Origin of the sequence: Xenorhabdus bovienii (assembly GCF_024721015.1) — a bacterium.
GTDB classification, from domain to species: domain Bacteria; phylum Pseudomonadota; class Gammaproteobacteria; order Enterobacterales; family Enterobacteriaceae; genus Xenorhabdus; species Xenorhabdus bovienii.
This window is the reverse complement of record NZ_JANAIF010000010.1, coordinates 1-57671: the sequence shown is the minus strand read 5'-3', so window position 1 is coordinate 57671 and position 57671 is coordinate 1. Positions and strand designations below refer to the sequence as shown.

Genomic DNA, 57671 nt, shown 5'->3' with positions numbered 1-57671 from the left:
CGTCACTGACTATTGAGTGCCAGCAAAGTCGCATTGATTTTCGTCTGCGTACCCAATACGTCGATGAACAGGCAACCGATCTGGATGATGCGTTGGCGCGCATCAAGCGATATACCCAAGAAGGTAAGGCAGTATCGGTGGCATTATGTGGCAATGCGGCAGAAATTGTCCCTGAGTTGGTACGTCGTGGCGTTCGTCCTGATATGGTGACGGATCAAACTAGCGCACATGATCCACTGCATGGCTATTTGCCGGCAGGCTGGACATGGGAAGAATATTGTCGCCGTGCCGAGACTGAGCCAGAAGTCGTGATTCAAGCCGCGAAAGCATCAATGGCAGTACACGTGGAAGCGATGCTGGCCTTCCAGAAACAGGGTATTCCTACTTTCGATTATGGCAACAACATCCGTCAAATGGCGAAAGAAATGGGTGTTGAACACGCCTTTGATTTCCCGGGTTTTGTTCCTGCTTATATTCGTCCTCTGTTTTGTCGGGGAATCGGGCCTTTCCGTTGGGCTGCGCTTTCCGGTGATCCTGAAGACATTTACAAAACTGATGCCAAAGTCAAAGAGTTGCTGCCGGATGACGCAAACCTGCATCGCTGGCTGGATATGGCGCGGGAACGCATCAGCTTCCAGGGTTTACCTGCTCGTATTTGTTGGGTTGGCTTGGGAGATCGCGCCAAATTGGGATTGGCATTCAATGAAATGGTACGCAGCGGCGAACTTTCAGCACCGCTCGTGATTGGACGTGACCATTTGGATTCCGGCTCCGTGGCGAGTCCCAACCGTGAAACCGAATCCATGAAGGACGGTTCTGATGCAGTTTCAGATTGGCCATTGCTGAATGCCCTATTAAATACGGCCAGTGGTGCGACATGGGTTTCCCTGCATCATGGGGGCGGCGTTGGTATGGGGTTCTCACAGCATTCCGGTATGGTGATTGTCTGTGATGGCACGGATGAAGCCGCAGAACGTATTGCCCGTGTGCTGCACAATGATCCTGCAACTGGCGTCATGCGTCATGCTGATGCAGGTTATGAACAGGCCATTCAGTGTGCCAAAGAGAAGAACCTGAACCTGCCGATGCTTGATACAAAATCATCAGACACAAAAACCGTCGAAACAAAATAAGGAACGTCATTAATATGAAACACATTACTATTCATCCCGGAAAAATGACGTTCGAAGAGTTACGCCACATTTATCAGCATCCGGTTCAAATTACCTTGGATGAGCAGTGTTTTCCTGCCATTGAACGCAGCGTTGATTGTGTTAACCGTATTATCAATGAAAACAGAACCGCCTATGGTATCAACACGGGTTTTGGCCTGCTGGCGAGTACTCGGATTGCCGAGCGGGATTTAGAAGAACTGCAACGTTCCCTCGTGTTGTCACATGCTGCTGGTGTCGGTGAGCCTTTGCCGGATGAGATTGTCCGGCTGATGATGGTATTAAAAATCAATAGTCTTGCCCGTGGTTATTCCGGTATTCGTTTAGACGTCATTCAAACGTTGATTACTTTGGTTAATGCAGAAGTTTATCCCTGTATTCCGAGCAAAGGTTCTGTGGGCGCTTCGGGAGATTTGGCTCCACTGGCGCATATGAGCCTGTTATTGCTGGGCGAGAGTAAAGCGCGTTACCGTGGTGAATGGCTGCCAGCCAAAGAAGCCTTGGAGAAGGCAAATCTTAAGCCGATTCGGTTGGCGGCAAAAGAAGGCCTGGCGTTGCTTAATGGCACACAAACCTCTACCGCCTTTGCCTTGAAAGGACTCTTTGCAGCAGAAGACTTACTTGCCTCGGCTGTTGTTTGTGGCGCGATGTCTGTTGAAGCGGCACTGGGTTCTCGTAAACCATTTGATGCGCGCATCCATGAAGCGCGAGGTCAGCAGGGGCAAATCGACGTAGCTGCCTTGTATCGTCTGGTATTGGAAGAACAAAGTGGTCTCTCTGAATCCCATAAAAACTGTCCGAAAGTTCAAGATCCTTATTCATTGCGTTGCCAGCCACAAGTGATGGGCGCTTGTCTGACTCAGATCCGTCATGCTGCCGACGTGATTATGACTGAAGCTAATGCGGTCTCTGATAATCCGTTGGTCTTTACCGACCAAGATGAAGTGATCTCTGGCGGTAACTTCCATGCTGAACCTGTTGCTATGGCATCGGATAATCTGGCTATTGCACTGGCGGAAATGGGTGCACTGTCAGAACGCCGCATCTCTTTGCTGATGGATAGCAACATGTCCCAGTTACCGCCGTTCCTCGTCAATAACAGCGGGGTGAATTCTGGCTTTATGATTGCTCAGGTGACAGCGGCAGCGTTGGCGAGTGAAAATAAAGCATTGGCGCATCCTTCCAGCGTTGACAGCTTGCCGACATCAGCGAATCAGGAAGACCATGTATCTATGGCTCCGGCGGCAGGTCGTCGTTTATGGGAAATGGCTGACAACGTGCGGGGCATTTTAGCGATTGAGTGGCTGACTGCCTGTCAGGGCATGGATTTCCGTGACGGATTGAAGAGCAGCCCGATACTGGAAAAAGCCCGTCATATCCTCCGTGATAAAGTCGCTTATTACGATAAAGATCGTTTTTTTGCGCCAGACATTGACGCGGCTATCCAACTGTTGATTGCACAACAACTTTCAGCACTGCTGCCTACCGGAAAGATATTGAGAAATTAAACATAAATAAGTCGTCTAAGGCCGGTTTCTATCCGGCCTTATCGTTGTATTTATCTTTCATATCTAATAATAAAGACACAAGGATAAATCATGCAAAACACTTCACAACTCAAGCGGGGCTTGAGCGTTCGCCACATTCGGTTTATGGCGCTAGGGTCAGCAATCGGGACTGGGCTTTTCTATGGTTCAGCGGAAGCCATCAGAGCAGCGGGGCCTGCGGTATTATTGGCATATGCCATTGGTGGGGCGGCCGTTTTCATGGTCATGCGGGCATTGGGGGAAATGGCAGTTCATCACCCTGTGGCCGGTTCTTTCTCTCATTATGCCAGCCACTACTTAGGGCCATTGGCAGGATTTCTGACTGGATGGACTTACGTATTTGAAATGTTGGTTGTCTGTCTTGCTGATATCACCGCGTTTGGTCTCTATATGAAACTCTGGTTTCCGCATGTTGACCAATGGATTTGGGTACTCAGCATCGTCTTTTTCATTGGGGCGATAAATCTGTGCAACGTCAATGTCTTTGGAGAAATGGAGTTCTGGCTTTCCATCATTAAAGTTACCGCAATTGTTGCCATGATTGTCGGTGGCTTTGTGATCATGATGTATGGTTTCGGCCAGGAAGCGGGTCATGTCACTGGCCTGTCAAACTTGTGGGAACATGGCGGATTCATGCCAAATGGCATCGCGGGAGTGATTGCTTCGTTTACGGTGGTCATGTTTGCATTCGGTGGTATCGAGGTTATCGGTATTACAGCCAGTGAAGCGAAAAATCCAGAAAAATCCATTCCCCAGGCAATCAACGCTGTTCCATTCCGTATTTTGCTGTTTTATGTACTCACCCTGTTTGTCCTGATGTGTATCTATCCGTGGAATCAAATTGGCCAAAATGGTAGCCCATTTGTCCAGATATTCTCCAGTCTGGGGATCGATTCTGCGGCTAATATTCTGAATGTTGTCGTAATTACTGCGGCGATTTCAGCGATCAACAGTGATATCTTCGGCTCAGGACGGATGATGTATGGCATGGCACAAGAGAAACAAGCGCCCTCAGCCTTCACGAAATTAACCAAAAACGGCGTACCGTGGATCACTGTGTTGGTGATGTCGTGTGTACTGCTAATTGGTGTTGTTCTGAATTACCTGTTGCCTGAAAAAGTGTTTGGCATTATTGCTTCCATCGCGACATTTGCAACGGTGTGGGTATGGCTGATGATTTTGTTGTCACAATATATCATGCGCCGAAAAATGCCGGCGGAAGAGGTCAAAAAGCTAAAATTCCCCGTTCCCCTTTGGCCTACAGCGCCTATTCTGACGATTTCATTCATGGCATTTATTATCGTCGTGTTGGGATATTTCCCCAGTACCCGTATTGCACTGTACGTCGGGATAGCATGGATAGCATTACTCACCCTTAGTTATTTCTTGTGGGTGAAAAAGTTGTGGGTGAAAAAAACGAGATAACGCCCAAACATACCACCCTGTGAATACAGGGTGGTTTTCTTACCCTCTCCAGAAAATAATTGCACTTTATTAGACTCTCCCAGTAGACCATTCTATTTACTTTTTTGCGTACTCTTTGTGTACAAACTGGCTGTAACATAGATACTCACTGAGATAGGCTCATTAATTCACTGACATAATTCCCATGCTCAGATAGCTGATTTGTGGCAGGGATCATGGCAAAATAACGCGCTAATACATTTTTGTGGCTTGGAGATGCTTGTGGATAAGATTTTTGTGGATGAGGCAGTCGCGGAGCTGCATACCATTCTGGATATGCTGCGCTGGTCAGCCAGCCGTTTTAATGCTGCCAATATCTATTACGGTCATGGAACAGACAATTCGTGGGATGAGGCTTTGCAGTTGGTTCTGCCAACATTGCACCTGCCTCTGGACGTTCCTGAATCCATGATGGCAGCTCGTCTGACCTCTACCGAGCGCCATCGTATCGTAGAACGTGTTCTGCGTCGTATTAATGAACGTATTCCGGTTGCCTACCTGACTAACCGGGCCTGGTTCTGCGGCCATGAATTTTATGTTGATGAACGCGTGCTGGTTCCTCGTTCACCGATTGGCGAATTAGTTAACAACCAATTTGCAGGGTTGCTTCCACAGGAGCCATCTACCATTTTGGATCTGTGTACCGGAAGTGGCTGTATCGCGATTGCCTGCGCACATGAATTCCCTGAAGCCGAAGTTGATGCCGTTGACGTTTCAGGCGATGCGTTGGCAGTGACTGAACAGAATATTGAAAATCATGGGCTTTTGAATCGCGTTATTCCTATCCTGTCTGATTTATTCCGTGATATGCCACCGATGAAATACGATCTGATTGTCACTAATCCTCCTTATGTGGACGAAGAAGACATGAACGATCTGCCGGATGAATTCCTCCGTGAACCTGAATTGGGACTGGCTGCGGGAGTTGATGGGTTGACACTGGCTCGTCGTATTCTCGCGAATGCGCCGGATTTCCTGAACGAAGAAGGGGTGCTGATCTGTGAAGTGGGTAACAGCATGGTGCATTTAATTGATCAATATCCTGGCGTGCCATTTACATGGCTGGAATTCGAAAACGGTGGTGATGGTGTCTTTATGCTGACACGCGAGCAATTAATCGAACATCACGAATATTTTCGCCTGTTCAAAGATTAATATTTTTTCCTGACACTCAATGAGTAAGGCTGTTCTTGATTAAATTAAAGGCAAATAAAAGTGCCGTAATAAGATAGGTTTTAATCATTGAGTGAGTTATTGTTAATTAATCTAATCTTTAACGCATAATTAATTGATGGCAGGGTAGGAATGGCTGGAAATAGTATTGGGCAATTTTTCCGTGTTACCACATTCGGTGAATCCCACGGGATTGCATTGGGATGTATTGTCGATGGCGTTCCTCCAGGAATTGCCATCACTGAAGCTGATCTGCAAATCGATTTGGACAGGCGACGTCCGGGAACCTCCCGTTATACGACACAGCGCCGCGAACCTGATCAAGTCCGTATTCTTTCAGGTGTTTTTGAAGGCGTAACAACGGGCACCAGCATTGGCCTGATGATTGAAAACACCGATCAGCGTTCACAAGATTACAGTGCAATTAAAGATGTTTTCCGTCCGGGACATGCTGATTATACCTACGAGCAAAAATATGGGCTGCGTGATTATCGCGGCGGCGGGCGTTCCTCTGCCCGTGAAACAGCGATGCGCGTCGCGGCTGGCGCAATTGCCAAAAAATATCTGCTCGAAAAACACGGTATCCGCATTCGTGCTTGCCTAACCCAGATGGGGGATATTCATTGCGAATTGCAAGATTGGGATCTCGTTGAACAGAATCCTTTTTTCTGCCCTGATGAAAGTAAATTGACCCAGCTTGATGAATTATTGCGCACACTGAAAAAAGAAGGTGACTCTATTGGTGCCAAAGTGACCCTTGTTGCCGAGAATGTGCCTGTCGGGTTGGGTGAGCCTATTTTTGACCGTCTGGATGCAGACATCGCCCACGCCTTGATGAGCATTAATGCAGTGAAAGGCGTTGAAATCGGTGACGGTTTCGGTGTTGTTAACTTGCGCGGTAGTGAAAACCGAGACGAAATTACCTCCCAGGGATTCACCAGTAATCATGCTGGCGGCATTCTGGGTGGGATCAGTAGCAGCCAGCCGATTATCGCTCATATCGCTCTGAAACCGACGTCTAGTATTATGGTGTCCGGCAAAACTATTAATCGCCAAGGTGAAGAAGCCGATATGGTGACCCGTGGCCGCCACGATCCTTGCGTAGGGATACGTGCTGTACCGATTGCAGAAGCGATGATGGCGATTGTACTGATGGATCACTTACTGCGTCAGCGGGCGCAATGTGCTGATGTCATCTCTCCACTGCCACGCTGGTAAATCGGTAAGAGAACGTCTGAAATACAAGCATCTGGATTATTGATAAGCAGTTTTCTGGTGAAATAAATCATGGAATGGTCATTATTAAGTCCGGAAATCTACGGTTTCCTGTTTTTGGTTGCGATAGTTGCTGGGTTTATCGATTCTATTGCAGGAGGGGGTGGGTTGTTGACCATTCCAGCCTTACTGTCAGTCGGTGTTTCTCCTGTTCAGGCGCTGGCGACGAATAAACTTCAGGCGGTTGGTGGCTCCTTCTCCGCCAGTCTTTATTTTATTCGCCGTGGAGCAGTAGATTGGCGCTCCCAACGTTTTGCGATAGCGATGACTCTGTTTGGGGCCATGCTGGGGGCATTGCTGGTTCAATTTGTATCCCCAGATTTTCTGCTTTATCTCTTACCAGTTCTGGTCATTATCATTGGTCTTTATTTTCTGCTGGTGCCGAATATTGGTGCTGAAGATCGGCCGCGCCGCTTGGCGCCTTTGGCATTTGGTTGTCTTACCGGAGGCGGAATTGGCTTTTACGATGGGGTATTTGGGCCGGGGACAGGCTCCTTTCTGGCACTGTCTTATGTGATGCTCTGTGGTTACAATCTGGCGAAAGCGACGGCACATGCGAAGGTGCTGAATTTTGCATCCAATATGGGTTCACTGGGCTTTTTTATTCTTGGTGGGCAGGTCTTATGGCTATTGGGTCTTGTGATGCTGATGGGGCAGGTGATTGGTGCTCGGTTAGGGGCAGGGTTAGTACTGAGCCGAGGGCAAAAACTGATCCGTCCGATGCTGGTAACGATTTCTTTTTTGATGAGTATCAAACTACTCCACGACCATCATGGCGATACTATCCGCTCTTGGTTGGCATTTTATTTTTGATTTTAGGATCTTGCATTAATACATGACTGTACATCACTACCAACAACTCATTGAAATTTTTGACAATTGCTTTAGCGATGACTGTAATACACGTTTGATAAAAGGTGATGATGAGCCGATTTATCTGCCCGTAGATGATCAAGTTGGCTACAACCGGATAGTGTTTGCCCATGGTTTTTATGCCAGTGGTTTGCATGAAATATCGCATTGGTGCATTGCGGGTAAAGAGCGCCGCAAACGGGTCGATTTTGGTTACTGGTACTGCCCTGATGGGCGTGATGCTCAAACTCAGTCTGAATTTGAGCAAGTCGAAATCAAACCACAGGCGTTGGAATGGTTATTCTGTATGGCAGCGGGTTTTCCTTTCAACGTCAGTTGTGACAATCTTGAAGGGGATTGCGAGCCGGATCGTTTTGCTTTTCAGTGTAAAGTCCATGCGCAAGTTATCACATACCTTGAAAACGGAATACCCACACGAGCAGCGCGCTTTATTCAAGGACTACACTCGTTCTACAATACGCCCCCACTAACAGCAGAACACTTTCCTTGTCCGGAAGATCCTTTTGCTAACTGATATTTGATTTTGAGGAAACATAATGCTCGCAGAGTTTGAAACACGCATTCTGGCACATATAGATGACAGGGTTGAAGATGCCAGTGATGACGAATTATTTGCTGGTGGATATCTCCGTGGGCATCTGACATTGGCTGTTGCTGAGTTGGAACTAGAAGGTGCTAATACTATTGAACAGCTCCATCAGCGTGTTGAAGAGAGCATCCATAGGGCTATCAAGGCAGGAGAGCTGGCTCCACCAGATCAGGTTTTAGTTTTATCGACATGGCAAAGGCTACTGGATAGTGCGAAAGACTAATTAATTGATTATAAATAACTTGTATTTGGGGTTATTCATATAGCCCCTTTATTTTTTCTGTTATGTCGGTGTAATTATTATTTCTAATTACAAAGAAATGCGTAATGTTTCACAAAACTCATAAAATAATTATAAAAAATAGAGAGATGGGAATATTTATTTGTTTTTTAAGATTAAATAAAACAAGATATTAAAGTTATCAGGATATATATAAATATTTTCTAAAGTTAGTTATCAGAATAGAATGAATTTTTATTTACTTAGGAATTAAAATAATTATAGTTATAACCTATAGCCATTAAAAATGTTAATAATGTATATTTTGTTTTAATTAATTATTCTTTGTGATTGGTAGGGGTTATTTTCTATATATCTTTAATGTAGTATAAAAATATATTGTTTTTTTAATGAATGGATGAAAAATATTGGTTAATGAAGAAAAGTAGATGGATATTAGTTGAATGAGTGATGATTTATAAGAACAGTAATGCTAAATTGTTGTGATGAGATGATGGGAATGGAACATTTCATTAGCTGATTAGGTAACTTAAACCTATAAATAGGGCATTGCTATGGATGTAAGATTTAGTAAATTCGAAAAAAGAGTGGAAAACCTGGAGTCGGATGTTGCCCAGTTAAAAACGGATGTGGCAGTGATAAAATCCAACTATGCGACGAAGGCCGATATTGAATCTGTCAAGGCGTTAGTTCATAACGAGATTTCATCGGTGCGCAAAGAAATGTCACCTATTCATAAGGAGGTATCGAAGATATATAAGACAATAGCGGATCAAACTAAATGGATGATGACGATGATGGTTGGTTTTAGCGGGATAATTATTGCGGCAATGAAGTATATGCTTTGATAAATAATAGAGTAAGAATAGATTGACTAAGATATTAAACGCATAAGGTGTGTCTGTCGATAAACCAAACCGAAAACAGATATTTCAGGAGGTGATAGGATGAAGCAGGCAACTCACTCCGTTAATATTGGGAAGGACTATGCTGTAGATAAAGCTGCATTTTTATTATCTAAACCCGTTAATTTCAGCCAGTCAACAGAGATAGAAAGAAGAGATATGAGTGAACAAATTGAAAAAAGAGTAGAAAACCTGGAGTCGAATGTTGCCCAGTTAAAAACGGATGTGTCAGTGATAAAATCCAACTATGCGACAAAAGCCGATATTGAATCTGTTAAGGCGTTAGTTCATAACGAAATTTCATCGGTTAAGAGTATTATTCATAACGAGATTTTGTCAGTTAAAAAAATTATTCATCAAGAAATAACAACTGTAAATAAAGAAATGTCCTTGATGCGAAAGGAAATATCTTCTATACACAAAGATATATCTTCTATACATAAGGAAATAGCATCAGGGCATAAAAACACTGCGGCTATTCATAAAGAAATATCATTGATATATAAGAAAATGGCGGATCAAACCAAATGGATGGTGACAATGATGTTTGGTTTCTCTGGGATCGTTATTGCAGCTATGAAATTTATGATTTGAATTATCACAATGATAAATTAATTATTTATTTACTCTTTTTATCATTAGTATTAGTGGATTTGATAAATGTCTTTAACAGACTGAGGGTAAGACATGTTTTTTATTCGTCCAACACAGATATTAGATGCCGGAGTATTACCAGCAATAGAACGATCAGCGGGTCAGCTATTTCTCTCGACACCTGAATTGGCATGGATTGCTAATGGCAATGTCCACACGGAACAGCAGCATTTAGATTATATTTCGCAACAGAATAGTTGGATTGCCCTGAATGGCGATAATCAGCCTGTCGGTTTTATTCTGGCAAAACCGTTGGATGATGGCTTACATATTATGGAACTCTCGGTGCATGGGGATTGGCAGAAGAAAGGTATAGGAAAGGCGTTGATTGATACCGTTATTCAGGTTGCTGAACAGCGCGGCTTTCAGGCTGTCACGTTGACAACTTTTCGTCATATAAATTGGAACGCCCCATTTTATCAGCGACTGGGGTTTTCTATCTTAGAACCTCGGCAAATTACTGGTGCTTTGTGTCAGATCCTGCAACGTGAAATTGAATATGGGTTTGCAGAAAATCAACGCTGTGCGATGAAGCGTTTGGTTGTTACAACAGATTGTCACGATTGAGTTTTGAGAATAGAGACTGCGGGTTGTTACTCTGCATCAAACACTGTTTCACTGTGCCTGATGCAGATATATGATTTTATAGTGTGTGATTTATGGCTTTCCAGCTTTAACTTCTTTGCCTCGTAATAGTTTTCTGACCCAGAATCGGTTTGGATGCAAGGTCGCCAATGTTTCATCATCAAGTGGTAGAGCTTCACCAAAAATCTGCCCTGCGAGTAATTCTGCGCTCAACGGAGCAGAACATAATCCACGGGAACCCAATGCACCAATGACAAATAAATCAGGATAACAAGGAGATTCTTCAATTGTCTCATAAGTGTTTATCCGTTGAGATAAACCGGCATATTTGTCCATAATTTCACTGAAAATAGGCACATTGCCAACCATCGGCATATGATCCCGAATAACACATCGTATACCTTGACGGGATTTCGCTTCTGAAATATTGACCTGTTTCACCCAATCGACATCGGGTAAAGATTTCAATAAACGATCACGATTTTCTTGTTGTTCTGCGGAAGAATACTGAGTATCAACTTTCCCTCGCTGATAGCTGGCACCGATACAATGATGTTGATTGTGAGGATTAACAGGAGTCAGATAGCCATCGTAACACAGTACGTTGTTCAGTTGGCTGAGACGGGTAGAGGTCGGGATATGGCTGACTTGTCCACGAGCAGCAGTAACGGGAAGTTTTTCAGTTTGTGTAAATTGCGGCAGGCAGTGTCCATTAGCAATGATAACGACTTTGTGGTTTTTGTGCAGCGATTGCCCCTGGTGCTCAATATGCAACTGCCAACCGTATTCATCTTGAACTAATTGAGTTATTTTGTGGTTGAAATAGGTGAGCATTCCACGCTGTTCTGCCAGATTGATGGCCTCCTGAGTCAATTGAGCCGGAGATAACCATCCTCCCTGTGGATAGTGGATACCATGATAATTAACATCTAATCCACTCGCTTGGCTCAATTGCTGGCGATCCATTCCAATTGCAATCTCTTCTAACCACGATGTTTGCAGCATCTTGGCAATTTTTTTGTCACTTTTTTCATCGTAAGCCAACTGGCTGACACCGCACCATTGATAATCAAAGGAAACATTTTCATCAATTAGCTGATCATATTGACGGCGGGCAAAGGTAAAGGCGGAGATAAAGAAACGTTCCAGTAAGTCGTCACGGCCATTCAGCAACGGGTAAATGGCTCCCTGCTGATTGCCTGATGCATTTTGTGCGGGTTGGTTATCTTGGCAATACAGTGTAACTTTCGCGCCCCGGCGTAATAGGGCAAGTGCAGTTAATACACTGGCGATGCCGCCACCAATGATAGCGATATCATCGGTATCGGTAGCTGCTTGTCGAGCAAACCATGGAGTACCTGATGAGGAAAGAGGGGAATGTGCTGATGGAGCTAGAACCCCTGTCAGCATCTCTCTTTTGTGTCCAAAGCCTTTTATTTTCTTGACATCAAATCCGGCTCCCTGCAATCCACGTCGAACGACTCCAGCTGACGTAAATGTCGCAAATGTTCCTTCTGGACGAGAAAATCTTGCCATTGCAGTGAACAGTTGTTCGCTCCACATCTGCGGGTTTTTGGATGGTGCAAAACCATCTAAAAACCAAGCATCAATTTTTCCAGTTAGATTCGAATTTATCCTCGGTAATAGATCATTTACGTCACCAAACCAGAGATCCAGTGTGACAGCGCCATTATTCAGCATTAGCCTGTGGCAGCCCCCAAGAGGTAAAGGCCATTGCTGACATAACTCTTCAGAAAATATTTGAAGTTCTGGCCAGCGCTGATGCGCAGTCTTCAAGTCTGCTGTCGTTAATGGGTATTTTTCAAAACTGATGTAATGAAGCCGTTTTAAAGATGCATCAGGATGTTGTTGTCTAAAGATTGAAAAAGCTCGACAAAGTGTCAGGAAATTCAATCCAGTACCGAATCCAGTTTCGGCAATAATACAATCAGGGCGGGAGTGCGTATTAAAACGTTGGGGAAAATGATTACCTTTTAAAAATACATATAAAGTTTCTTCCAAGCCATCTTGATTTGAAAAATAAACATCATCAAACTGCTCAGAAACGGGTGTACCCTGTTCATTCCAGTTTAGGGTTGCGCTGCTGATAGCACTGTTTTTCACAATAATGCCTGTATGGTTGACAAGAATAATATGAGATTTTAACGGTGTTCATACTGTTGTACCACCCGTGAGAAAAGTTAACACTTGAGTCCAGATCAACTTTTCCGTGAATTTTTAACCTGATCGGACTTGTTCGGCGTACAAGTGTACGCTAAAGTGCGGGGCAGAAATCCCGCAGGTAAAAATGATGAGGTAATGAATGAAACGTGCAGTAATCACTGGTCTGGGGATTGTTTCCAGTATTGGTAATAACCAGAAAGAGGTGCTGGAGTCTCTGAGAGAAGGCCGTTCCGGGATAACTTTTTCTGAAGAATTCAAAGAGATGGGGCTTCGTAGCCACGTCTGGGGTAATATAAAACTGGATATATCAGGTCTCATTGATCGTAAAACTCAGCGTTTTATGAGCGATTCATCTATTTATGCTTATCTTGCAATGGATGAAGCGATTAAAGATTCTGGTTTGTCTGATGAGCAAGTTTCCAATTTGCGCACTGGTCTGGTTGTGGGTTCAGGTGGTGGTTCTCCACGTAATCAGGTTAATGGATCGGATGGTATGCGAGCCAAAGGGCTGCGTGGCGTTGGGCCTTATATGGTGACGCGGGCAATGGCTTCTGGTGTATCAGCCTGTCTGGCAACACCATTTAAAATCAAAGGGGTGAACTATTCCATTAGTTCTGCCTGTTCGACTTCTGCGCATTGTATTGGACACGCGGTTGAATTGATCCAGCTTGGTAAGCAGGATGTTATTTTTGCCGGCGGCGGTGAAGAACTGAGCTGGGAAATGGCCTGTGAATTTGATGCAATGGGAGCGCTTTCTACTAAATATAACGAAACACCAGAACTCGCTTCCCGCACTTATGATCAGGGGCGTGACGGTTTTGTCATTGCTGGCGGTGGCGGTATCGTTGTGGTTGAAGAATTAGAGCACGCATTAGCTCGTGGCGCACATATATATGCTGAAATCATCGGTTATGGGGCAAATTCTGATGGCGCAGATATGGTCGCGCCTTCTGGTGAGGGAGCTGTTCGCTGCATGAAGCTAGCTCTCGACGGTATTGAAGGTGGCGTGGATTACATCAATACCCACGGAACATCGACCCCGATTGGTGACTTGAAAGAGTTGGGAGCTATCCGCGAAGTGTTTGGTGACAACACCCCTGCTATTTCGGCCACCAAAGCGATGACGGGGCACTCTTTGGGGGCGGCTGGTGCGCACGAAGCAATTTACAGTCTATTAATGCTGGAACATGGCATTATTGCGCCAAGTATTAATATTGATAACTTGGATGAGAATGCGTCAGGTATGAATATTATCACTGAACCTACCAAACGCGAGCTAAGAACAGTGATGTCCAATAGCTTCGGGTTCGGCGGTACAAATGCGTCCCTGGTGATGCGTAAATATTCGAACTGATTTTCTGACGACTGAAAAATTCATTAGTTAAAATGAAAGCCAATCCATTGATTAGATGGATTGGCTATTTTAATTTATGCGGCCGTGTTTTTATTACGGCGTTTATTCATTATCCGTAAAACAGGTGGAATAATAATCACTAATGCACCGAGTACCAGTAAAGTTTGGGCAATGGTGCTGCTCCACAGGATCTCGAAATTTCCGTTACTGATTGATAGTGCGCGTCTCAGGTTTTGCTCCAGCATTTCACCTAATACAAATCCCAAAATAAGCGGTGACATCGGGAAATTCATTTTTCTGAGGATATAACCAAAAACGCCCAATCCAACCATCAGCATAAGATCAAATGTCGTACTGTGTACGGCATAAACGCCAACTGCTGACACGATGGCAATGGCGGGGACTAAAAACCACAAGGGAATATTCAACATACGGGTAAATATCCCAATCATCGGAATATTCATGATCAGCAATAAAATGTTGGCGATCAGTAAGGCGGCGATTAATCCCCAGACGATATCCGGTTGCTCTGTGAACATAGCGGGGCCGGGGGTGATGTTATAGAGGGTCAGAGCACCTATCATGACGGCTGTTGTCCCAGAACCGGGTACACCGAGGGTGAGCATGGGAATGAATGAACCACAGGCTGAAGCATTATTAGCTGCTTCTGGCGCTGCCACACCACGAATATCACCTTTGCCAAAGGAATCGCTATTCCCGCTGATCCGTTTTTCCGTCATATAGGTGATTGCACTGGCAATCGTTGCCCCAGCACCGGGCAGGATACCCACGAAGAACCCAATCACTGAGGAGCGTAATATTGGCCCAGTACAAACTGCGGCTTCTTTTTTATTGAAAAGCAGGCGTCCGGTTTTACTTATCACTTTTTGTCCCGCAGAGGTGCTCTCCAGCATCAACAGAATTTCACTGACTGAAAACAGGCCAATAACGACGACAATAAATTGAATGCCATCAGAGAGATGGACGCTATCAAAGGTGAAACGATAAACCCCAGTATTGGCATCAACTCCGACTGTAGCCAAGCTCAAACCGATTAAGGCGACGAGTAAAGACTTGATAGGATTCTGGCTCATCATGCTGCCGAGACAGGCGATAGCAAAAACCATCAGGGCAAAATATTCGGCTGGCCCAAATGCCAAAGACCACTTTGCCAGAATAGGCGCGAACAGGATAATTCCAGTAATGGCTAAAAGTGAGCCACAAAACGAACTGACCGCAGAAATAGAGAGAGCAACACCGGCTTTTCCTTGTTTTGCCATCGGATGACCATCAAGCGCTGTCATAATCGCAGCGGCATCTCCTGGCACATTCAGCAGAATTGAAGAAATTCGGCCCCCATATTCACAGCCAATATAGACCGTTGCCAATAAAATTAAGGCGGATTCCGCAGGTAATTTCAATGCAAAAGCCAATGGTAGCAAGATAGCCACACCATTGATTGGGCCAAGGCCGGGGAGCATGCCGACAACAGTACCAATAAAACAGCCGATTAACGCAATGACTAAGTTTTTGGGCATTAATGCGACTTCAAAACCCTGACTCAGATATATCCAAGTATCCATCATTTACATTCTCCTTATTTTAGCCAATTGCCGAGTGGCAAAGTGACATCTAACAGGCGATCAAATGCAAAAAAGAGCGAGACACCAAGAAACACGCCGGAAATGATCGCCGCAGGAAGTTTAGCGTTAAACAGTAACGCCACACTGATGGTTAGTAACGTCGTTGCCAGAGGAAAGCCCAGCCACTCAAATGTCCATGCATAAACGACTAATGAGGTAATCAACAACAGTAAGCGGCGTAATACTTGTGCTGTAGGCCACTGGGTGGGCTCAGGTTTTTTGAATAGCAGTAACAAAGAACAGAGTGCCATTAACGAAATAATGGCGATTGGAAATGGTCGGGGTCCTAAGGGTTCGTAGCTGTATTCACTGTGAATGCCCCAGCCAATGGTTAGCCCGATCCCACACAGTACCAGCCATACAACGGCAAATATACGATCGCTCATGGTGACACTCCTGTTATTTTGCTAAACCAAAGGATTTGGCCAGCTCATGGTATTGGGCAACTTGTTTTTTCACATAGTCGTCCAATTCCTTGCCGGTCATGTTGAATTCAAAGAGCCCACGTAGCTCGCGTTGCTTTTTGAACTCTTCTGTTTGTTGCAGTTTGTTAAATGTCTCTACCCACCATTGGTAGTGTTCATCAGTGACTTTTGGCCCTATGTAAAAACCGCGAATAATTGGCCAGACGAGGTTATAACCCTGCTCTTTGGCTGTTGGAATACGTGCTAAATTACCACTCAGGCGTTTATCAGCATAGACCGCAAGAACACGAATTTTATCACCACTGAGATAAGGCAGAGTTTCACTCAGATCGCCGGAAACGACCTGAATATGATTACCAAGTAGGGCAGTGATGGGTTCGCCACCCCCTTCAAACGCGACATAGCGCATTTTGCGTGGATCAATCCCAACCTCTTTCGCCAGTAATGCTGTTTTCATCCAATCCTGGCTGCCGATGGATGCACCTGCACCGAATACAATGCTGGTAGGATCTTTTTTGAATGCCTCCATGAGATCTGGCAGGGTCTTGTAAGGCGAATCACTACGAACGGCGATCATACCGTAGTCAGTACCGACGCTTGCCAGCCAGCGCACATCATTCACGTTGTAACGGCCAAATTTCCCTTGGGAAAGATTCAGCAGAGAACCACCAGAAAAAGCTACGATAGTTCCGGGCTCAGCAGAACGCTGGGCCACAATGGAATTATAGGCAACCGCACCGACACCCCCGGGCATGAAAGTCACCCGCATAGGCGTATTGATGGCTTTGCTATCCAATAATGAAACCTGAACTAACTTACAGGTTAAATCAAAGCCACCACCGGGTTTGGCTGGTGCAATGCATTCGGTTCTATTAGGGGCATTGGTTGCTAAGGTATTGGCACAGAAAAGTAAGCAGGTAGTTGCTAATAACATATTGAATTTTTTCATTTTGATTCCTCACATAGCTCCAGCAAAGAGAATAAGTTGACAAATATCAGGAGCATTTTATTTATAAATGCGAAACCTTTCATTTACCTTTCATTAACAATAAAAAGTATCTGAATGTGACTTTAGTCACTTAATTTTCGTAGTGTTTCACATTACACGGAGGGGGAAGTTCTCTCATTATTGTGATGGATTTTATTATAGTTACAAGTATATTAAAAAATATTGGGCTTAAATAATCCTGATTATAAAAAATAAAATCAGGATTATTAGCCATAAATTAAATGAATTTTATTTAGTTAAATTATTTTTATATCGGCTTCATGTGGAATTGATTTTATATCAATATTTATTCTGCTTTTTTTGAATTTTTTATTTTAATCTGGATGCGTTGATCTTATTTAATTTTCACTTGTTTTAGAGAAATAAAATTTTAAACTATAAATTTTCCATATTGTTATCCTAGGTTACATTAATTTATTTCGATAAGTATATGCTGATTTTTTATTAATACTAAATTATTCCTCATCTTACTATGCAATTTATCAAATTAGAAGCCGCTCTGCTTAAAGATTCGAGGTGTATTCCATTATTTAATCAGACGACCTTAGCATTTCAGATGAATCGTAAACTGTCCGACTAAATCACTTATCCCAATAAGAATAATATCTTGCGAGAGGGTTCCCATTTTATGTTACCTCATTAACAATTACTCAATCTGAATATTGCAATTGTGTAGCATCCTACCATTATCTTCATGGTTGTCTTTGGGTTTAGGCATAGAAAATGCGTACAGAATGGGATAATTTTCCAGGCAACATGGATGAAATTTCTATTAAAATTAAAACAATAGGATATATTTAAATGCGTCTCTTATTAGTTGAGGATCACCCTGATTTATCACATTGGTTGCAGAAAGCATTAAGAAGTTCTGGTTTTACGGTTGATATTGCAGAAGATGGAATTGCGGCAGATCAGCTTTTGCTGACGGAAAATTATACCCTGCTGATCTTGGATGTTGCCTTACCCAGACTGGATGGGATTTCCCTGTTATCACGGCTGCGTAAGCGCGGACAAAATTTGCCGGTGTTGTTATTGACGGCCAAAGTGGATGTTGCAGACCGAGTGAAAGGGCTAAATTCGGGCGCTGATGACTACTTAACTAAACCTTTTAATTTTGAAGAATTAGAAGCCCGTATTCGAGCATTGTTACGCCGTGGTGTTGGCTCGCCGCTAGGGATGCAGCAATTCGGCTCATTGGCTTACGAAGACGCAGGTTATTTCTTATTGGATAATCAACCGCTGGCGTTGACTCCCAGAGAATTTTCAGTTTTAACAACCCTGTTTCACCGCCGTGGGCGCCCGGTTTCGAAACAACAACTGTTTGAGCAGGTATTTTCTTTATCCGATGAAGCAAATCCACAAAGCATCGAACTGTATGTGCATCGGTTACGGAAAAAGCTCCTCAACAGTGATATAGGAATATGCACATTGCGTGGATTGGGATATCGATTGGAGTTGCAGAAATAATGAAACTGTTCAAAGTACCACGCTCGTTGTTTCATCAGTTACTCCTGTTCTTTGGTGCGCCACTGTTGTTATTGGGCGGGGCTTCTGTGTATACCCATTATTTCAGTGCGGAAAATGCGGCGACACTTGCCTATGACCGGACGTTACTTGCATCGGCAAGAACAGTTGCGGAACGTCTGACAGTAAAGAATAAACAGTTAAACGTTGATGTGCCTTATATCGTTTTGGACAGTTTTGAACGTAATACGAATGATCGTCTCTACTATCAAGTGATATCACCGGAAGGGAACACCATTTCCGGTTACGATAATTTACCCCTCATTCCTCAATATACCCAGCGTTCGCAACTGTATACGGCCTTGGTATATTTTTATAACGCGGAATATCAGGGGTACCCCATCCGTGTTGCGGCCTTGTATCAGCCGATCAACGAAGGGGGGTTAATGGGCATGGCATTGATACTGGTGGCTGAAACCGTGGGTTCCCGCCAATATTTAGCGCGGCAATTACTGATTTCTTCCCTGATAAGCCAGGGAACCGTAGTAGTATTGACACTGATTCTTGCCTATTTCCTGTTAAAGCAGCTTCTTAAACCACTGCGCAGGTTATCAGGCATGATGGTGCTCCGTTCAGCCAATGACTTAACCCCATTGCCGGATATTTTGCCGTGGTCAGAGCTTTCACCATTGCTTCGGGCATTTAATCGCTACATAGAACGGTTGAAACTGATGGTTGGGCGTCAAGCGCGGTTCAGTGCCGATGCTTCTCATCAACTCAGGACACCTTTGAGTGTATTAAAAACGCAGATAGCCGTGGCACTCAATGACAAAGATCCCCATCCGAGTGGAAAAATCATCAAGGCTATCAACAAGACCGTAGATAACATGATCTCACTGACCGATCGTTTGTTATATCTTTCACAGTTGAAAGTACATGAGAAAGAAGCCATCCAGAATTATCAGCCCGTCAATATTGTGGAATTATTACAGCAAGCCTGTTTTTCTCGTTTGCAACAGGCGGAAAGTAAAAATGTTGATTTGGGTTATGAAGGGGAAAATGCCTTTTGGATCAAAGGAGAACCAGTATTGTTGACAGAAATGTGCGCTAATTTGTTAGATAATGCCATTAAATATACGCCTGCTGCAGGAATGGTGACGGCAAGAGTGAGCATGACAGCGGACAAAAAATACTGTTGCCTCGAAGTTGATGATTCAGGGCCGGGCATCGCGCAAGAAAATATTACTCAATCGCTGATGGCGTTTAACCGTCTGGACAATGCAGCGGGGCTGGAAGGCGCTGGATTGGGTCTGACTATTGTCAAAGATATCAGCTTGTACCACGGTGCAACTCTCCAGCTTTTGCCCAGTGCAACACTGGGCGGTTTGCTGGTGAGAATTTTATTCAGACTTCCGGCGAGTGAGCGGGATACGTAGGCGCTGGGCGAGTATAACCCCTGCCAGAACAATACCGCCGCCGATCAGATGATAGCTTTGCATTTTCTCATGCAGAAACACTATGGCGATAATGGCGGTAAATACAGGAGCTAGATTCATAAATATAGAAGTCATATTCGCGCCTAGGCGGGTCACGCCCTGTATCCACAGATAGGGCGCAACAATTGAGGCGGGGATGCCTGCGAACAGGACTAAGGAAATGTTATCGCTAGTTAACTGGACATCTTTTGTCATCATGAAATTAGGCAAAAGCAGCAAAAGGCTAAACCCGATTTGTATATAGAGTGATTGCCAATTGGGTAATGGGATTGCCCAACGTTTTGTTAATACGCCATATAAGGCGTAGGAAGCGGATGCAATAAATAACATCACTTCGCCGATCCCCAGACCGTGCTCTAATAAGGAAGCGGGTTCACCTTTGCTCACCAGCCACATCAGGCCGAACAACGAAAACACGGTACCCAGGGTGATACCTACTGTGGGGGCAACCCGTAAGGCAAAGATACTGATGATAACCGTCAACAACGGAATCAGTGAAGTAAAGATCCCTATCAATGTTGCACTCACCGTATGGGCAGCGTAATAGGCCATACTTTGGTTAAGTACCATGCCCAGAGTACCCAGAATCAATAGCTTCCACCAATACTGGATAACTACTTTCCGCTGTTTCAGGACCGGCCATAAAACGAAAGGCGTCAGAACCAGAAACGCAATAAACCAACGATAAAAAGCAATGGCAGCAGGCTCAATCGAAGTGGCGGCTGCTTTACTGACAACGGCATTAATTGACCAAATCAGAACGGCAATAAAGGGAAACAAAAAATTTATCATTGAATTAATTTATTCATGTAAGTGCATAGTGTATTTAGTGTAACAATGACCCATTTTTTGTATATAGTGATAATCAGACAACAGATGTGGCAATCCAGATAATTCTCCCATTTCTGATAATAGGTTTTATGTCGATTAAGTGGCAGAATAGTGGATCACGCCCATTTAAGTCGTTGGATGAGAAAAGTGAAAATTCTGGTTGATGAAAATATGCCTTACGCTGAACAACTTTTTCAGCAATTGGGCGAAGTACAGGTAATTCCGGGGCGCCCAGTCCCTGCGGGTGTTCTGGAACAGGCTGATGCCTTTATGGTGCGTTCTGTCACTAAAGTTAATGAATCCTTGTTGAAAGGCAGTTCTGTTAAATTTGTGGGTACTGCCACTGCGGGGATGGATCATGTTGATCAGCAATGGTTGTCGCAGGCAGGAATTGGCTTCTCAGCCGCGCCGGGATGCAATGCGATTGCCGTTGTTGAGTATGTGTTTTCTGCACTGATGTTATTGGCGGAACGGGATCAATTTCAACTCAAAGATAAAACTGTCGGCATTGTCGGTGTGGGTAATGTCGGGGGGCGTCTGGCTGACCGGCTGGCTGCTTTGGGCGTGAAAACCTTACTGTGCGATCCTCCTCGTGCCGATCGTGGGGATGAGGGTGAATTCTGGCCGTTGGAAAAATTAGTACAGGAAGCGGATATTCTGACTTTCCATACCCCGCTTAATAGATCTGGCCGTTATCAGACTTATCATCTGGCCGATGCAGAATTACTTTCTGCATTACCGGACAACCGAATTTTGCTTAATGCCAGCCGTGGTGAAGTGGTTGATAATCAAGCACTACTTTCAGTATTACAAAGTGGGAAAAAATTACGTGTTGTGCTTGATGTCTGGGAACCAGAGCCTAACCTTTCATTACCCTTGCTGGCTTTGGTTGATATCGGTACACCCCATATTGCCGGGTACACTCTGGAAGGCAAAGCACGTGGTACGACTCAGGTCTTTGAGGCTTACTGCGAATTTCTGGGGCAGCCGCGCAGGGCGGAATTGTCCGACCTTTTGCCTGAACCTGATTTCAGCCATATCACCGTACATGGTGAAGTGACACAAAGCATCCTGAAGCGCTTGATACATTTAGTGTATGATGTGCGCCGTGATGATGCACCACTACGTCAGGTCGCTGAACAGGATGGCGCTTTTGACCGATTGCGTAAAAACTATCCAGAGCGCCGGGAATGGTCTTCCCTGACGGTGAATTGTGACTCAGAAAAAAGCGCCCAATTACTGTTTGAAATTGGGTTTAACGCTAAAGTGATTTAATACAGGCAGGCGTTCCTGCCTGTCAGCAAAATAAAAGATGTGGAGAAAACTAACATGTCAGAAGGCTGGAATATTGCGCTCTTGGGTGCAACAGGCGCAGTAGGTGAAGCGATATTGGCGTTATTACAGGAGCGCGAGTTTCCGGTTGGTGAACTGCATCTTCTTTCCAGTGAGCAAAATGCTGGGAAAGTTCAGCGTTTTAGCGGTAAAAGCATCACCGTTTATGATGCTGCAGAATTTGATTGGTCACAGGTACAACTGGCGTTTTTTGCCGCGACGATGGAAGCAACGGCACAATATGTTGAAAAGGCAACGGAAGCGGGCTGTCTGGTAATTGACAGCAGCGGATTGTTTGCCGCAGAGCCCGATGTACCGCTGGTCGTACCGGGAGTTAACCCACACGCTTTGGCTGAATATCGCAACCGCAACATCATTGCTGTGGCGGACAGCTCAACAAGCCAGGTTTTGACGGCCATTAAGCCATTGATCGATGTTGCAGGTGTTGCATGTATAAATCTGACCAATATATTGCCGGTTTCCGTACATGGTAAAGCCGCCATTAATGAATTGGCAGGGCAAAGTGCCCGTTTATTGAGCGGCATTCCGCCGGATGAAAGTCTTTTTAACAAACAATTGGCTTTCAACTTGCTGCCTTTATTGCCTGATGCCGAAGGCTCAGTACGCGAAGAGCGTCGCATTGTCGATCAAATTCGCAGAATATTACAGGACGAAGGGCTGCCCATTTCAGTCAGTTGTGTTCAATCTTCGGTTTTCTACGGAATTGCTCAGATGGTGAGTGTGGAAACGCTGCGTCCAGTCGGTGTAGGAGAAGCTCGTGGAGAACTTGAACGTTTTGCAGAAATTCAGGTCTCAGAAGAGGGGGATTACCCCACTCAGGTCACGGATGCATCCGGCAGTGACAGGTTGAGTATTGGCTGTCTGCGTAATGATTACGGTATGCCGGAGATGCTGCAATTCTGGTCTGTTGCCGACAATATCCGTTTTGGCGGTGCACTGATGGCGGTTGAAATCGCAGAAAAACTGATGCAGGAGCAATTTTACTGATGTCTGATGCAGAGCTGAGTCAGTCTGTACCAGAGGCAAAAAAAGTGAAAATTGCACTGGGGATTGAATATGATGGCAGCCGCTATTATGGTTGGCAGCGCCAGCAAGAAGTAAAAAGTGTACAGGAATGTCTGGAAAAAGCCCTGTCAAAAGTGGCAGATGAACCGATTTTTGTTTTCTGTGCAGGCAGAACAGATGCGGGGGTACATGCTACTGGGCAGGTAGTACATTTTAAAACCTCGGCACAACGTAAAGATGCTGCCTGGACAATGGGCGTTAGTAGCCATTTGCCACCCGATATCGCAGTGCGCTGGGTAAAAACGGTGGATGATGAATTTCATGCCCGTTTCAGCGCAACGGCACGCCGCTATCGATATATAATCTTTAATCATCGCTATCGCCCTGCGGTGTTAGCACAGGGCGTCACGCATTTTCACTATCCATTGGATGAGAGAAAAATGCATGAAGCGGCACAGAGTTTACTGGGAGAGAATGATTTTACTTCTTTCAGGGCAGTACAGTGCCAATCTAATTCACCGTGGCGCAATATGATGCACATTAATGTCAGCCGGCATGGGCATTATGTGGTGGTGGACATTAAAGCGAATGCATTTGTTCATCACATGGTGCGTAATATTGTTGGCAGTTTGCTGGAAATTGGTTGTAGTAATCAGGATATCGGCTGGATGGCTGAACTATTGGCACTGAAAAACAGAACAAAAGCGGCGGCAACAGCTAAAGCTGAGGGATTATATTTAGTTGCGGTGGATTATCCTGAGCACTTTGGTTTACCTGAACCCATTATGGGGCCGTTGTTTCTAGCTAATGATTTAATCTGACATTTTCAAAATGTGACAGGGATGTTCGAGCATAACGAGGAATATTATGGAGTTTTTAACTCATTTTGTTGATTTTACTAAGTTCATTGTCGATTTTATTTTACACATTGATGCACATTTGAAGGAATTGGTCAGTGATTATGGCAATTGGGTATATGGCATCTTATTCCTGATCATATTTTGTGAAACGGGTTTGGTGGTCACGCCATTTTTGCCGGGAGATTCGCTGCTGTTTGTGGCAGGCGCGTTGTCTGCATTAGGCTCCAATGATCTGAATGTACATATTATGGTGGCGTTGATGATTACAGCGGCGATTATTGGTGACGCTGTAAACTATACAATTGGTCGTATTTTTGGTGAAAAATTATTTACCAACCCGAATTCAAAGATTTTCCGCCGCAGTTATTTGGATAAAACCCATGAGTTTTATGAAAAACACGGTGGAAAAGCGATAATTCTGGCACGATTTGTGCCAATTGTTAGAACATTTGCACCGTTCGTTGCGGGAATGGGGAAAATGTCTTACCGCCATTTTGCTGCTTATAATGTAATCGGTGCATTTATATGGGTGCTATTATTCACTTATGCCGGTTATTTATTCGGTGATATGCCAATCATACAGCAGAACCTGAAATTATTGATTGTTGCAATTATCTTTATTTCTATCCTGCCTGGCATCATTGAAATTTGGCGCCATCGACGAGCTGCATCCAAAAAAGCAGTAGATGGCAAGTAGATAACCGTTAGTAAGTTTGAACAGTTTTTTATCCACTCTGTAATGGCATTGTGGTTTAATGGCACGTAAAACAAAAGCTGGCATAGGCCAGAATCAGACGGAAAGGTTCATTAATGAGCTGGATTGAAAAGATTCTAAATAAAAGCAAAATCATGCAAACTCGTAAGGCAAGTATACCTGAGGGAGTTTGGACAAAATGCGATAGTTGTGGTCAGGTACTTTATCGTGCTGAATTAGAGCGTAACCTTGAAGTGTGCCCGAAGTGTGATCACCACATGCGAATTTCAGCCCGTGAGCGATTGCACACATTTCTGGATGAAGGAACCGGTATCGAATTAGGCAGTGAACTGGAACCTAAAGATCTGCTGAAATTCCGCGACACTAAAAAATACAAAGATCGTTTGGTAGCAGCTCAGAAGCAGACGCAGGAAAAAGATGCGCTGATCGTGATGAAAGGCTCATTGTACAAAATGCCAATTGTGGCAGGAGCATTTGAATTTACCTTTATGGGTGGCTCCATGGGCTCTGTAGTCGGTGCGCGCTTTGTCCGCGCTGTCGAACAGTCACTGGAAGACAACTGTCCATTCGTCTGTTTTACTTCCAGTGGTGGCGCACGGATGCAGGAAGCGCTGATGTCTTTGATGCAGATGGCAAAAACCAGTGCCGCGCTGGCGAAAATGCAAGATCGTGGCCTACCTTATATCTGTGTCCTGACCAACCCGACTATGGGTGGAGTGACTGCAAGTCTGGGAATGCTGGGTGACATCAACATTGCTGAGCCTAAAGCATTGATTGGGTTTGCTGGCCCTCGTGTCATTGAACAGACCGTGCGTGAAAAATTGCCGGCAGGCTTCCAACGCAGTGAGTTCCTGCTGGAAAAAGGCGCAATTGACATGATTGTACGCCGTCCAGAAATGCGTGAGAAAATAGCCAATTTGCTTTCGATGTTGACTCGTCAGCCTCATCCCGGCGCAAAAGTAGAAACGGTAGCGGAGATGGTTGTTGAACCCGCTGATGTTGAAACTGATATAAACATCAATCCTAATAAAGAAGATGTCTGATATATTGCAAATTCCTCAAGCCACGTCGTCACTGATGACGTGGCTTTCCTATCTTGGAAACCTGCACGCAAAAGCCATTGATATGGGGCTTGAACGTGTGGGAGCACTCGCCGATCAGTTAGATTTGCTGCATCCGGCGCCGAAAGTCATCACCGTGTCCGGCACGAATGGTAAGGGGACGACTTGTCATACCCTTGAATCCATTCTACTGGCCGCTGGCCTGAAGGTCGGAGTGTATAGCTCCCCGCATCTGGTGCGTTATACCGAACGGGTACGTATACAGGGTAAAGAGCCGACGGAACAGGATTTCTGCCGTGTATTTGCGGACATTGAAGCCCAACGTGGTGATATCACATTAACCTATTTTGAATACGGCACTTTGGCTGCGTTACAGCTTTTTAAAGAAGCTGATCTGGATGTCGTGATTCTCGAAGTGGGGCTGGGCGGGCGTCTGGATGCGACCAATATTGTGGATTCAGATGTTGCGGCAATCACCAGCATTGCACTCGATCATATCGATTGGCTGGGTGCGGATCGCGAACATATTGGCCGTGAAAAAGCAGGTATTTTCCGTCAGGGGCGTTTTGCCGTGGTGGGGGAGCCGGATATGCCACATACCATCGCTGAAGTGGCTGATGAGCTGGGGTCGAAATTATTTCGTCGCGGTGTTGACTGGGATTTCTCACAGGATGCGGACAGTTGGTACTGGCGCACAGGAGATCAACAGTTCAGTGAATTACCCGTCCCCAATCTGCCTCTGGCGAACGCTGCAACAGCGATGGGAGTGATTTACTGTTTGTTGCAGCAGGATGATAACGTCAGTCAGGCCATTAATGAACGAACGATCCGTGAAGGGTTAAGCAAGGCCCAGTTACCGGGGCGTTTCCAAATCGTCAGGGAAAACCCGCTGGTGATTTTGGATGTGGCGCATAATCCCCATGCAGCAGGTTATCTAGTACAGAAGCTGGCAGAATTGCCCCGCGAACCAAACAGTAAGATCCGCGGTGTCGTTGGTATGCTGGAAGACAAGGATATAGTGGGTACGCTTGCTTGTCTTGCCCAGCAGATTGACGAATGGTACTGCGCGTCATTGCATGAATTCCGTGGGGCAGAAGCAACCATGCTGGCCGAACATCTTGGCGATGCCCGAACATTTGTGGACGTTGAGCAGGCATGGCATCAGGCCATGGCAGAAGCCTCAGCGCAGGATATCATCGTGGTCTGCGGCTCTTTCCATACTGTTGCTCATGTTATGGAGGCACTGGCGGAGGTGAAGGAAGGTGGCAAGTAAATTTCAAAATCGTTTAGTTGGAACCATCGTTCTTGTGGCACTGGGTATAATTGTGTTACCGGTGCTATTTGACGGCGATAAGAAACATAATGAAAGCCAATTTGTTTCCATTCCGCTGGCACTAAAGCCTGGTGATGAAGAAGATATCGATTTGATCGCACCCCTGACGCAGGATATGCCATCGACACCACCGGAAGGGGCGGCGGAAGCGATGGCAAAGCAAGCACAAGAGCTACAGCCAGATATGCTGTCCAGTTCGTTATTGTCAGAGCCTGCGCCAATGGCACCACCGCCTGTGGAGATCACACCAGCGCCCAAAGCGACGGTTAAATCTGAACCCAATCCTCAGCCAAAGGTGGAAGTTAAGCGGGAAACGAGGGCTGAAACCAAACCTGAAACTAATCCTGAAGCTAAGTCTGAAAGCAAATCCACGCCAGTGAAGGCGCCGCAGGGAGTGGCATATGTTGTTCAGCTTGGTGCATTGAAGAATGCGGGTAAAGTGGATGAGATTGTGGCGAAGCTGCGTCTTTCGGGTCATCAGGTCTATATCATTCCTTCTTCTCCAGTACAGGGAGCATTGACGCGGATTTATGTCGGGCCGAATGCATCAAGGCAAGCCCTTGAATCCAATTTGCCTGAATTGAAAGAATTGACGGGTTTGCAAGGGCAAATCAAAAACTACAGTCCCTGACCTTATTGGTGTCTTACGGGAAGTGTTCTGCTTCCCGTCGTGATAGTTACAGGTTAGGCCCTTGCGGCGATTGTCGTTTTTGAACCTGCTGCGAATTATTTTCAGTAGAGTGAGAAATCTGCTACGCAAACGTTTTCGTTTTCTGTTAGAATGCGCCCGACCTGAATGTCGGGAGCCTGTTTTGGATTAAAATATGGTCTGGATTGATTATACAATTATTGCCATCATTGGTTTCTCGGCACTGGTTAGCCTGATACGTGGTTTTGTTCGCGAAGCGCTCTCACTGGTCACTTGGGGATGTGCTTTCTTTGTTGCAAGTCACTTCTATACTTATCTAGCGGTTTATTTCACCCGCTTGGAAGATGAACTGGTGCGTAATGGGGTAGCGATTGCTATCTTATTCATTGCAACACTGATTGTTGGCGCGGTCGTAAACTATGTGATTGGTTCACTTGTTCAGCGAACAGGCCTGTCAGGTACTGATCGGGTGCTGGGGATCTGTTTTGGGGCACTGCGTGGAGTATTGATTGTTTCTGCCATTCTATTTATTGCAGATTCTTTCACACCGCTCCCTAAAAGTGAGGACTGGCAACAGTCACAACTCATCCCACAGTTCAGTCAAATTATCAGGTGGTTTTTTGACTACCTGCAAAATTCGTCTAGTTTCCTGCCGGAGAAATTACCCTCTCCGCTTGGCTGATGAGGAAAAACTACATGTGCGGTATTGTCGGTATCGTCGGTTTTACACCGGTTAACCAGTCGATTTATGATGCATTAACGGTGCTTCAGCACCGTGGGCAAGATGCAGCAGGCATTGCAACTATTGATGGTAACAATGAGTTCCGTTTACGCAAGGCCAATGGTTTGGTCAAGGACGTGTTTGAGACACGGCACATGCTGCGTTTACAGGGAACGACCGGAATCGGACACGTCCGTTACCCAACAGCGGGTAGTTCCAGCGCCTCTGAAGCGCAGCCTTTTTACGTGAATTCTCCCTTTGGTATTACACTAGCGCATAACGGCAATCTGACAAACGCACATAAGTTGAAAAAAATGCTGTTTGAACATGCCCGCCGCCATGTTAATACCACATCAGATTCTGAAATCCTGCTCAATATTTTTGCCGATGAACTTACCCAATTCCCGGATTTTCCACTGGAGCCGGATGATATCTTTGCGGCGGTTGCAGCGATGCACAAGAAAATCCGTGGTGCTTATGCCTGTGTTGCCCTGATTATTGGACATGGCTTGGTGGCTTTCCGTGATCCGAACGGTATCCGGCCTTTGGTTCTGGGGAAACGCACGCTGGAAGATGGGCGCAATGAATATATGGTCGCATCGGAAAGCGTGGCACTGGATACATTGGGTTTTGAATTCCTGCGTGATGTGGCTTCTGGCGAAGCGATCTACATCACTGAAAAAGGGCAGTTATTTACCCGCCAGTGTGCAGAAAATCCTGCATTAACGCCCTGTTTATTTGAATTTGTCTATTTTGCCCGTCCTGACTCCTTTATTGACAAAATATCGGTATATAACGCGCGGTTACGAATGGGCAGGAAACTGGGCGAAAAAATTGCCCGCGAATGGGAAGATCTGCATATTGATGTCGTGATCCCTGTTCCTGAAACGTCTTGTGATACCGCACTGGAAATAGCCCATATTCTGGATAAACCCTACCGTCAGGGGTTTGTCAAAAACCGTTATGTGGGACGCACCTTTATCATGCCCGGCCAGCAGGAACGCCGTAAATCGGTTCGTCGTAAACTGAATGCCAATCGTGCTGAATTCCGTGGTAAAAATGTCTTGTTGGTAGATGATTCCATCGTACGCGGTACGACATCAGAACAAATTGTGGAATTAGCTCGCGAAGCTGGCGCTAAGAAGGTCTATTTTGCTTCGGCAGCACCGGAAGTTCGCTTCCCGAATGTCTATGGCATAGATATGCCTAATGCTAATGAACTGATTGCCCACGGTCGAGAAGTTGATGAAATTCGCCAGCTCATCGGTGCTGATGCGCTGATATATCAGGATCTCAACGATCTTATTAATGCGGTGCGTGAAGAAAACCCTGATATTGAAAAATTCGAATGTTCTGTATTTGATGGCATCTATGTTACGAAAGATATCGACCAGATTTACCTCGATTATCTGGAGAACCTTCGTAAAGATGACGCCATGAAATTGCGTGGGCAGAGCGAAATTGAGGATCTGGAAATATATAATGAGGGATAATAACATCTTTATTATCATCAAGTTATTTCCAATATCTCAGAGGGAAGCATGAAAAGATTGATTGTCGGGCTGACGGGAGCAAGTGGCGCGATTTATGGCGTCAGATTATTGCAGGTCTTGCAGTCGGTTGAGGGCATTGAAACGCATCTGGTCATCAGCCAATCCGCCCGGCAGACATTGGCACTGGAGACGGATTATACGCTGCGGGATGTGCAGGTACTGGCTGATGTGGTGCATGACAACCGCGATATCGCAGCTTCTATCTCTTCAGGGTCATTTAAAACCTTAGGGATGGTTATCTTGCCCTGCTCGATAAAAACCTTGTCGGGTATCGTGCATAGTTACACTGATGGCTTGATCACCCGTGCTGCTGATGTTGTTTTGAAGGAAGGGCGCAAGCTGGTATTGAGTGTCAGGGAAACGCCTTTGCATTTAGGGCATTTGAGATTAATGACTCAGGCGGCTGAAATAGGGGCGGTGATTATGCCGCCTGTGCCGGCATTTTATCACCGTCCCGATCACATTCAGGACATTATTGACCAGACGGTCAACCGAGTACTCGATCAGTTTGATATCGAACTGCCACAAGATTTATTCAATCGTTGGCAGGGAGCGAAACAAATTGAAGTTTAAGGCGAATTAGCTTCCGCTTTTAATAAATCTTTGAAGGCTTCCTCTAATTCAAAATAGCGGAAGCCGAATCCCCCTTCTTCCAACCGTTTGGGAATAGCCTGCTGACCACCTAAAACCAGCATAGCAGCCTCCCCCATGATTATTTTTAATACAAAGGCAGGCATGCGAATGAAAGCGGGGCGATGTAGCACGTTCGCCAGTGCTGCACTAAACAGATCATTATGAACAGGATAAGGGGCTGTCATGTTGAACGGGCCGCTCAGTTCAGGCGATACCAGCAGGTAATAGATACCATTGACCATATCATCAATGTGGATCCAAGGCATATATTGCTTCCCATCACCCATTTTACCGCCTAAACCCAATCGAAACAGTGGCAGCATTTTTTTCAGCGCTCCGCCTTTACTTGCCAGCACAATGCCTGTCCGCAGCAGGCACACTCGGGTTTTTTCACTTTCCGCCTGTAATGCCAGTGTTTCCCACTGCTTACAGAGCTGATGGGCGAATTCGTCATGAGGAAGATCATTTTCAGAGACTACCGCTTGCCCCTGATTGCCGTAATAGCCAACAGAGGAACCGGAAATAAATACAGAAGGCGGAAATTCACTGGCATTAATCAAATGACTTAATTTCTCAGTGAGTTGCCAGCGGCTTTGGCAGAGTTTTGTTTTTTGTGCTGATGTCCAGCGCTTATCTGCAATGGGTTCACCCGCAAGATTGATGACTGCATCAAAATCATTCAGGTTATTTTTATTTTTCAGTGTTGCCCAACATTCAACTTGTTCGGAGAACAGAGAATATACCTTTTGTGGAGAACGACTCAAAATGGTGATGGAATGGGAAAGCGAAAGTAATTGGCAAGTTAATCGATAACCAATCAGCCCCGTACCCCCAGTAATTAAGATACGCATAGCCACCCCCAGTGACCAAAGTGACCAAATAGATAGTCGGTTATTGACTATAGCAGGGGATGGCCTGCGTAACAGCGAAAAATGCTGTTATCTGTTAGCAGTATCAAGTTTTTCGGTGAAAAATTTTGTCGTTAGCCGAGTAAGCATGATTAGCCATTGTTGTATGCGGCTTGTGTTGCAGGGCGTTGTTCAATTTTCTCAAGCCATTTTTCAACCGCAGGGTAATCATTCAGATTAATTTTTTGATGTTCATGACATCTAGCCCACGGATAGGTAGCGATATCGGCGATACTGTACTCATTTCCACCAAGATACGGCGTTTTTTCCAGTTGGGTATTCAGAACATTGACTAAACGCCGTGATTCTTCCATATAGCGATTAATGGCATAAGGTACGACTTCAGAAGCGTAATGATTGAAATGGTGATTTTGGCCGAGCATAGGGCCAAAGCCGGCAACCTGCCAGAATAGCCATTGCAATTGCTGATTGCGTTCACGCACATCCTTGCTCAACAGTTGACCGGTTTTATTCGCCAGATAGAGCAAAATAGCGCCTGACTCAAAGATGGAGATGGGTTCTCCTCCATCAGCGGGTTGGTGATCAACAATTGCCGGAATTTTATTATTAGGCGAAATGGCCAGAAATTCGGGTTTGAATTGTTCGCCGGTGCTTATATTGATTGAATGGACAGTGTAAGGCAGGCCGACTTCTTCGAGAAACAATGATATTTTATAGCCGTTTGGCGTTGGGGCATAATACAGGTCTATCATATAACCTCTGGTAATAATAACGGATGGATAAATATAGTTCCAGTACATTACCACTGGTTTGAGTTGCCTGTAAAATGCCATAAATCCGTCATTTCACTGTGCGTGGATTTATTTTATTCAGTTATGGCAATCTTTATCCGTTTTGGCCTTTTAATTAGGCGCGTTACAGTAGAAACTGGCATGCAAATCGTTTATTAAGGTTTTTAGGATGGTGCAAGAGAAATCAGTAGGTATTGAGTGGATTGATATCGTCAATGAAGGCAATGAAGTAATCGCGCAGGCGACTCGCCAGCAGATGCGTAGCCAAAACTTGAGGCATCGTGCGACTTACATTGTTGTGCATGATGGTATGGGCAAAATTCTGGTTCAGCATCGTACAGAAACGAAAGATTTTTACCCTGGAAGATTGGATGCAACGGCCGGTGGCGTGGTCATGGTGGGAGAAAACATGCTTGATTCTGCCCGCCGGGAAGCGGAAGAGGAGCTGGGGATCGCGGGTGTGCCTTTTGCTGAACATGGGATCTTCTACTATGAAGAAAAATCCTGCCGGACATGGGGAGGGTTATTTAGTTGTGTCAGCCATGGGCCGTTTGCATTACAGGAAGAAGAAGTTTCGGCTGTTTACTGGTTGTCGCCAGAAGAAATTACTGCCCGTTGTGATGAATTTACGCCGGATTCTCTGAAAGCCCTTTCTTTGTGGCTAGCGCGTAACAGACAGACGGAACTGCCTGAAAATTGATGACATAATGATTTTCATTACCCCTTAATATGCAAGCTCCTCTTTACGAGGAGTTTTTTATTTGTCTCTTTTACAAGTTAGCGGCATGAGCTCTAGTCGACATTATGATTGATGACCTTGGAATATATCCCTTATTAATATTCGGATTATCGCTGACTAATTAATAGATGTATGTGAATAAAAATGAATAAAATAGTTTAGTCTACTGTTTCAAAAACGCCCTTTATAAATTAGAAAATTTTACTATTTACGGTGATTGAAAATGAAAATTATTATATGTAGTATCGAATTTAATTAAATAAGAATTCTAAGTAAATTAAATCAATAGATATGATTAAAGCATTAATTGCAAATCATGAGATTCAGATGCTCATTACTGAATGATCCTAATTGATGCACTCATAGTGAAAATGATTAGGTAAGTATGATTAAATAAGTATGATAATATAATATTAAAATTATTTATAAAATCATACAATTAGTATGATTTTTTCTTACGGATCTATTAAAATAAATTATCGACAATAATTAACTAATCTTCTGTATTATAATGGTTTAATATTCTTTTTTTTGCCAGTTTACCAGTAATTGCGATTTTATATATTAATGGCTTGTTATTAACTGTTTGTTTTTTTTAAAAAAACAAAAAATACATACGTTTCAGGTGGTTTTTTTAAAGAATTGAAAGAAAAATAAATTAAAGGTATACCAATATAGCGTTAAGGAAAAACGCCAGAATTTTATGTTCCAAATGATATTCATAATCAATTTTGTAACATGGTAAATGACACATATAAGATGATCACCGTTGTTAAGATTGTAACAAGGAAAAAGCTTTATGATTGTATTTAACCTCAAAAGAGGTCTAACCATGATAAATTATGCTAATACTATTTGGCATATTATTATTAATACTGCTATTGTTGGTGGAATTTATTTTTTCCTGATAAATATATGGCGAGTCACTCCATCTATTGGTGATTATTTGATCTTGTTTTTATTTGTTTTTTGCATTAGAGTTTTTGTTGAAATAATTTATGATAACATCAAGGCCTTTTCTTCGAAACACCTTAATCAGACCCTGTTAAATAATGTTATAGCATTAATTGAATTTAAGGGAAGTTATCGAGGTTTTTATCAGGTATGGGGACTGATTACCCTCTGTGTGCTGGCGTTTCATATTTTATTAATCCTACCTTTTTACTCCTTATTATCAAAAATAAGATTTTTGTCATGGTTTGTTAGTGGTTTTTTATTTTGTTTATTGTCACATAACTTTTTTATATTAGTTTTAAATTATTATCTTGTTGATTTTTGTTATAATTTATTTTCGAACGTTATTATTTCACTAATCGTATTTTAATCGGTCGGAATGAATTATATTATTCTGTGATGGCCTTTGTGTTTTAAATAGCAACGAATACTGATCGATATCAAAGAAAACATATTGTTTTTAGATAAAGATAATTGAAGTTGATGGTAGTATAAAAATAGCTATAACAGGCAGTGTAAAAGTAGCTATAACAGTTCAAACACTGTGCTAAGGAAAAAAAGAATAAAAAAATATCCCAGAAAAATATATGTAATATTCTTACAAGAATATTTCGGTAATCTACTTTGGCTAATATATGGCTCGATCATATATCGAGAATATATTGGGTAGGTACAGATTTTTTTCTGGTTGAGTATGGCGGTGAAAACACTCAACTCAGTATATAAAAATATATGCTGATTACGGGCGTGTTTTATTCAATACACGAGGAATGTATGTCTGAGACATATTTTTTGCATGATAGGAAAGTTCGTGGGGATATAGCGATCGTTGGTATGGCCAGTCATTTTCCTGATGCTCCAAATTTGTATAAATTCTGGGAAAATATCATTGGCAAAAAGGACTCGCTGACTGATATCTCTACCATGTTAGGAGACGAATATTGGCAAAAAGAGGATTTTTACGATCCCAACCCGGCAGTGGCAGATAAAACTTATGGTCATCGTGCTGGCTTTGTGCCTCCGATTGACTTCGATCCGGTGGAGTTCAAAATTCCACCCGCGATTATTGACTCAATTAGTACGGCGCAGTTATTTGCACTCTATGTTGCTAAACAGGCCATGCTGGATGCGGGCTTGGTTGGACAGGAAAATAGCAGGGTAGACCGTGATCGTATCGGTGTGATTTTAGGTGGGGCAGGAAATGGCAACACGTCATTTTCACTGGCTTCACGCCAGCAGTCACCTTATTTGCGTAAAATTATGGTCAAATCCGGCCTGTCAGAAAAAGTGGCAAATGACATCATCGAACGGATGCATGGCATGTACCTTGAATGGACTGAAGACAGTTTCCCAGGTTTTTTGGGTAACGTCGCCTGTGGCCGGATTGCCAGTTATTTTGATCTCGGTGGCACGTCTTATATGGTAGATGCTGCCTGTGCCAGCAGTCTTGCGGCAATCAAGGCCGCTATCGGTGAACTGCATTCTGGTAGTTGTGATGCCGTGTTAACAGGTGGCGTCAATTTGGAGAACTCCATTTTTTCATTCCTGTGTTTCAGTAAAACGCCGGCATTGTCAAAAAGTAATTTATCCCGTCCTTTCGATCAGAGTGCTGACGGCATGATGCTTGGCGATGGCGTAGGAATGCTGGTACTGAAACGTCTCGAAGATGCAGAACTGGATGGTGACAGAATTTATGCTGTCATCAAGTCCATTGAAGCTTCCAGTGACGGCAGAGCCAAGAGTATTTTTGCCCCTCGTCTGGAAGGACAGGCCAAAGCGTTGAGGCGGGCTTATGCCAGCGCAGGGCTCTCACCCAATGATATTCAATTGGTTGAGGCGCACGGCACGGGTACGGCATCAGGCGATGATACCGAACTAAAAAGCTTACACACTGTGTTTGGTGAATACCAGGTGCCTGCAAAATCGGTGGCAATTGGCAGCATCAAGTCCCAGATCGGCCATACTCGTTGTGCCGCAGGCGCTGCGTCTATGATGAAGGTCGCGTTGGCACTGCATCATAAAGTCCTGCCTCCCACTATCAATGTGGGTAAGCCGACAAACTTGCTGAAAGCAGAAAACAGCCCGTTTTATGTCAACAGCGAAGCCAGGCCGTGGTTGCGTTCATTCAGCAGTGCACCGCGTCGTGCGGCATTGAGTGCCTTTGGTTTCGGTGGCACCAATTTCCATGTCATTCTCGAAGAGTATGAAAAACATACGCATGGACGTTATCGGCTGAATGAGTCACCTTGGATCATGTTGTTTAAAGGTCATAATCCGGCGGAATTGCTTGCGCAGTGTGAAGAAGCTCTGATCCATTTCAGTGGTAACTTGCCTGATATCGCCATCCGCCAGCATCTTGAGCAGCAGGACATTGACAGCTTACAGCCGCAACAGGCCAGAGTGCTGTTTGTCTCTCAATCCGCAGAACAGACAGTTGCCTTGTTGTCGATTGCCATCAAACAGTTGCAGCAGAATAGCGCTCATGGTTGGGAACATCCGCGCGGGATCTATTACCAGCCCCAAGGAAAAATGCTGGATGGCAAAATTGTCGCTCTGTTCCCCGGTCAGGGGTCGCAGTATGTCAACATGGCGCGCGACGTTGCCAACGATTACCCCGAAATGCGGCAATCGCTGGAAACACTGGATGATGTGTCCATCAATGAATTAGGGCATGAACTATCGCCGGTGATTTATCCCGTACCGACATTTTCAGATGACGAGCGTCAGGTACAGCAACAACGGCTGATGGACACGGCTAATGCCCAGCCAGCATTGGGCGTTATCAGTGCAGGTTATTTCAACATTTTGAAAGGGATGGGATTCGCCCCTGATTTTGTTGCCGGACACAGTTATGGTGAAGTCACGGCACTCTGGGCGGCAGGGGTGCTTTCCGATAAGGATTTCCACCGCGTTTCTCTTGCCAGGGGCTGGGCTGCGGCATTTGCCAGCGATCACCGTGGGGCAGATACTGATGCTGGCGCAATGCTGGCCGCGTCGCTCAACCCTGCACAACGCGCACAGATTCTGGAACGCTATACCGGCATTATCATTGCCAATGACAACTCTCAGCAGCAGGTGGTATTCGGCGGTGCGACTTCCCTGATTCACCAGCTCCATGATGAGTTGAAAAAACGTGATGTGCATTGCCGTATTCTGCCGGTTTCAGCCGCTTTCCATACCGCATTTATCCAGCCGGCTTATCAGCCTTATCGTGAACGTCTGGCGGGTATCAATTTCCAGTCACCGCAATGCAGACTGTTCTCCAGTGCAACAGCGGAACCGTATGGAAATTCTCCGCAGGCGATTCGGGAATTGTTAGCGGAACAATTGATTAAGCCAGTGCAATTCCGCCAAACCATTGAAGCCATTTACCAGCAGGGTGGTCGGTTGTTTGTCGAAGTAGGGCCTAAAGGGGTCTTGGGCAAATTGGTAGCCGATATCCTGAAAGACAAAGAACACGAGGTTATTTCCGTTAATCCCAATGACAAAGGGGAAGATCGGTTACAGTTTGCCCGTGCTCAAGCCAAATTGCTGGCGGAAGGTGTCAAACTCAGAGAAATAAATCAGCACATACGCCCCCAACCGATAGCGGAAGACAAAAGCAAACGTCTGACGTTCAGAATGAGCGGGGGTTTCTACCTGTCCCAGAAAAATAAGGCACGACGCCAACGTGCGCTACGTGATGGCGACAGCGCGATTGTCGAGCAATTTATCGCTGAATCTGCACCTGTACCGATGGCTCCGGTTATGCCTTTGCATTCCCAAAAAGAAGTCAACATCAAAGAAGAGCATTCAGGCAAAGAAGTCAAACCAACACAAGAAGTACATCCAACAAAAGAAGTTGTGGTAGAAAAAGTTGAAAATAAAGTCGAAAAAATCGCCGAAAACAAAACAATTTCTGCCCAATTTATTCAACAAAATATGCTGACAATCATTCAAAGACGAGAGAGCACGATGGAACAGAACAACCAGTTGAGTGAAAACGTAGATGTAAACATGTTAAATGGACTGTTGCAGGCTCAACAGGTCATGAGCCAGCTTCACCAACAATTTCAAGCTAACCAGAAAGACTATATTCAACTGCTGGGGATGTTGTTGGATAAACAATATACCCTGCTGGAAACCTGTAAGGATCATCAGAACCTGCCGAGCATGTTATCCAGTCTGAGTCAGAGTGTTCAATTACTGGACAAGAACCTTGAACTATATCATTCCAACCATGAACACTATTTCATGGCTCAGCAGAGCTTGTTCCAGTCCGGGCAAGTGGCACCGATGATAGCACCTACTCACCGTACGTCATCGCCTGTGGTGGATTATTCCGCTCTGGCCAAAGTGACCGCTTCGGCGACAATAGAACCTGCTCCAGTATCAACGCCAGCGCCAATTCCAACTCCGATTCCGACAACTGCCCCAGCGGTGAAGGTTGACACGGCTCCTGTAAAGGGATCCAAGCCTGTGGACACGATAAAGGAAATTGAGCCAGTGCGTTCAATGGTGCCAGAAATGCCTGTCATGCCATCAGTGGTAGAGGAACCTGTTAAGCCAATAGTGAATGAAACACCTGTCAGTCAGCCTACACTTGTAGTGATTGAGACAAAGGCGAAAATCCTTGATCCCGAAGTAGAAAAACAGTTCCAGCTCTTGTCACAAATCACTGAAGAGAAGATTGTCAACCAATTGATCTCCATCGTCAGTGACAGAACAGGTTATCCGCAGGATATGATCACGCCAGAAATGGATCTGGAAGCTGATTTGGGCATTGACTCCATTAAGCGGCTGGAAATCTTTGGTGCGATGTTTGACGCGTTCTCTGCGAACGTGGGTCTTTACAATGAAGCTTCAAGAAATAAAGATCTGGAAAACTTCGAAGTCGATTCCTTGAGTAATATCAGCAAGATGGGCGTGTTCTTTAAGCAAATGCTTGACGACGTCATGAATGGCTTGCTCGGCAACGGGGGTGATGAAGTCGTGGCAGAGCAATCACTGCCATCAGTCGAAACCCGTGAACACGCAAACACCAAAAGCAACGTTGTCCCTGATAGCGGGGGAGCAACAGGCAAATTACAGTCTCTCGGATTTTTCACATCAACAGTAACTTCACCTGAGGTTGACAGCGTAAAAAAGCCATTAGCTGAACCGCAACTGATTGTACCTTCTGTGGTTCAGCCTGCACTAAAGAATGAAATTGTCTTAAATGAAGAAGAGTCTTTTGCCGGCTCACCCGTTTCGCGTTTTGCCGTGGTGAAACAACCCCTGCCTATGCCAGATCGTCTACAGGGGGTGTTTTCATCCCCTAAACGCTGGCTGGTCGTTGATGAGGGGACAACCACCGTGGATGACGTAGTGAACGCACTCAGGCAACAGGGACAGCAGGTTGCTGTTCTGATGCTGGAGAAAAACCAAGCTGTAATGAGGGACGAAGCAGCGCTGGACATGGCTTTGGCAGACATTGAGCAGCAACATGGCACGATTGAGGGCGTTATTTACTTGCAGACACCTAAACAGAGCGTTAAGGCGTTAGCTGATGTGTTTAATGAACAGGATTACCGTTCAGTTGAAACCACGTTCCTGCTGGCAAAACGTCTGCAAGGAAGCCTTAACCATGATGAACAGAAGACCGGTTATTTCATGGTTATCATGCGCGGTGATGGTGAGTTACTCACCTCTGGACGGGAACACCTGTCTATCGTTTCGGCTGGGCTCACAGGGCTGACTAAGTCTCTGAATATTGAATGGAAAAATGTCTTCTGCCGAACAGTCGATATTGATGCCAGAGTCAAAGACAGCGATGCGGCGAAGATGGTGGTAGAAGAGCTTCAAGATAGCCGGACTGATATGGGGGAAGTGGGACGGGGCGTGAATGGCGAGCGTATGACATTGGCACTGACAGAAGAAAATGTATTGTCAGCGACATCTGTCAATCAGGTCAACGCGAGTGATGTGCTGGTTGTAACGGGAGGTGCTCGCGGCATTACTGCACAATGCGTTATTGAATTGGCGAAACAGAGTCAGGCCACTTTCATTCTGCTTGGGCGTACGGATATGACCGAGCCATTGCCGAAATGGGCAGAAGGCAAAATTACGCAGGATGAGCGCAAAACTGCGGCCATGGCTTACCTGAAAGCGCAGGGTGTTCAGCTTACACCCGTTAAGATTAATGGGATGTTGAGCCGCTTGACGCATATTGATGAAATCAATGGCACATTGCAGGCAATCAGACAGGCTGGGGGACGGGTCATGTACCTGCACTGCGATATCACTGATCCAAAGCAAGTGAAAATCGCACTGACCAAAGCACAGCAGCAACTTGGGCAGATAACGGGTCTGATTCATGGTGCCGGCAATCTGGCGGATAAGCGAATTGAAAAAAAAACACTGGCAGATTTACATTCGGTCTTTAATGCCAAGGTCAAAGGGCTGGAAAATCTGTGCCGCGAATTAGACTTTACATCCCTGCGCCATATTATGTTGTTCTCATCGGTTTCCGGTTTCTTTGGCAATGCCGGGCAGACCGACTACTCGTTGGCGAACGAAACACTGAATAAATTTATCTACCTGCCTTTCAAGGGTAAAAACAGTCAGATAATCCGTTCAGTGAATTGGGGACCGTGGGATGGCGGTATGGTCAGTGATGTTCTCAAACGGGCATATGACGCACAGAACATGGCGATTATTCCGCTCGAAGAAGGCACTCAACGTTTTGTGCGTGAGTTCCGGGATCCCGGTTCACTCCAGATCACGATTGGCGGGGCAAACTACAAGGCTGAGAAGACAGTTAAGGTGTTGGGTATCGGAGAGCAGGTTGACCGTCAATTGAGTCTCGATAAGAACCCGTTCTTGTATCACCATGTTATCGAGGGTAAATCCGTATTGCCCATGACGGCGGCGATTGCCTGGATGGCGCGGATCTGTGAAGATCGTTTCCCCGGCTATCAACTGGAAACCATCACTCATTTCAAAGTTCTGAAAGGTATTGTCTTTGATAACGCGCTGGCTGAATCTTACTGTGTGGCATGGGTTCCGAGTACATTTGATGAATCGGGTGATGGGCGGTTGGCACTGAATGTTGTCATTACCAGTAAACGAATGAAACATTATCAGGCGACCTTGATCCTGAGCCTGCAAAGCCGTGAAGCGAAGCATGAAGCAGTCGGTATCGATCTGAACGCTGAGGTTCCGCAGACGTTGCCATTCTATGGCGGTGTCGGGGGAGAGGGCATGCTGTTCCATGGGGAATCATTCCATGGTGTCCAGAAAGTCGTCCATGTTGATGATGATCATATTACATTGAAGTGCTGTGTTATGCCGGTACAGCTTGAAATGCAGGGGCAGTTCTCGACCCGTTTATTTAATTTGTTCATTAACGATATTGCTTTTCAATTGCCTGCAATGTGGTTGCTGCAACGAAATGAAATGTGTTTACCCAATGCAATTGAAAAAATAGAACAATATGCTGAGTTGAAATTTGGTCAAGAATTCTACGCGTCAATTGAAATCAAGAACCAAATATCAACAGAAATAATAACAGATATTATTTTTTATGATGAACAAGGCTATATTTATAGTCGGTTTCATAATGCAAAATTTACCGTGTTTGTTGAATAGAGGAAATTATCTTTCCTCAGTCAACTATCGAACAGGGTGAATAGCGAAAATAATTAATCGTTATAATTAGAAAGCAGATTGATAATATACCTGAGCGAATACTTTCGCTCAGGGGAACTCTGTCATATTCAGGAGTCTCTCCTTGATGGAAAATATTGCGATTATTGGGATGGGGTGCTTATTTCCCGGTGCAGATACCCTTGAGAAATATTGGGATAACTTGCTGCGGGAAAAGGATTGCACCACACCCTTATCTGCTCTGGAACTGGGCGTTGATCTGGACTGTTATTATTCTCCGGTTGCAGGTAAACCGGATACAATTAATTATGTTAAGAATGGACATGTCCGGGATTTTCATTTTGACGGCAAAGGATATCACTTGCCGGAAGAAGAATTAAATTCGCTGGATAATTTATTTAAATGGACTATTTATTCTGCGGAGCAGGCATTGAATGACAGTGGCTATCGTCAGAATAAAAAAGTATTAGAAAAAACCGGATTAATTCTCGGTAATATTGGTATGCCGACTCATTCAACCAAACGATTAATGAGTCCTTTTTATCAAAAAATATTACAGCCTTATATTCAAAAATTAATTGGGCGCCCTGATTTTCATTTTGATTCGGTTTGGCCACCCGCAAATTATTCTGACCAGAATTTAATTACGGGTGGGCATAATGCTACGATTGCAGCGTTGGCTCTGGGATTATCGGGTCCTCGCTATTGTCTTGACGCTGCCTGTGCATCAGCACTATATGCCATCAAACTGGGAATAGATTATCTCTTCAGTCACAAGGTTGACATGATGCTGGTCGGGGCGATTTGTCATACAGACCATATCTATATCGATCATGGTTTCAATATGTTGCAGGTATTCCCTGCAAAAGGGGAATCCATTCCTTTTGACAGATCATCCAAAGGGGTGAAAGCGGGTGAGGGAAGCGGCATTGTTGCCATAAAACGCTACTCTGATGCGATACGTGATAATGACAAGATTTATGGTGTCATTGAATCGATCGGGTTGTCCAACGATGCGGGTGCCAAACACTTATTGGTACCAGATATACAGGGGCAGCGCATCGCTCTGGAGCGCGCCTATCGGGATAATCCGCAGCGTGTTGATTATGTTGAATGTCATGCGACCGGTACGACCATTGGTGATCAGGTCGAACTCTCGACAATTGAATCCTTCTTTGGTGAGCGTGGAACAATACCATTGATTGGTGCCAACAAAGCGATCAATGGCCATATGCTCACCGCGTCAGGTATGGGGGGGTTACTGAAAGTGCTGTTGGCCATGCAGCATAATATGATCCCTGCTACCCCGCGTGTCGAACAATTGGTTTTGACACAAAAAGGGCTGCTGAACATTGATCACGTCGTGCGGGAAGCCAAGCCCTGGCCTGTCAGCAATAGACCTAAGCGTGCCGGCATTAACGCCTTTGGTTTTGGTGGGGTCAATGCGCACATGGTCATTGGTGAAGATACACCTGAACGGCGGGCGGCATGCACACAGGTGAAGTTGGAGAACCGTCAGAAAATTGAGCGTCTGTCTATCGTCGGTATTGGTGTGCATATGGCGAAAACCGAAGATGGCAAAACGCTGGATCAGACATTGCAGCAAGGGATACAGCATTTTTACCCACTGCCGAAAACCCGCTGGATTGGCATGGAAAAGCGTCACGATGTCTTGGCAATGCAGGGGATAAGCCAGCCGCCTTTAGGCTCTTATATTGAAACGTTTGAATTTGACTGCAAGCACTTCAAATTGCCGCCCAATGTGGTAGGTGCGCATTTAAGCTGCCATATGTTCTTGTTGCCCATCGCGGAACGTGCCTTTATTGATGCGGGTTATACGCTGGATGGCAGTAAGCGCAATATCGCCGTCATTGTAGCAGGAGGCGTGGACTATAGCTCTTTGCGCTATCAGGCACGTAATGAAATTAGTTGGCAACTTAGCCAGAGTTTGGCCAGCAGAGGTATTCATCTGTCAGAAGAAGATACCGTAGCCTTGCAGGAAATCGTCAAAGATGGTCTGTTTCCTAAACCTTATCCTGAAGGTATTACTGGCGGTATAGGTAATATTGTAGCAAGCCGTTTGGCGGCTCATTTGAAGTTGAATGGCCCGGCGTTTACGCTCTATGGAGAAGAAAATTCCCCGTTCAAGGCACTGGAACTGGCTCAGTTCATGTTGAGCAGACAGCATGTTGATGCCGTCATGATTGCCAGCAGCAGTTTTGGCGGCAGTCTGGAAAATGTGCTGTGGGATCATCAATCTAATCACGGTAACCAAATCGTTGGCGATGCGGGTGGTGTGATTATCCTTAAGCGCGAACAGGATGCTATTCGTGATAATACACCTGCTTATGCTGTACTGGATGGGCTCAGCATCACCTATATGCCTGATCACTCTATTGATTTCAGAGGAAACGAAGACGCGATTCTGGCGGCGGCTAGATCCGGATTAGAAGCGGCAGGTTGTACAGCCGATCAGATTGATTACATTGAACTGTATGCGGGTGGGAAACCAGGCGAGATCGCCGCTGAAATGTCTGCATTAGGTCGGGTTTATGCTTCACAAAATAGACAACTGACCGCCACCATCGGCACCGTTAAGGCCAACTACGGACATCTGTTTATGACCACGGGCCTGCTTGGAATCATCAAATCCGCGTTACAGCTTACACAGCGATACTTACCGGCACTGCCAGATTATCCGCAGCATCAGGAATTGGCGCATTATGCAGAAGGGAAATTCCAACTGCCGGCTCATACCCAATCCTGGCCTGCACCGGCAAAAGGTCCCCGTCGTGCAGCAATCAGTCACTTGGGTATTGACCGGGCTTACAGTCATGTGATCTTAAGTGAACCACAGAGCGGAAAGCGCGCTCGCCCAACGAGTCGTCCAGAGTCAAATCAGGCAGGTTTAAAAGTTCTATCGTATACCGCAAGAGAAAAAACCGTTGAAGAGTTAATCCTCAATGAACAGACATTGGCTCGTTTTGCGTCATTGGCTGCGGCTGCGCATGTCAATATGGCGGTGACACCGGCAGATGCCGAAACAAAAGTGGTATCTCCCGAAGTATCAACCCTGAATATGTCATTGCCGATGGAACTTAATCACTTCATACGCAATGCCCATACTCAACTGCATTACCTGCAATTGGAGCAGACGTATTATCAGTTGCTTAAACAGCATCTGGCAGAGCTGCCCTTAATTCAGTCTAAAACCACAGAATCCGCATTGGTTGCTCAATCCACTGCCATGCCGATATCATCATCAGTTGCTCTGCAATCGCCAGAAGTCCCGAAAACATTGGTTGCACCGACGAAAAAGAGAGTGACAACCTCACCCGCCGTTTTCGACGAGCAGCAAGTTCTGGAATTGACAGACGGTAGTGTAGAAAAAGTTTTGGGTGCTGATTATGCAGAAGTCGATAGCTACCAGATACGTACGCGTATGCCATCACCCCCTTTCATGTTTGTTTCGCGCATTACGGCACTTTCTGCCGTCAAAGGCAAGTTAGAACCCTGCTATATCGAATGGGAATACGACGTGCCTGAAGATGCGTGGTATGCCGTGAATGGTCGTGTACCATCGTTCGTCGCGCTGGAATCGTCCCATGCGATGATCGTGGCGTTTACGGTGATTGGCTGTGACCTGATGTTCAAAGGACAGCGCTGTTACCGTGCGGTGGACTGCAATACCACGATTTACAGCGAGATGCCGAAAACGGGAGATGTGTTGCGTGGACGCGTCAATATCACCTCTGTTGTGCGGGTCGGCGGCTTGACTTTAGTCGCTTATGAATATCTTTGCTATGTGGAGGAACGTCTGGTGTTCCGGCTGGTGGCCAACTCCGGTTTCTTTGGCCGCAAAGAAATTGAGAACGCAGGTACCTTTGATACCAGCGCATATTTCGCCAAAGGCAAAAATAGCATTCCAGCAAAACCCTTTACACCGTTGCTGCACTGTGATCGGACAACATTCAATGAGCGGGACATCACTAACGTCATGAATGGTGATCTCGCTGCCTGCTTCGGGTCGCAGTATCAATATAACCGGGAAGGCAAATTATGCGTCCCGGATACCCGCATGTTAAGTCGGATCTTGAGTGTCGATACGGTGGGTGGCGCATTCGGTTTGGGGCAGATTGTGGCGGAATTAGATATCGATCCCGCACATTGGGCATTCAAAGCTCACTTCAAGAACGATCCGGTTATGCCGGGGACTTTACTGGTAGAAGGCTCTGAACAATTGATGAAGTTCTATCTGTTCTATCTTGGATTGAATTCACAGCCTGATCTGGAAGCGCATACGCTGACTGAACATACATCCGGTGCTAAATTCCGTGGTGAAGTGAAATGCGAACGGGATGTGGTGCAGTTCCGGCTGACCTGTAAATCCGTTGATGCTATCTATTCTGATGACAAGCTGGAGTCTATTACTTTGTTTTTTATTGCGGAGACGCTCTATCGCGGCAATGTGGTTGGCGTGAGTGACAACATGGGCGTGAGATACGTGCGACGCAAGCCACACCAGATCATTGCGGCAGAACTGAAACAGGAAGCTTTAAAATGAGTCAGCGCTTATCTGTGAATAAATCGAGCCATCAACTGACAGCGTTACCGCTAACGATAGGGATCTCCCACTTGCAGGCGCTGGCGACTGAACTGCGTGTTGTGAAGGTGGGTGAATCAATATCACTGTTATTGCCAGATGACACAATAGCAGAACAGACGACTCTGCTTGGTCGCCTGCCAGCAGTGACGGCAGGCAGTTTGGGAGATGCGGGTTTCATGGCGGATTATGGCGTGAATTATGCCTATTACGCGGGTGCGATGGCAAATGGCATCCACTCTGAAGAAATGGTTATTGCACTGGGAAAACAGCGCATTCTTGGAATTTTTGGTTCAGGTGGCCTGCGTATTCCACGGATTGCTGAGGCGATTTCCCGTATCCGGCAGACATTGCCCGAAGGTCCATTCGGCGTCAACCTGCTGCATAATCCCGGTAATCCTGAATGGGAAATGGCCTGTGTACGCCTGTGTATGGAAAATCAGGTGCGGGTGATTGAAGCTTCGGCCTACATCAACCTTAGCTCGGCGCTGGTCTATTACCGCGTTAGTGGTCTGGTACAACAACCTGATGGCACTATCTTGCGTCATCATCGCCTGATTGCCAAAGTTTCCCGTCGCGAAGTTGCTCAGAACTTCCTGCGGCCAGCGCCGGAAAAGATTTTGCAAAAATTACTGGTAGAGGAGCTTATCACACCTGAGCAGGCAGAACTGGCTCGCCAAATACCGATGGCAGATGATATCACGGTAGAAGGGGATTCAGGGGGTCATACTGATCAGGGCGTGCTCGCCTGCATTTTCCGCTCAGTCGTCCAGCTACGGGATGAAATCGCAGACGAAACTCAACATGACTATCAGGTGCGGATCGGCGCGGCGGGCGGTCTGGGAACACCTCATGCCATTCTATCCGCTTTTGCTCTGGGCGCGGCTTATGTTGTCACTGGCTCGATCAATCAGGCTTGTGTGGAAGCCGGCACATCCCGCGCGGTGAAAAAAATGCTAGGGCAGGCTCAAATTAATGATGTTGCCACTGCACCCTCAGCGGACATGTTTGAACTGGGGGCAAAAGTACAGGTACTGAAACAGGGCAGTATGTATGCTGTGAGAGCGCAAAAATTGTACAATCTGTATAAACAGCACGACAGTCTGGACACCCTGCCTGTACAGGAAATCGCTCTGCTGGAGAAACAGATATTCCACAAACCACTGACAGAAATCTGGCAGGAAACTATTGCCTATTTCCAGAGTATTAACCAACTGGACATCATTACTAAAGCGGAAAAACAGCCGAAGACAAAGATGGCGTTGGTGTTCCAATGGTATCTCGGCCAATCATCCCGCTGGGCGATCACAGGTGATCCAGTACGCAATCTAGATTACCAGATCTGGTGTGGTGCGGCGATGGGTGCCATGAACGAATGGCTGCAAGGAACGCCTTTTGAAGCAGTGGAAAACAGGCATGTCAGCGACATTGCCCAATTGCTGATGAAGGGAGCGGCCTATCTCACCCGCATTACCCTACTTGAATTATTCAATATTGCTGTGCCTGAGCAGATTAAACGGCATCTACCGTTGCATTTCTACACGGGCGGGGAAAATTCCCAGCCAAATGAATTTAGTCATGAACAATCTAACGACGATCTTGCTGACCACAGTCAGGTTGATGATCGTCATCTTAACTTAATGTCAATTCAAAAATCACAGGTGAGGAGTAAAGAACCTATGGACGCTTCAACAAAACTCGTATTGGATAATTCAAAGGACTTTTACAAAAAATGTTGGGAGCTGATGCCTGGTGGTACGCACTACAACTTTGGTGATCCTGAGCGCCCGCTGGTGATCCCTTTCAACCGTGGGCGCAATTCCCGTGTGTGGGATTTGGATGGTAATGAACATCTCGATCTGTTCTGTAAATTTGGTGCATTGCTGGTTGGACACCACAATGAGGCTTATAACCAATCCCTGATCGAATACATGGGTAAAGTGACTTCGGTTGATACCTGCGATCTGGAAGTGGGTGTTTGCGAAACGTTGGTTAAACATATTCCCTGTGCAGAAATGGTGCGTTTCTGCCTGAGCGGGACAGAAGCGGTACAGAATGCGCTGCGTCTTGCCCGTGCTTTTACGGGCAAAAATCGCTTCATCCGCTTCCACGGCCATTACCACGGTAATGCCGACAATATCATGGGCTGGCGTAAAAAGCAGGATCTCACTTACCCCGTGCCAGAGCAGTTCAATGGGGACCTGCTGGATACACTGGGACGTGACCCCAAAATCATGGTAGACCAAACGTTCATGTTGCCCTGGAATGACATTGATGTTCTGACGGCGACTATTGAACGTTATCACAATGAAATCGGCGCTGTTCTGATGGAACCTCTCTGCATCAATGGTGGCGGGATCTTCCCAGAAGAAGGCTATCTGGAAAAAACCAAAGCATTGTGTGAAAAACACAACATTGTGCTGATTTTCGATGAAATCATTACGGGTGTTCGTTTGGGACTGGGGGGAGCACAAAAATTACTGGGTGTGACGCCACATCTGGCGACCTTTGGGAAAGCCCTTGGCGGCGGCTCTATGCCAATCTCTGCCATCGTCGGTCGTAGTGACATCATGAACCTGTACACCCGCGGGAAAGTGATCCATGCAGGCACCTTCAACGGTTACCCACTGGGTCTGGCGGCAATTCAGACGACCTTTGATTTGATTGAACGAGATCCCGGCTGCTATGACCGTATGGGGAATATCATGCGTCAGATCTCCGACGTGTTCGTGAAAGCGGCCAAAGCGGTTGACCTGCCACTGGTCGTACAAGGAATGCCAACCGCGCTGGTTTATCACTCCCAGAGCACACCTGTTAGTTCTACGGAAGGCTACAGCGATAAAGTCAAATTCTGCGACATCATCATTCGTGAAATTTCCAAACGCTATGGCATTCAGTTCTCACCATTGTCTCGCATGTACTCTAACCTGTTGATGTCACAGGATGACGTGCGTTTCTTTGAAGAGAGGATCTTTGATGCGATGGTAAATGCTCGCAAAGTCATTGATATCGCATTCAAAGAAGGAATTGATGCATGAGCCGACAAATTGCTGTCGTCACTGGGGCAGCGGGGGGATTCGGCACAGCGATTAGCAAGGTGTTGCTGGATATTGGTTATCTGGTGGCGGCAACGGATGTCAGTAGCCAAAAACTGGCGCTCCTGAAGGAGCGTCTCGGACACCCTGAATCCCTTGCAACCTTTGAAATGGATGTAACGGACTTAGCCTCGGTAGAACGGGCGGCGCAACAGATTGTTGAAACATTCGGTGACACCATTACAGTGCTGGTGAACAACGCCGGCATTATTAATCGAGCATTCTGTCTTTCTGGCCAAGGGTTTAGTGAGACAACCAAGGTTATAAACGTCAATTTGATAGGTGCCTTCAACAGCACATCAATTTTTGTTCGCTACATGGCGTGCCTGAAATATGGGCGCATCATCAACATTGCCTCGGTTGCCGGCATTTGGGGAGCGGCAGGCAGTTCCGCTTATGGCGCTTCAAAAGCGGGTCTGATCTCTGCGACAGAATCCTGGGGGCGTGAATTGGGTCCACTGAATATCAGTGTGACAGCCGTTGCTCCAGGGGTCTGTAAAACCGACATGTTGGAGCAGTTTGTGGAATCAGGCCCGATGGAGTCGGCGGGAGAGGATAAGGTTGTACGTTCCATTGTTCCGGTAGGGCGTTGGGGAACGCCAGATGACGTGGCTGAAGTTGTGGGATTTTTGGCGAGTTGCAAAACTAACTACCTCAATTCCGCAGTGATCCCATTGGATGGCGGAATGCGTGTCGGAACGTTATAGCCGCGCAGGGGAATAAAATGTTAGTAAGATCAGGCGCTTTGCTGCCTGATCTCATACTTTCGCCGCTATGTGATGACTTTTAGGGGATAAATATGTTCGACCATAATAAAAAGGACGTCAGTAGTATCTTGCTTACCGGTGCAACTGGCGTGATGGGGGGAAGGATCCTTCTGGAAATTCTGACGACGACGGATATTGAGGTTTACTGTCTGATACGGGCAGAAAACAGCCAGCAGGCAATAGAACGTCTGAAAGGTATCTTGTTTGCTTACGATCAGGAAAAACAAAGTGAGAACACTCATCATCGGATTATTCCGGTACTGGGGGATGTCTCTAAAAAAAGATTGGGGCTGACACAAGAGCTTTACTGCGAACTGGCTGACAAAGTTGACCGGGTCATTCATTGCGCTGCTAACGTTAGCCTTGTGGCATCTTATAAAAAGATTGCGCCTGTTAACGTGCAGGGTACACAGCATGTGATTGATTTCTGTCTCCAGGGCAATGTAGCGATGTTGCATGCTTCCAGTTTCAGCATGGCGGGGGATTGCCTGTATAAGGACGGTTTTGTCCTGCATGAAACTGATCTGGACGTGGGGCAACGATTTGATGACATGGATTACGAACGCTCCAAATTTGAGTCCGAAAAAATTATTCACAGTGCCGGAAAAAAAGGACTGAAGTGGGTGATTGTGCGCCCGGGCAACATTTGGGGAGAAAGTACGAATGGGCGTTACCCATTAGCGCATACCAAGGTCAAGGGCATCTATTACGAAATGGTTAAAGCATTGGTGGAAACTGGGCTGACGTTCAATGCACAGGACGATTTTGATATCACCCCTGTGGATTACGTGGCGAAAGCCTCGCTGTATGCCATTTTCAATATCGAGAAATTTAATGGGAAGACGCTTAATCTGACTAACCCTAACCCGATTACGTTCAATGACATCGTCTCTTTCCTGCGCGATTTTGGTTATCGTATTGATACCATTAACATGAATGATTACATGGAAGCGCTGGCACAAAACCGCCTGTACCGTTATGGCCAGCCTTATCGCTCGGTCTTTACCGATCTGCTGGGGCTATTTTACTCCGGCATGGAACTGACCGAAAAAGCCAAATATTCCACACAACTGACAACTGAATTACTCAGTGGCAGTGGAATTCAGTGCCCCCTGTCGGATAGAACGCTACTTTTCCATTACTTCAATTACCTGATCGAATGTGAGTTTATTGCGCCGCCACAACAGCAGGGAGAAAGGGCTGAAATACGGGAAGCATCTGTACGGGGGAGCTATCTGGAACAACTGTTTGATGCTGATTTGTAATGAGGATATACGATGCGGTATGGCTGCATCTGGATCCTGATCTTTTTCAAGGGTTGTTTATAAAACAATCGAATAACAGACAAGTAATGACAGAAATATGGGTTAAATCGGAGCTTTCAATGATTGAACAAAATCTTAAGGTGACGTTGGTTCAAACCGATTTGGTTTGGGAAAATGCGGAACAAAACCGTGAACATATCGAACGGCACATTGCTCAGATCACGGGTAGTGATCTGATTATCTTACCGGAGATGTTTACCACGGGTTTCAGCATGAAGCCACAGGCCATTGCTGAGACAATGACAGGGCCAAGTATTCAGTGGATGAAAGCGATGGCTGCCAAGAAAGATTGTGCCATTGTCGGCAGCATGATTATCACGGAAAACCAGCGCTTTTATAACCGTCTGCTGTGGGTTAATCCCGATGGCTCTGTCGCTCATTATGACAAAAAGCATCTCTTTACTTTCGCCCAAGAAGATCACGAATACACCGCAGGCAATGCCCCGCTGGTGGTGAATTTCAAGGGTTGGAAAATCGCTGCCTTTATCTGTTATGACCTACGTTTCCCCGTCTGGTCGCGTAACGTCAATGGTCATTATGATGCGGCGATCTACATCGCCAGCTGGCCAGCAAGACGTTCGGCTCACTGGTGCTCGCTCCTTCAGGCGCGCGCCATTGAAAACCAGAGCTACGTTATCGGGGTTAACCGTGTTGGGCAGGATGGCAACCAACTAGACTATGACGGTCACACTATGTTGATCGATCCACTGGGTGAAGTACTGCTGCACGAAATGAATCACGAAGTGGTGAAAACCGTGCAGCTGTCACTCTCCCATGTGCAGGGTGTCAGGGAACGTTTCCCATTTCTGAAAGATGCTGATCCCTTTGTTTTGAACAACGATGTGTTAGGAAGTGATGCATAACGCAACTCTGCATTGTTGAAGGAAGATGGCTACTGCCGCCTGTTTCACCTCGTTGAAAAGGGGGGCAGGTGCATTAGCCATCATGATCGTATTGTTTGGGAACGTCGTCCTGATGCTGAATCAAACTCACTCCATACCTAATAGATTTCAAGTTGCAGCCAACAAAGCCGCAACTTGAAAGATGAAAGGTATAACAATGAAATTTGCCGGAGGTCGTATGCATATGCAAAAACATACATTTCAACCCAAAGCCCCCCTGGAGCAAAAACAGTTGAGATTGACTCAGACACTGCATCAGGCGTTTGAGCAGAAGGTACAGCGCTATCCACAGGCTATTGTGCTGAATACTGAGAACGGGCTGGGGCTGACTTATGAGCAGCTTAATCAGAGAGCCAATCAACTGGCGCATTATATCCTGCAAATCAAGCAGCAGATGGGGGAAACGGACGCCTTTTCACCCGTTATCGGCATCTGTCTGGAACATGATGAAGAGATGCTGGTATCCATTTTGGCAATCCTGAAAGCGGGACTGGCTTACCTGCCCATTAACAGCACCCATGGAGCGGAGCGAATCGGTTTTTACATTGAAGATGCGGGTATCGAGCTTGTCATTGGCGTCTTGCAGTATCAATCACTGTTTGATGAAAGTAAGGTAGATTACCTCTGCATTGACAGCGAAAAAGCCTTTATTCAGACCATGCCATTACATAACCCGGATGTGAGTATTCATTCTGACCCATTGGCTTGTATCGTCTACATATCTAAGACTGCCGGTGTCTCGAAAGGCGTTGAAATATCCCATACCAGCGCGATGCGACTGAGTGCCATGAGATTGCTTCGTGTTGAGAAACATCATCTTGATTTGACAAAAAATAACTCGACAGAAAATGACATTTGGACACTGCTTGACGCCAGTACTTTTGAAGTTCACACGATGGGAAAATGACGCTACCAATATTTATGTCACACTCTTTAGTGAGAGCACAACTTATCACCAAATGAGATACAGAGAATTTTATGGGTATTCAACACAACGAGAAAGTGATTGAGTTTGAACAGGTCAAGAAGCACTACAAGGACTATCAAGCGCTAAAAGGAATTTCTCTGGATGTCTATCGCGGAGAATTCCTTGGTCTGCTTGGCCCGAATGGAGCGGGTAAAACGACACTGGTCGAAATACTGGAAGGGCTGAAAACGCCGGATTCAGGCTTGGTTCGGGTATTAGGCAAAACCTGGCAGCAGGATGCACCTTACCTGCGTCAGCACCTCAGCGGCGTCTTACAGCAGACCCTGTTTATCGATAAGCTCAGTGTAGAAGAAACACTTAACCTGTTTGGCAGCTTTTATGGTTGTTCACGCAAACGAGCGCAGGAGGTTATGGAACTGGTCGAGCTGGAAGAAAAACGCAAAACCTATGTGGAGGGATTATCCGGTGGTCAGCGTCAGCGTCTCGCATTGGGTGTGGCCATCATCAATGAGCCGGAAATCCTGATCCTGGACGAACCCACTACCGGGCTTGACCCACGCATTCGTCATGATACTTGGGATATCCTGCGTAAACTCAACCGTGAAAAGCACTCAACTATGATCTTAACTACCCATTATATGGAGGAAGCTGAATATCTCTGTGATCGCATTTGTATCATGAACAAGGGAGAAATTATCACACAGGGCAGTATAGATGAGTTGTTGAAAAAACACTGCGATGGCGATCTCATTGAATTCCGTACCCATTTTCCTGACCGCCTGCAGGCACTGAGTCAACATGCTCAAGTCTTAAACTATGAGTACGATGAAAGAAAAGATAAGATCTGTATGCTGATTGAAGATTCCACTAGTTTTGTTGCTCATCTTTTTGAGTTTGCCAAACAAGTCGAGGCTGACATCATTGAGCTGATGGTCAGGAAGAAAACGCTGGATGACCTGTTCATAACTCTGGCCGGGAGAAGATTACATGAATAGCGCACTGCTCAACTTGATGAATACGCAATTCCGGCAATATATCCGTGAGCCGGAAATCCTGTTCTGGTCGTTCGGTTTCCCTCTGTTACTGGTCTGGCTACTGGGGGTTTCGTTCTCCTCTCAGGATATTCCCGAAAGAAAAATCGGCATCGTGCTGCCTGTGGAAGCCGTACAACAGCAGCAAATGAAACAGTGGGGAGAGCAGCTGACTGCGCAGGAGCACATGATCTCAGGGATTATTAATAAAGAAGAGATCAAGCGTGAAAGGTTGGTTAAAGTTCGGTACAACATCACCTATTATCCCGATCATGAGGCCGTCGTGCGTGGGCTGAAACGAGGGGATATCCAGATGTTCATTGAACAGGATAAAGAGAAAAAACGCGTCCATTACCTTGATCCACAGAGTAGTGACGCCTTATTGACCTATTACCTGCTCAACCAGCAGGAAGGAATAGAGTCTGAAAAAAACCTGTTTATACTGGAAACCCCGGGACTACGCTATGTGGATTTCCTGGTGCCGGGCTTGCTGGCAATGGCGATTATGGAGACTTGCCTGATTGCGGTTGGCTGGGCACTGGCGGAAAAACGTATCACACGGGTCACTCGTCAGATGTGCATTACCCCGATGCGCAAATCCACGTTTTTGCTGGCGCATATCCTTTCCTGCCTGTTGATCAGCATTACCGAGATATTAATCATCTACCTGTTTGCAGACCTCTATTTTGATGTAGAAATACAAGGCTCGTTTTACGCCTTCCTGCTCTTGATGCTCACGGGGAATATTTGCTTTTCCGGTGTGGCAGTGCTGGTGGCATCCCGCGCCCGCAAAGCCCAAACCGCGAATGGATTGTTGGAAGTCTCCATTTTGATTCAGATTTTGTTGTCAGGGATCTTTTTCAGTTACAAAAACTTCCCGCAGTGGATGGCGAATATTATTGAGTACCTGCCATTAACCATTCTGGCCGACAATATGCGCAAAGTATTTATTGAAGGCGGTGATCTATTGCAGGTCGTACCCGCAGCGATTATCTTGAGTTTGATTGGGATTGTGACATTTGTGTTGGGTATGAAGATATTTCGCTGGTATTGAAGTGATTATTATAAACATCCGGCGGATGGTTTGCCGGATGTTTATTTTCAAAACAGATATATGTCAATCCAACGACAATTGTTGACGCAACTGGGCTATTTGCTCACGCCATTGCTGTTGCAATATCGGTTTCTGGTGTGCGGCCTTGCGTTGCAAATCCGTCGCCAGTTTTTCCTCTAGTGAAATCAGCTCTGCCAGTTTCATTTCGTCATCATCAGAGAGCATTTCCGATGATGGTACGAGAGAAAACGTAGATATGGATGCGCTGTCCGTTTGTGTATTGCTATTGGCGTGACGGATTTTCTGATATACCGCATCCAAATCGTGGTATTCCGTTAAACGCTGGCCATCAATATACCAATAACGGTTACAGCTTTGCTCAATCAATTCACGATCATGGCTGACCAGCAATAATCCACCAGCGAACAGCCGGATTTCATCGCGAAGCGTATTTTTACCGTCCATATCCAAATGGTTGGTCGGTTCATCCAGCATCAATAATGAATATTTCGCCAAACTCAGGCCGATGAATAACAGTCTGGCGCGTTCACCACCGCTCAGTGATGCAACAGTTTGTTGATGGCGCAAATACGGAAACCCAGCGCTGATCAACGCCATTTTCCGCTGTTTGTCTATCAGCGCAGCAAACGGTTTTAAGGCATCAGACAGCGTATCACTATCGGACAACTGTGCCAGTTTCTGGTCGTAATACCCAAGATTGACACGCGGATGCAGTACAAGAGGACTATCCGGCAGCGTCAGAGCCTGAGATTGCGATTGTGCCAAAATCATTCTTAACAGAGATGATTTTCCGGTTCCGTTCGCTCCCATAATTGCAATGCGATCACCGCTTTTCACGGACAAATTATCCGTCATATATAGTGGTGGACAGGACGGTGCAGGGCTCACTGTCAGTTGATTGAACGCACACAGGCGATCTGCACGTAAAGCATCACCGGTCAGTTTCAACCGCCATTGGCTGCTAACGGCCAGTTCAACCTGACAGTCCTGCAGGCGATCGACGTGCTTCTCCATTTGTTTGGCTTTACGGGAAAGCGCTTCGTTATCGTACACTTTGCCCCAGATAGCCAGACGTTTGGCACTGTGCGCGATGCGATCAATCTCTTTTTGCTGCGCGTTATGACGGCGTTCATCACTGAGATCTTGTGCTGTCTGCGCTTCACGGGCTTGTGAGCACGGAAGACGATAGAGAGACACATTACCGTCGCGTAATATCCAGGTGCAATTCGTTAAGTGATCCAACAGCGTATTGTCATGAGAAACTAGAATAAAACTGCCACACCACTGTGTTAAAAATTGCTCCAGCCAGAGAATTGTCGGCAAATCGAGATGGTTACTTGGTTCATCCAGCAATAATAAATCTGGATTAATGATAAGCGCCCGCGCCAGTAATAAGCGCGTATGCTGACCGCCACTAAGTGCTGAGATCGCCAGATTGTGCTGCTCCGGCTGAAACCCCATTTCACTTAACAAAATTTCCGCCCGCCAATTGTCCTCAATTCGTTGTTCTGCGGGCAGTTTATCCAACACAGCCTCAATCAGCGTCATACTGTGCAATGTAGCCGGTAAATGCTGTTCGATGTAGGCCAGAATGCAGTGATTTGCCAGTGTTACGGTTCCCTCATTCGGTGATAATTGGGCAGAAAGTAATTTCAGTAGCGTACTTTTTCCACAACCGTTATACCCGATCAGACCGATTTTCTCGCCTTTATTAATGGCGATAGAAATATCGGCTAACAGTGGAGTGTTACCGTGATGGAATGACAGATTTTGGGTTGATAATAATGTACTCATAGCTTACTCAAATTTTAGGCGTGATAACGCCTTGGGTCATAAAACGCGATAACCCTGTAAGCTGAGGAAGAGATATTAAATTGGTAAAAACTTCGCTCAGGCAGGATTAACGCAATGCGTTAGTGGATAAGCCTGAGTGCTGACGATTACCAAAGAAATGTGAATATTCAATCACATCACTTAACATCATAATTAACCTCCTTTTCTTCTCTGTGGGTAAATGGATGGATAGGTTATAGCATCTGTAATTAAAGTAGACAACGAGAACCTGTCTAAGTTGGCTTAAGAGAAAGAGCAAAATCGTGTGTGATTAGCCACGAATTTGGCGTAAGTAATCAAGAAAAATTAATTGCAAATTTAGCACCATAACCTTCCAATAGAGTATTTAGCTCATACTCCACGGTA

At 45.6% G+C, this 57671-nt stretch carries 43 protein-coding genes (1 of these 43 running past the window's edge); 35 read left to right on the top strand and 8 right to left on the bottom strand.

The window, feature by feature from the left end:
* From hutU to NXS07_RS04760, 11 genes are all read left to right on the top strand, one after another.
* Positions 1-1133, top strand: the 3' portion of a protein-coding gene (hutU, locus tag NXS07_RS04810; protein WP_196244151.1) for a urocanate hydratase. The gene continues 577 nt to the left of window position 1, outside the view; 1133 of the gene's 1710 nt are visible here — the last part of the coding sequence; its start codon lies off the left edge, out of view; the stop codon is at positions 1131-1133.
* A 14-nt stretch (positions 1134-1147) separates the two neighbouring features.
* Positions 1148-2680 (top strand): histidine ammonia-lyase, encoded by a 1533-nt coding sequence (hutH, locus tag NXS07_RS04805; RefSeq protein WP_038196194.1) that lies wholly within the window; start codon positions 1148-1150, stop codon positions 2678-2680.
* Positions 2681-2770: 90 nt separating this feature from the next.
* Positions 2771-4144, top strand: a complete 1374-nt coding sequence (locus NXS07_RS04800) for an amino acid permease (protein WP_046337139.1) — start codon at positions 2771-2773, stop codon at positions 4142-4144.
* A gap of 261 nt (positions 4145-4405) precedes the next feature.
* On the top strand, positions 4406-5338 hold the full coding sequence (prmB, locus tag NXS07_RS04795; RefSeq protein WP_046338030.1) for a 50S ribosomal protein L3 N(5)-glutamine methyltransferase: 933 nt from the start codon (positions 4406-4408) through the stop codon (positions 5336-5338).
* A 150-nt stretch (positions 5339-5488) separates the two neighbouring features.
* Entirely contained in the window at positions 5489-6574 is a 1086-nt protein-coding gene (gene aroC, locus NXS07_RS04790) for a chorismate synthase (protein ID WP_238125674.1), read from the top strand.
* A gap of 69 nt (positions 6575-6643) precedes the next feature.
* Positions 6644-7444, top strand: a complete 801-nt coding sequence (locus NXS07_RS04785; protein WP_238125673.1) for a sulfite exporter TauE/SafE family protein — start codon at positions 6644-6646, stop codon at positions 7442-7444.
* A gap of 22 nt (positions 7445-7466) precedes the next feature.
* Complete coding sequence (locus NXS07_RS04780) at positions 7467-8018, top strand: elongation factor P hydroxylase (protein ID WP_038215541.1); 552 nt, start codon at positions 7467-7469, stop codon at positions 8016-8018.
* Between the two features lie 22 nt (positions 8019-8040).
* Entirely contained in the window at positions 8041-8316 is a 276-nt protein-coding gene (locus NXS07_RS04775) for a YfcL family protein (RefSeq protein ID WP_038196183.1), read from the top strand.
* A 572-nt stretch (positions 8317-8888) separates the two neighbouring features.
* Complete coding sequence (locus NXS07_RS04770; protein WP_038215543.1) at positions 8889-9182, top strand: hypothetical protein; 294 nt, start codon at positions 8889-8891, stop codon at positions 9180-9182.
* Positions 9183-9281: 99 nt separating this feature from the next.
* Complete coding sequence (locus NXS07_RS04765; RefSeq protein WP_051863025.1) at positions 9282-9833, top strand: hypothetical protein; 552 nt, start codon at positions 9282-9284, stop codon at positions 9831-9833.
* A 93-nt stretch (positions 9834-9926) separates the two neighbouring features.
* On the top strand, positions 9927-10460 hold the full coding sequence (locus NXS07_RS04760) for a GNAT family N-acetyltransferase (protein WP_038207481.1): 534 nt from the start codon (positions 9927-9929) through the stop codon (positions 10458-10460).
* Positions 10461-10550: 90 nt separating this feature from the next.
* Here NXS07_RS04760 and mnmC read toward each other — a convergent pair whose 3' ends face one another.
* Positions 10551-12602 carry a bifunctional tRNA (5-methylaminomethyl-2-thiouridine)(34)-methyltransferase MnmC2/FAD-dependent 5-carboxymethylaminomethyl-2-thiouridine(34) oxidoreductase MnmC1 gene (gene mnmC, locus NXS07_RS04755; protein ID WP_038207482.1) on the bottom strand — a complete coding sequence of 684 codons (2052 nt, stop codon included), beginning with the start codon at positions 12600-12602 and terminating at the stop codon, positions 10551-10553.
* Between the two features lie 199 nt (positions 12603-12801).
* On the opposite strand from mnmC, the gene fabB reads away from it, so the two are divergent.
* On the top strand, positions 12802-14016 hold the full coding sequence (fabB, locus tag NXS07_RS04750) for a beta-ketoacyl-ACP synthase I (protein WP_038193316.1): 1215 nt from the start codon (positions 12802-12804) through the stop codon (positions 14014-14016).
* A 74-nt stretch (positions 14017-14090) separates the two neighbouring features.
* Here fabB and NXS07_RS04745 read toward each other — a convergent pair whose 3' ends face one another.
* The 3 genes from NXS07_RS04745 to NXS07_RS04735 are packed head-to-tail and all read right to left on the bottom strand — an operon-like array spanning position 14091 to position 17033.
* Complete coding sequence (locus tag NXS07_RS04745; protein WP_258086278.1) at positions 14091-15599, bottom strand: tripartite tricarboxylate transporter permease; 1509 nt, start codon at positions 15597-15599, stop codon at positions 14091-14093.
* 14 nt (positions 15600-15613) lie between these two features.
* On the bottom strand, positions 15614-16045 hold the full coding sequence (locus tag NXS07_RS04740; RefSeq protein ID WP_038218159.1) for a tripartite tricarboxylate transporter TctB family protein: 432 nt from the start codon (positions 16043-16045) through the stop codon (positions 15614-15616).
* 13 nt (positions 16046-16058) lie between these two features.
* Positions 16059-17033: a Bug family tripartite tricarboxylate transporter substrate binding protein gene (locus NXS07_RS04735; RefSeq protein WP_434460149.1), complete on the bottom strand. Its 975-nt coding sequence runs from the start codon at positions 17031-17033 to the stop codon at positions 16059-16061.
* 861 nt (positions 17034-17894) lie between these two features.
* On the opposite strand from NXS07_RS04735, the gene tctD reads away from it, so the two are divergent.
* Both tctD and NXS07_RS04725 read left to right on the top strand, forming a co-directional pair.
* Positions 17895-18560, top strand: a complete 666-nt coding sequence (tctD, locus tag NXS07_RS04730) for a transcriptional regulator TctD (RefSeq protein ID WP_258086265.1) — start codon at positions 17895-17897, stop codon at positions 18558-18560.
* On the top strand, positions 18560-19993 hold the full coding sequence (locus tag NXS07_RS04725) for a sensor histidine kinase (RefSeq protein ID WP_258086264.1): 1434 nt from the start codon (positions 18560-18562) through the stop codon (positions 19991-19993). The genes tctD and NXS07_RS04725 overlap by 1 nt, the downstream gene beginning before the upstream one ends.
* Here the strand turns inward: NXS07_RS04725 and NXS07_RS04720 are convergent.
* Positions 19958-20845 (bottom strand): DMT family transporter, encoded by an 888-nt coding sequence (locus NXS07_RS04720; protein ID WP_258086263.1) that lies wholly within the window; start codon positions 20843-20845, stop codon positions 19958-19960. The genes NXS07_RS04725 and NXS07_RS04720 overlap by 36 nt on opposite strands.
* Positions 20846-21031: 186 nt before the next feature.
* On the opposite strand from NXS07_RS04720, the gene pdxB reads away from it, so the two are divergent.
* The 10 genes from pdxB to NXS07_RS04670 all read left to right on the top strand — a co-directional run bounded on the left by pdxB (position 21032) and on the right by NXS07_RS04670 (position 30707).
* The gene (pdxB, locus tag NXS07_RS04715) at positions 21032-22159 is read left to right on the top strand and encodes a 4-phosphoerythronate dehydrogenase PdxB (protein ID WP_258086276.1); all 1128 of its coding nucleotides are present in this window, start codon (positions 21032-21034) and stop codon (positions 22157-22159) included.
* A gap of 54 nt (positions 22160-22213) precedes the next feature.
* The gene (locus NXS07_RS04710) at positions 22214-23224 is read left to right on the top strand and encodes an aspartate-semialdehyde dehydrogenase (protein ID WP_258086262.1); all 1011 of its coding nucleotides are present in this window, start codon (positions 22214-22216) and stop codon (positions 23222-23224) included.
* Complete coding sequence (gene truA, locus NXS07_RS04705; RefSeq protein WP_258086261.1) at positions 23224-24063, top strand: tRNA pseudouridine(38-40) synthase TruA; 840 nt, start codon at positions 23224-23226, stop codon at positions 24061-24063. The genes NXS07_RS04710 and truA overlap by 1 nt, the downstream gene beginning before the upstream one ends.
* A 46-nt stretch (positions 24064-24109) precedes the next feature.
* On the top strand, positions 24110-24799 hold the full coding sequence (locus NXS07_RS04700; RefSeq protein WP_258086260.1) for a DedA family protein: 690 nt from the start codon (positions 24110-24112) through the stop codon (positions 24797-24799).
* Between the two features lie 113 nt (positions 24800-24912).
* A complete protein-coding gene (accD, locus tag NXS07_RS04695) occupies positions 24913-25860 on the top strand; it encodes an acetyl-CoA carboxylase, carboxyltransferase subunit beta (protein ID WP_258086259.1) in 948 nt (315 codons plus the stop codon).
* Entirely contained in the window at positions 25853-27151 is a 1299-nt protein-coding gene (gene folC / locus NXS07_RS04690; RefSeq protein ID WP_258086258.1) for a bifunctional tetrahydrofolate synthase/dihydrofolate synthase, read from the top strand. The genes accD and folC overlap by 8 nt, the downstream gene beginning before the upstream one ends.
* The gene (dedD, locus tag NXS07_RS04685; RefSeq protein WP_258086257.1) at positions 27141-27842 is read left to right on the top strand and encodes a cell division protein DedD; all 702 of its coding nucleotides are present in this window, start codon (positions 27141-27143) and stop codon (positions 27840-27842) included. The genes folC and dedD overlap by 11 nt, the downstream gene beginning before the upstream one ends.
* 193 nt (positions 27843-28035) lie before the next feature.
* The gene (gene cvpA, locus NXS07_RS04680; protein WP_038207526.1) at positions 28036-28542 is read left to right on the top strand and encodes a colicin V production protein; all 507 of its coding nucleotides are present in this window, start codon (positions 28036-28038) and stop codon (positions 28540-28542) included.
* Between the two features lie 14 nt (positions 28543-28556).
* Complete coding sequence (purF, locus tag NXS07_RS04675; RefSeq protein WP_258086256.1) at positions 28557-30074, top strand: amidophosphoribosyltransferase; 1518 nt, start codon at positions 28557-28559, stop codon at positions 30072-30074.
* 48 nt (positions 30075-30122) lie between these two features.
* A complete protein-coding gene (locus NXS07_RS04670; RefSeq protein ID WP_238125662.1) occupies positions 30123-30707 on the top strand; it encodes a UbiX family flavin prenyltransferase in 585 nt (194 codons plus the stop codon).
* On the opposite strand, the gene NXS07_RS04665 is transcribed toward NXS07_RS04670, so the two are convergent.
* Both NXS07_RS04665 and NXS07_RS04660 read right to left on the bottom strand, forming a co-directional pair.
* Positions 30704-31618: a TIGR01777 family oxidoreductase gene (locus NXS07_RS04665; protein ID WP_038192268.1), complete on the bottom strand. Its 915-nt coding sequence runs from the start codon at positions 31616-31618 to the stop codon at positions 30704-30706. The genes NXS07_RS04670 and NXS07_RS04665 overlap by 4 nt on opposite strands.
* A 149-nt stretch (positions 31619-31767) precedes the next feature.
* Entirely contained in the window at positions 31768-32388 is a 621-nt protein-coding gene (locus NXS07_RS04660) for a glutathione binding-like protein (protein ID WP_038218789.1), read from the bottom strand.
* Between the two features lie 208 nt (positions 32389-32596).
* Here NXS07_RS04660 and yfcD point away from each other — a divergent pair, with 208 nt between their 5' ends.
* The 11 genes from yfcD (at position 32597) to NXS07_RS04605 (ending at position 55451) form a co-directional block, all read left to right on the top strand.
* The gene (yfcD, locus tag NXS07_RS04655; protein WP_038218790.1) at positions 32597-33127 is read left to right on the top strand and encodes an NUDIX hydrolase YfcD; all 531 of its coding nucleotides are present in this window, start codon (positions 32597-32599) and stop codon (positions 33125-33127) included.
* Positions 33128-33965: 838 nt separating this feature from the next.
* The gene (locus NXS07_RS04650; RefSeq protein ID WP_258086255.1) at positions 33966-34490 is read left to right on the top strand and encodes a DUF6347 domain-containing protein; all 525 of its coding nucleotides are present in this window, start codon (positions 33966-33968) and stop codon (positions 34488-34490) included.
* 404 nt (positions 34491-34894) lie between these two features.
* A complete protein-coding gene (locus NXS07_RS04645) occupies positions 34895-41728 on the top strand; it encodes a type I polyketide synthase (protein WP_258086254.1) in 6834 nt (2277 codons plus the stop codon).
* A 145-nt stretch (positions 41729-41873) separates the two neighbouring features.
* A complete protein-coding gene (locus NXS07_RS04640; RefSeq protein ID WP_258086275.1) occupies positions 41874-46310 on the top strand; it encodes a polyketide synthase family protein in 4437 nt (1478 codons plus the stop codon).
* Positions 46307-49387, top strand: a complete 3081-nt coding sequence (locus NXS07_RS04635; protein WP_258086253.1) for a PfaD family polyunsaturated fatty acid/polyketide biosynthesis protein — start codon at positions 46307-46309, stop codon at positions 49385-49387. The genes NXS07_RS04640 and NXS07_RS04635 overlap by 4 nt, the downstream gene beginning before the upstream one ends.
* Entirely contained in the window at positions 49384-50151 is a 768-nt protein-coding gene (locus tag NXS07_RS04630; protein WP_038192254.1) for an SDR family NAD(P)-dependent oxidoreductase, read from the top strand. The genes NXS07_RS04635 and NXS07_RS04630 overlap by 4 nt, the downstream gene beginning before the upstream one ends.
* 92 nt (positions 50152-50243) lie before the next feature.
* Positions 50244-51476 carry an SDR family oxidoreductase gene (locus NXS07_RS04625; RefSeq protein WP_038218795.1) on the top strand — a complete coding sequence of 411 codons (1233 nt, stop codon included), beginning with the start codon at positions 50244-50246 and terminating at the stop codon, positions 51474-51476.
* A gap of 119 nt (positions 51477-51595) precedes the next feature.
* Positions 51596-52399, top strand: a complete 804-nt coding sequence (locus NXS07_RS04620) for an amidohydrolase (RefSeq protein WP_038192263.1) — start codon at positions 51596-51598, stop codon at positions 52397-52399.
* Between the two features lie 196 nt (positions 52400-52595).
* A complete protein-coding gene (locus tag NXS07_RS04615; RefSeq protein ID WP_038218798.1) occupies positions 52596-53345 on the top strand; it encodes an AMP-binding protein in 750 nt (249 codons plus the stop codon).
* Between the two features lie 71 nt (positions 53346-53416).
* Positions 53417-54361: an ABC transporter ATP-binding protein gene (locus NXS07_RS04610; protein ID WP_038223553.1), complete on the top strand. Its 945-nt coding sequence runs from the start codon at positions 53417-53419 to the stop codon at positions 54359-54361.
* On the top strand, positions 54354-55451 hold the full coding sequence (locus NXS07_RS04605; RefSeq protein WP_238125657.1) for an ABC transporter permease: 1098 nt from the start codon (positions 54354-54356) through the stop codon (positions 55449-55451). Before NXS07_RS04610 ends, NXS07_RS04605 begins: the two co-directional genes overlap by 8 nt.
* 63 nt (positions 55452-55514) lie before the next feature.
* Here NXS07_RS04605 and NXS07_RS04600 read toward each other — a convergent pair whose 3' ends face one another.
* A complete protein-coding gene (locus NXS07_RS04600; RefSeq protein ID WP_258086252.1) occupies positions 55515-57266 on the bottom strand; it encodes an ABC-F family ATP-binding cassette domain-containing protein in 1752 nt (583 codons plus the stop codon).
* Positions 57267-57671 lie beyond the last annotated feature (405 nt).

What these genes read in the sequence shown, in the direction of transcription:
- hutH (WP_038196194.1), top strand. Translation starts at nt 1,148, where the DNA reads ATGAAACACATTACTATTCATCCCGGAAAAATGACGTTCGAAGAGTTA.
- NXS07_RS04800 (WP_046337139.1), top strand. Translation starts at nt 2,771, where the DNA reads ATGCAAAACACTTCACAACTCAAGCGGGGCTTGAGCGTTCGCCACATT.
- aroC (WP_238125674.1), top strand. Translation starts at nt 5,489, where the DNA reads ATGGCTGGAAATAGTATTGGGCAATTTTTCCGTGTTACCACATTCGGT.
- NXS07_RS04785 (WP_238125673.1), top strand. Translation starts at nt 6,644, where the DNA reads ATGGAATGGTCATTATTAAGTCCGGAAATCTACGGTTTCCTGTTTTTG.
- NXS07_RS04780 (WP_038215541.1), top strand. Translation starts at nt 7,467, where the DNA reads ATGACTGTACATCACTACCAACAACTCATTGAAATTTTTGACAATTGC.
- NXS07_RS04775 (WP_038196183.1), top strand. Translation starts at nt 8,041, where the DNA reads ATGCTCGCAGAGTTTGAAACACGCATTCTGGCACATATAGATGACAGG.
- NXS07_RS04770 (WP_038215543.1), top strand. Translation starts at nt 8,889, where the DNA reads ATGGATGTAAGATTTAGTAAATTCGAAAAAAGAGTGGAAAACCTGGAG.
- NXS07_RS04765 (WP_051863025.1), top strand. Translation starts at nt 9,282, where the DNA reads ATGAAGCAGGCAACTCACTCCGTTAATATTGGGAAGGACTATGCTGTA.
- NXS07_RS04760 (WP_038207481.1), top strand. Translation starts at nt 9,927, where the DNA reads ATGTTTTTTATTCGTCCAACACAGATATTAGATGCCGGAGTATTACCA.
- fabB (WP_038193316.1), top strand. Translation starts at nt 12,802, where the DNA reads ATGAAACGTGCAGTAATCACTGGTCTGGGGATTGTTTCCAGTATTGGT.
- NXS07_RS04745 (WP_258086278.1), bottom strand. Translation starts at nt 15,599, where the DNA reads ATGGATACTTGGATATATCTGAGTCAGGGTTTTGAAGTCGCATTAATG.
- NXS07_RS04740 (WP_038218159.1), bottom strand. Translation starts at nt 16,045, where the DNA reads ATGAGCGATCGTATATTTGCCGTTGTATGGCTGGTACTGTGTGGGATC.
- NXS07_RS04735 (WP_434460149.1), bottom strand. Translation starts at nt 17,033, where the DNA reads ATGAAAAAATTCAATATGTTATTAGCAACTACCTGCTTACTTTTCTGT.
- tctD (WP_258086265.1), top strand. Translation starts at nt 17,895, where the DNA reads ATGCGTCTCTTATTAGTTGAGGATCACCCTGATTTATCACATTGGTTG.
- NXS07_RS04725 (WP_258086264.1), top strand. Translation starts at nt 18,560, where the DNA reads ATGAAACTGTTCAAAGTACCACGCTCGTTGTTTCATCAGTTACTCCTG.
- NXS07_RS04720 (WP_258086263.1), bottom strand. Translation starts at nt 20,845, where the DNA reads ATGATAAATTTTTTGTTTCCCTTTATTGCCGTTCTGATTTGGTCAATT.
- NXS07_RS04710 (WP_258086262.1), top strand. Translation starts at nt 22,214, where the DNA reads ATGTCAGAAGGCTGGAATATTGCGCTCTTGGGTGCAACAGGCGCAGTA.
- truA (WP_258086261.1), top strand. Translation starts at nt 23,224, where the DNA reads ATGTCTGATGCAGAGCTGAGTCAGTCTGTACCAGAGGCAAAAAAAGTG.
- NXS07_RS04700 (WP_258086260.1), top strand. Translation starts at nt 24,110, where the DNA reads ATGGAGTTTTTAACTCATTTTGTTGATTTTACTAAGTTCATTGTCGAT.
- accD (WP_258086259.1), top strand. Translation starts at nt 24,913, where the DNA reads ATGAGCTGGATTGAAAAGATTCTAAATAAAAGCAAAATCATGCAAACT.
- folC (WP_258086258.1), top strand. Translation starts at nt 25,853, where the DNA reads ATGTCTGATATATTGCAAATTCCTCAAGCCACGTCGTCACTGATGACG.
- cvpA (WP_038207526.1), top strand. Translation starts at nt 28,036, where the DNA reads ATGGTCTGGATTGATTATACAATTATTGCCATCATTGGTTTCTCGGCA.
- purF (WP_258086256.1), top strand. Translation starts at nt 28,557, where the DNA reads ATGTGCGGTATTGTCGGTATCGTCGGTTTTACACCGGTTAACCAGTCG.
- NXS07_RS04670 (WP_238125662.1), top strand. Translation starts at nt 30,123, where the DNA reads ATGAAAAGATTGATTGTCGGGCTGACGGGAGCAAGTGGCGCGATTTAT.
- NXS07_RS04665 (WP_038192268.1), bottom strand. Translation starts at nt 31,618, where the DNA reads ATGCGTATCTTAATTACTGGGGGTACGGGGCTGATTGGTTATCGATTA.
- NXS07_RS04660 (WP_038218789.1), bottom strand. Translation starts at nt 32,388, where the DNA reads ATGATAGACCTGTATTATGCCCCAACGCCAAACGGCTATAAAATATCA.
- yfcD (WP_038218790.1), top strand. Translation starts at nt 32,597, where the DNA reads ATGGTGCAAGAGAAATCAGTAGGTATTGAGTGGATTGATATCGTCAAT.
- NXS07_RS04650 (WP_258086255.1), top strand. Translation starts at nt 33,966, where the DNA reads ATGATTGTATTTAACCTCAAAAGAGGTCTAACCATGATAAATTATGCT.
- NXS07_RS04645 (WP_258086254.1), top strand. Translation starts at nt 34,895, where the DNA reads ATGTCTGAGACATATTTTTTGCATGATAGGAAAGTTCGTGGGGATATA.
- NXS07_RS04640 (WP_258086275.1), top strand. Translation starts at nt 41,874, where the DNA reads ATGGAAAATATTGCGATTATTGGGATGGGGTGCTTATTTCCCGGTGCA.
- NXS07_RS04635 (WP_258086253.1), top strand. Translation starts at nt 46,307, where the DNA reads ATGAGTCAGCGCTTATCTGTGAATAAATCGAGCCATCAACTGACAGCG.
- NXS07_RS04630 (WP_038192254.1), top strand. Translation starts at nt 49,384, where the DNA reads ATGAGCCGACAAATTGCTGTCGTCACTGGGGCAGCGGGGGGATTCGGC.
- NXS07_RS04625 (WP_038218795.1), top strand. Translation starts at nt 50,244, where the DNA reads ATGTTCGACCATAATAAAAAGGACGTCAGTAGTATCTTGCTTACCGGT.
- NXS07_RS04620 (WP_038192263.1), top strand. Translation starts at nt 51,596, where the DNA reads ATGATTGAACAAAATCTTAAGGTGACGTTGGTTCAAACCGATTTGGTT.
- NXS07_RS04615 (WP_038218798.1), top strand. Translation starts at nt 52,596, where the DNA reads ATGAAATTTGCCGGAGGTCGTATGCATATGCAAAAACATACATTTCAA.
- NXS07_RS04610 (WP_038223553.1), top strand. Translation starts at nt 53,417, where the DNA reads ATGGGTATTCAACACAACGAGAAAGTGATTGAGTTTGAACAGGTCAAG.
- NXS07_RS04605 (WP_238125657.1), top strand. Translation starts at nt 54,354, where the DNA reads ATGAATAGCGCACTGCTCAACTTGATGAATACGCAATTCCGGCAATAT.
- NXS07_RS04600 (WP_258086252.1), bottom strand. Translation starts at nt 57,266, where the DNA reads ATGAGTACATTATTATCAACCCAAAATCTGTCATTCCATCACGGTAAC.